The sequence below is a fragment of the Paractinoplanes tereljensis genome (assembly GCF_016862435.1).
Lineage (GTDB): Bacteria > Actinomycetota > Actinomycetes > Mycobacteriales > Micromonosporaceae > Actinoplanes > Actinoplanes tereljensis.
Genome location: NZ_BOMY01000002.1, coordinates 163,676 through 219,420, shown reverse-complemented (window position 1 = coordinate 219,420; position 55,745 = coordinate 163,676). Strand labels below are relative to the sequence as shown.

At 70.0% G+C, this 55,745-nt stretch carries 52 protein-coding genes and 1 riboswitch (2 of these 53 running past the window's edge); of the genes, 25 read left to right on the top strand and 27 right to left on the bottom strand.

The window, feature by feature from the left end; translation table 11 throughout:
• Positions 1–818, top strand: the 3' portion of a protein-coding gene (locus Ate02nite_RS02335) for a DUF1996 domain-containing protein (protein ID WP_438871145.1). 601 nt of this gene lie to the left of the window's left edge; only the last 818 of its 1,419 coding nucleotides appear in the window; its start codon lies off the left edge, out of view; it ends in the stop codon at positions 816–818.
• 51 nt (positions 819–869) lie between these two features.
• On the opposite strand, the gene Ate02nite_RS02330 is transcribed toward Ate02nite_RS02335, so the two are convergent.
• Positions 870–1,421 carry a DUF305 domain-containing protein gene (locus Ate02nite_RS02330; protein ID WP_239147105.1) on the bottom strand — a complete coding sequence of 184 codons (552 nt, stop codon included), beginning with the start codon at positions 1,419–1,421 and terminating at the stop codon, positions 870–872.
• A 158-nt stretch (positions 1,422–1,579) separates the two neighbouring features.
• Positions 1,580–1,646, top strand: a riboswitch (guanidine-III (ykkC-III) riboswitch).
• A 14-nt stretch (positions 1,647–1,660) separates the two neighbouring features.
• On the opposite strand from Ate02nite_RS02330, the gene Ate02nite_RS02325 reads away from it, so the two are divergent.
• The gene (locus Ate02nite_RS02325; RefSeq protein WP_203798127.1) at positions 1,661–1,975 is read left to right on the top strand and encodes a DMT family transporter; all 315 of its coding nucleotides are present in this window, start codon (positions 1,661–1,663) and stop codon (positions 1,973–1,975) included.
• A gap of 45 nt (positions 1,976–2,020) precedes the next feature.
• On the opposite strand, the gene Ate02nite_RS02320 is transcribed toward Ate02nite_RS02325, so the two are convergent.
• The 3 genes from Ate02nite_RS02320 to Ate02nite_RS02310 form a co-directional block, all read right to left on the bottom strand.
• Positions 2,021–2,284, bottom strand: a complete 264-nt coding sequence (locus tag Ate02nite_RS02320) for a hypothetical protein (protein ID WP_203798125.1) — start codon at positions 2,282–2,284, stop codon at positions 2,021–2,023.
• Positions 2,285–2,350: 66 nt separating this feature from the next.
• On the bottom strand, positions 2,351–3,130 hold the full coding sequence (locus Ate02nite_RS02315) for an endonuclease/exonuclease/phosphatase family protein (protein ID WP_203798123.1): 780 nt from the start codon (positions 3,128–3,130) through the stop codon (positions 2,351–2,353).
• Positions 3,131–3,148: 18 nt separating this feature from the next.
• Positions 3,149–6,577, bottom strand: a complete 3,429-nt coding sequence (locus tag Ate02nite_RS02310; RefSeq protein WP_203798121.1) for a discoidin domain-containing protein — start codon at positions 6,575–6,577, stop codon at positions 3,149–3,151.
• A gap of 636 nt (positions 6,578–7,213) precedes the next feature.
• On the opposite strand from Ate02nite_RS02310, the gene Ate02nite_RS02305 reads away from it, so the two are divergent.
• From Ate02nite_RS02305 to Ate02nite_RS02285, 5 genes are all read left to right on the top strand, one after another.
• Positions 7,214–7,642: a YciI family protein gene (locus tag Ate02nite_RS02305; RefSeq protein ID WP_203798120.1), complete on the top strand. Its 429-nt coding sequence runs from the start codon at positions 7,214–7,216 to the stop codon at positions 7,640–7,642.
• A gap of 62 nt (positions 7,643–7,704) precedes the next feature.
• Positions 7,705–8,907 (top strand): RNA polymerase sigma factor, encoded by a 1,203-nt coding sequence (locus Ate02nite_RS02300; protein ID WP_203798118.1) that lies wholly within the window; start codon positions 7,705–7,707, stop codon positions 8,905–8,907.
• An 18-nt stretch (positions 8,908–8,925) separates the two neighbouring features.
• Positions 8,926–9,609 carry a response regulator transcription factor gene (locus Ate02nite_RS02295; protein ID WP_203798116.1) on the top strand — a complete coding sequence of 228 codons (684 nt, stop codon included), beginning with the start codon at positions 8,926–8,928 and terminating at the stop codon, positions 9,607–9,609.
• On the top strand, positions 9,602–10,948 hold the full coding sequence (locus Ate02nite_RS02290; protein WP_203798114.1) for a HAMP domain-containing sensor histidine kinase: 1,347 nt from the start codon (positions 9,602–9,604) through the stop codon (positions 10,946–10,948). The genes Ate02nite_RS02295 and Ate02nite_RS02290 overlap by 8 nt, the downstream gene beginning before the upstream one ends.
• A gap of 35 nt (positions 10,949–10,983) precedes the next feature.
• The gene (locus tag Ate02nite_RS02285) at positions 10,984–11,466 is read left to right on the top strand and encodes a hypothetical protein (protein ID WP_203798113.1); all 483 of its coding nucleotides are present in this window, start codon (positions 10,984–10,986) and stop codon (positions 11,464–11,466) included.
• A 53-nt stretch (positions 11,467–11,519) separates the two neighbouring features.
• Here Ate02nite_RS02285 and Ate02nite_RS02280 read toward each other — a convergent pair whose 3' ends face one another.
• Entirely contained in the window at positions 11,520–12,296 is a 777-nt protein-coding gene (locus Ate02nite_RS02280) for a DUF5995 family protein (RefSeq protein ID WP_203798111.1), read from the bottom strand.
• Positions 12,297–12,452: 156 nt separating this feature from the next.
• Positions 12,453–15,266 (bottom strand): helix-turn-helix transcriptional regulator, encoded by a 2,814-nt coding sequence (locus tag Ate02nite_RS02275; protein WP_203798110.1) that lies wholly within the window; start codon positions 15,264–15,266, stop codon positions 12,453–12,455.
• Positions 15,267–15,443: 177 nt separating this feature from the next.
• Between Ate02nite_RS02275 and Ate02nite_RS02270 the strand changes: the two genes are divergently transcribed.
• From Ate02nite_RS02270 to Ate02nite_RS02260, 3 genes are all read left to right on the top strand, one after another.
• Positions 15,444–16,073, top strand: a complete 630-nt coding sequence (locus Ate02nite_RS02270) for an adenylate/guanylate cyclase domain-containing protein (RefSeq protein WP_203798108.1) — start codon at positions 15,444–15,446, stop codon at positions 16,071–16,073.
• Between the two features lie 168 nt (positions 16,074–16,241).
• Positions 16,242–18,293, top strand: a complete 2,052-nt coding sequence (locus Ate02nite_RS02265) for a DNA gyrase/topoisomerase IV subunit B (protein ID WP_203798107.1) — start codon at positions 16,242–16,244, stop codon at positions 18,291–18,293.
• A 16-nt stretch (positions 18,294–18,309) separates the two neighbouring features.
• On the top strand, positions 18,310–20,832 hold the full coding sequence (locus Ate02nite_RS02260; protein ID WP_203798105.1) for a DNA gyrase/topoisomerase IV subunit A: 2,523 nt from the start codon (positions 18,310–18,312) through the stop codon (positions 20,830–20,832).
• Positions 20,833–21,327: 495 nt separating this feature from the next.
• Here the strand turns inward: Ate02nite_RS02260 and Ate02nite_RS02255 are convergent, their stop codons facing one another.
• The 3 genes from Ate02nite_RS02255 to Ate02nite_RS02245 form a co-directional block, all read right to left on the bottom strand.
• Complete coding sequence (locus Ate02nite_RS02255; protein WP_203798103.1) at positions 21,328–21,678, bottom strand: response regulator; 351 nt, start codon at positions 21,676–21,678, stop codon at positions 21,328–21,330.
• A 79-nt stretch (positions 21,679–21,757) separates the two neighbouring features.
• Positions 21,758–22,408 carry a response regulator transcription factor gene (locus Ate02nite_RS02250; RefSeq protein WP_203798102.1) on the bottom strand — a complete coding sequence of 217 codons (651 nt, stop codon included), beginning with the start codon at positions 22,406–22,408 and terminating at the stop codon, positions 21,758–21,760.
• The gene (locus Ate02nite_RS02245; protein ID WP_203798100.1) at positions 22,405–23,478 is read right to left on the bottom strand and encodes a sensor histidine kinase; all 1,074 of its coding nucleotides are present in this window, start codon (positions 23,476–23,478) and stop codon (positions 22,405–22,407) included. The genes Ate02nite_RS02250 and Ate02nite_RS02245 overlap by 4 nt, the downstream gene beginning before the upstream one ends.
• A gap of 132 nt (positions 23,479–23,610) precedes the next feature.
• Here Ate02nite_RS02245 and Ate02nite_RS02240 point away from each other — a divergent pair, with 132 nt between their 5' ends.
• Both Ate02nite_RS02240 and Ate02nite_RS02235 read left to right on the top strand, forming a co-directional pair.
• Positions 23,611–24,114, top strand: a complete 504-nt coding sequence (locus Ate02nite_RS02240; protein ID WP_203798099.1) for a hypothetical protein — start codon at positions 23,611–23,613, stop codon at positions 24,112–24,114.
• Between the two features lie 256 nt (positions 24,115–24,370).
• Positions 24,371–24,808, top strand: a complete 438-nt coding sequence (locus tag Ate02nite_RS02235; RefSeq protein WP_203798097.1) for a hypothetical protein — start codon at positions 24,371–24,373, stop codon at positions 24,806–24,808.
• A gap of 26 nt (positions 24,809–24,834) precedes the next feature.
• Here the strand turns inward: Ate02nite_RS02235 and Ate02nite_RS02230 are convergent, their stop codons facing one another.
• Positions 24,835–25,515, bottom strand: coding sequence for an alpha/beta fold hydrolase (locus tag Ate02nite_RS02230; RefSeq protein ID WP_203798096.1), 681 nt, complete (start codon positions 25,513–25,515; stop codon positions 24,835–24,837).
• Positions 25,516–25,571: 56 nt separating this feature from the next.
• On the opposite strand from Ate02nite_RS02230, the gene Ate02nite_RS02225 reads away from it, so the two are divergent.
• Entirely contained in the window at positions 25,572–25,985 is a 414-nt protein-coding gene (locus Ate02nite_RS02225) for a MarR family winged helix-turn-helix transcriptional regulator (protein ID WP_203798087.1), read from the top strand.
• Between the two features lie 51 nt (positions 25,986–26,036).
• On the opposite strand, the gene Ate02nite_RS02220 is transcribed toward Ate02nite_RS02225, so the two are convergent.
• The 3 genes from Ate02nite_RS02220 to Ate02nite_RS02210 form a co-directional block, all read right to left on the bottom strand.
• Entirely contained in the window at positions 26,037–26,246 is a 210-nt protein-coding gene (locus Ate02nite_RS02220; RefSeq protein WP_203798079.1) for a hypothetical protein, read from the bottom strand.
• 54 nt (positions 26,247–26,300) lie between these two features.
• Positions 26,301–28,844, bottom strand: coding sequence for an ATP-binding protein (locus Ate02nite_RS02215; RefSeq protein WP_203798077.1), 2,544 nt, complete (start codon positions 28,842–28,844; stop codon positions 26,301–26,303).
• A gap of 103 nt (positions 28,845–28,947) precedes the next feature.
• Positions 28,948–29,757 (bottom strand): class I SAM-dependent methyltransferase, encoded by an 810-nt coding sequence (locus Ate02nite_RS02210; RefSeq protein WP_203798073.1) that lies wholly within the window; start codon positions 29,755–29,757, stop codon positions 28,948–28,950.
• A 105-nt stretch (positions 29,758–29,862) separates the two neighbouring features.
• On the opposite strand from Ate02nite_RS02210, the gene Ate02nite_RS02205 reads away from it, so the two are divergent.
• From Ate02nite_RS02205 to Ate02nite_RS02190, 4 genes are read left to right on the top strand one after another with little or no spacing between them, the layout of a single operon-like run.
• Positions 29,863–31,068, top strand: a complete 1,206-nt coding sequence (locus Ate02nite_RS02205; protein WP_239147064.1) for an ROK family protein — start codon at positions 29,863–29,865, stop codon at positions 31,066–31,068.
• A 45-nt stretch (positions 31,069–31,113) separates the two neighbouring features.
• Positions 31,114–31,806: a hypothetical protein gene (locus Ate02nite_RS02200; RefSeq protein WP_203798071.1), complete on the top strand. Its 693-nt coding sequence runs from the start codon at positions 31,114–31,116 to the stop codon at positions 31,804–31,806.
• Positions 31,803–32,144: a winged helix-turn-helix domain-containing protein gene (locus Ate02nite_RS02195; protein WP_203798070.1), complete on the top strand. Its 342-nt coding sequence runs from the start codon at positions 31,803–31,805 to the stop codon at positions 32,142–32,144. The genes Ate02nite_RS02200 and Ate02nite_RS02195 overlap by 4 nt, the downstream gene beginning before the upstream one ends.
• Complete coding sequence (locus tag Ate02nite_RS02190) at positions 32,141–33,247, top strand: alpha/beta hydrolase family protein (RefSeq protein ID WP_203798069.1); 1,107 nt, start codon at positions 32,141–32,143, stop codon at positions 33,245–33,247. Before Ate02nite_RS02195 ends, Ate02nite_RS02190 begins: the two co-directional genes overlap by 4 nt.
• A gap of 48 nt (positions 33,248–33,295) precedes the next feature.
• Here Ate02nite_RS02190 and Ate02nite_RS02185 read toward each other — a convergent pair whose 3' ends face one another.
• The 8 genes from Ate02nite_RS02185 to Ate02nite_RS02150 form a co-directional block, all read right to left on the bottom strand.
• A complete protein-coding gene (locus Ate02nite_RS02185) occupies positions 33,296–34,699 on the bottom strand; it encodes a GH1 family beta-glucosidase (RefSeq protein ID WP_203798067.1) in 1,404 nt (467 codons plus the stop codon).
• A gap of 64 nt (positions 34,700–34,763) precedes the next feature.
• Positions 34,764–35,771, bottom strand: coding sequence for an ABC transporter ATP-binding protein (locus tag Ate02nite_RS02180; RefSeq protein ID WP_203798065.1), 1,008 nt, complete (start codon positions 35,769–35,771; stop codon positions 34,764–34,766).
• Positions 35,771–36,808, bottom strand: a complete 1,038-nt coding sequence (locus Ate02nite_RS02175) for an ABC transporter permease (protein WP_203798063.1) — start codon at positions 36,806–36,808, stop codon at positions 35,771–35,773. Before Ate02nite_RS02175 ends, Ate02nite_RS02180 begins: the two co-directional genes overlap by 1 nt.
• 5 nt (positions 36,809–36,813) lie before the next feature.
• The gene (locus Ate02nite_RS02170; protein WP_203798061.1) at positions 36,814–37,794 is read right to left on the bottom strand and encodes an ABC transporter permease; all 981 of its coding nucleotides are present in this window, start codon (positions 37,792–37,794) and stop codon (positions 36,814–36,816) included.
• On the bottom strand, positions 37,791–38,834 hold the full coding sequence (locus Ate02nite_RS02165) for an ABC transporter ATP-binding protein (protein ID WP_203798059.1): 1,044 nt from the start codon (positions 38,832–38,834) through the stop codon (positions 37,791–37,793). The genes Ate02nite_RS02170 and Ate02nite_RS02165 overlap by 4 nt, the downstream gene beginning before the upstream one ends.
• A gap of 67 nt (positions 38,835–38,901) precedes the next feature.
• Positions 38,902–40,587, bottom strand: a complete 1,686-nt coding sequence (locus tag Ate02nite_RS02160; protein ID WP_203798057.1) for an ABC transporter substrate-binding protein — start codon at positions 40,585–40,587, stop codon at positions 38,902–38,904.
• Between the two features lie 129 nt (positions 40,588–40,716).
• The gene (locus Ate02nite_RS02155; protein ID WP_203798055.1) at positions 40,717–41,718 is read right to left on the bottom strand and encodes a LacI family DNA-binding transcriptional regulator; all 1,002 of its coding nucleotides are present in this window, start codon (positions 41,716–41,718) and stop codon (positions 40,717–40,719) included.
• A 180-nt stretch (positions 41,719–41,898) separates the two neighbouring features.
• Positions 41,899–42,711 carry an NAD-dependent protein deacetylase gene (locus tag Ate02nite_RS02150; RefSeq protein WP_203798913.1) on the bottom strand — a complete coding sequence of 271 codons (813 nt, stop codon included), beginning with the start codon at positions 42,709–42,711 and terminating at the stop codon, positions 41,899–41,901.
• Positions 42,712–42,829: 118 nt separating this feature from the next.
• Here Ate02nite_RS02150 and Ate02nite_RS02145 point away from each other — a divergent pair, with 118 nt between their 5' ends.
• The 4 genes from Ate02nite_RS02145 to Ate02nite_RS02130 all read left to right on the top strand — a co-directional run bounded on the left by Ate02nite_RS02145 (position 42,830) and on the right by Ate02nite_RS02130 (position 45,995).
• Entirely contained in the window at positions 42,830–43,150 is a 321-nt protein-coding gene (locus Ate02nite_RS02145; RefSeq protein WP_203798053.1) for a hypothetical protein, read from the top strand.
• Positions 43,151–43,339: 189 nt separating this feature from the next.
• Positions 43,340–44,044, top strand: a complete 705-nt coding sequence (locus Ate02nite_RS02140) for a hypothetical protein (protein WP_203798051.1) — start codon at positions 43,340–43,342, stop codon at positions 44,042–44,044.
• A gap of 137 nt (positions 44,045–44,181) precedes the next feature.
• Positions 44,182–45,183 (top strand): App1 family protein phosphatidate phosphatase, encoded by a 1,002-nt coding sequence (locus Ate02nite_RS02135; protein ID WP_203798911.1) that lies wholly within the window; start codon positions 44,182–44,184, stop codon positions 45,181–45,183.
• A 158-nt stretch (positions 45,184–45,341) separates the two neighbouring features.
• Entirely contained in the window at positions 45,342–45,995 is a 654-nt protein-coding gene (locus tag Ate02nite_RS02130) for a hypothetical protein (protein WP_203798048.1), read from the top strand.
• Between the two features lie 50 nt (positions 45,996–46,045).
• On the opposite strand, the gene Ate02nite_RS02125 is transcribed toward Ate02nite_RS02130, so the two are convergent.
• Complete coding sequence (locus tag Ate02nite_RS02125; protein WP_203798046.1) at positions 46,046–47,686, bottom strand: DEAD/DEAH box helicase; 1,641 nt, start codon at positions 47,684–47,686, stop codon at positions 46,046–46,048.
• A gap of 169 nt (positions 47,687–47,855) precedes the next feature.
• Between Ate02nite_RS02125 and Ate02nite_RS02120 the strand changes: the two genes are divergently transcribed.
• Positions 47,856–48,710 carry a sigma-70 family RNA polymerase sigma factor gene (locus Ate02nite_RS02120; protein ID WP_203798044.1) on the top strand — a complete coding sequence of 285 codons (855 nt, stop codon included), beginning with the start codon at positions 47,856–47,858 and terminating at the stop codon, positions 48,708–48,710.
• A gap of 65 nt (positions 48,711–48,775) precedes the next feature.
• Here the strand turns inward: Ate02nite_RS02120 and Ate02nite_RS02115 are convergent, their stop codons facing one another.
• Complete coding sequence (locus Ate02nite_RS02115) at positions 48,776–49,288, bottom strand: hypothetical protein (protein ID WP_203798043.1); 513 nt, start codon at positions 49,286–49,288, stop codon at positions 48,776–48,778.
• Positions 49,289–49,454: 166 nt separating this feature from the next.
• On the opposite strand from Ate02nite_RS02115, the gene Ate02nite_RS02110 reads away from it, so the two are divergent.
• Positions 49,455–51,743, top strand: coding sequence for a HelD family protein (locus Ate02nite_RS02110; protein ID WP_203798041.1), 2,289 nt, complete (start codon positions 49,455–49,457; stop codon positions 51,741–51,743).
• Positions 51,744–51,795: 52 nt separating this feature from the next.
• Here Ate02nite_RS02110 and Ate02nite_RS02105 read toward each other — a convergent pair whose 3' ends face one another.
• Entirely contained in the window at positions 51,796–52,710 is a 915-nt protein-coding gene (locus Ate02nite_RS02105) for a sigma-70 family RNA polymerase sigma factor (protein WP_203798039.1), read from the bottom strand.
• 158 nt (positions 52,711–52,868) lie between these two features.
• On the opposite strand from Ate02nite_RS02105, the gene Ate02nite_RS02100 reads away from it, so the two are divergent.
• Positions 52,869–53,369, top strand: a complete 501-nt coding sequence (locus Ate02nite_RS02100) for a DUF456 domain-containing protein (RefSeq protein ID WP_203798037.1) — start codon at positions 52,869–52,871, stop codon at positions 53,367–53,369.
• Here the strand turns inward: Ate02nite_RS02100 and Ate02nite_RS02095 are convergent.
• Positions 53,356–54,600, bottom strand: coding sequence for a D-alanyl-D-alanine carboxypeptidase family protein (locus Ate02nite_RS02095; RefSeq protein ID WP_239147063.1), 1,245 nt, complete (start codon positions 54,598–54,600; stop codon positions 53,356–53,358). The two genes, Ate02nite_RS02100 and Ate02nite_RS02095, sit on opposite strands and share 14 nt — an antisense overlap.
• The gene (locus Ate02nite_RS02090) at positions 54,597–55,025 is read right to left on the bottom strand and encodes a hypothetical protein (RefSeq protein WP_203798035.1); all 429 of its coding nucleotides are present in this window, start codon (positions 55,023–55,025) and stop codon (positions 54,597–54,599) included. Before Ate02nite_RS02090 ends, Ate02nite_RS02095 begins: the two co-directional genes overlap by 4 nt.
• A gap of 201 nt (positions 55,026–55,226) precedes the next feature.
• On the opposite strand from Ate02nite_RS02090, the gene Ate02nite_RS02085 reads away from it, so the two are divergent.
• Positions 55,227–55,568: a histone-like nucleoid-structuring protein Lsr2 gene (locus tag Ate02nite_RS02085; RefSeq protein WP_203798034.1), complete on the top strand. Its 342-nt coding sequence runs from the start codon at positions 55,227–55,229 to the stop codon at positions 55,566–55,568.
• Here Ate02nite_RS02085 and Ate02nite_RS02080 read toward each other — a convergent pair whose 3' ends face one another.
• Positions 55,569–55,745, bottom strand: partial view of an LLM class flavin-dependent oxidoreductase gene (locus Ate02nite_RS02080; protein WP_203798033.1) — the final stretch only. The gene runs 699 nt beyond the window's last position; 177 of the gene's 876 nt are visible here — the last part of the coding sequence; its start codon lies beyond the right edge, outside the window; the stop codon is at positions 55,569–55,571. It lies immediately after the preceding gene.

The following is a 55,745-nucleotide window of genomic DNA, read 5'->3' as shown; positions in this document are numbered from 1 at the left end:
ACCCGCCCACCACGCACCACGAGTTCCAGGCCAACTGCTCGGTGAGCCGCACCAACCTGAACGACGACCCGATCGTCTTCCCGAACCTGCCGGGTGCCTCGCACTCGCACACGTTCATGGGCAACACCACCACCAACGCGGCCACCACGCTGGCCAGCCTCCAGTCCGGTGGCACCGCCTGCATCACGCCCGGCGACAAGACCGGTTACTGGATGCCGACGCTGCTCAACGGCACCGCCGCGGTGCAGCCGGTCGGCCGGCAGGTCATCTATTACAAGAGCGGGGTCATCGACTACCGCAGCGTGCGGCCGTTCCCGGCCGGCCTGCGCTATGTCGTGGGCAGCCCGACGGCGACCATCGACGATTTCCGGAACAGCCCGGGAGCGGTCGAAGGATTCGAATGCGGGGACAGCTCGTTCAACTGGGACATTCCCGCGAACTGTCCGGCCGGCACTCAGCTGAACGCGCGCTACCAGGCGCCGAGTTGCTGGGACGGCCTGCACCTGGACACGCCGGATCACAAGAGTCACATGGCGTACCCGGTGCTCGGCGTCTGCCCCAACGACCACCCGGTCGCCGTTCCGATGATCGAATTCAAGATGGCGTGGCCAGTCAGCGGGAACATGAGCAACGTCCATTTCTCCAGCGGACGCGGCTACAGCTTCCACTACGACGTCTACAACGCCTGGGACGCGCCGACCCTGGCCGCCCTCACCAGCCACTGCATCAACGGTGGCCTGCAGTGCGACCCGCGTGGCTTCGACCTCTACAAGCCGGACCGCGGCGCCGCCCTCAACGAGAACTACGTACTTCCGTAACCGCGAAGAATGGGGCGCCGGGAATACCGGCGCCCCATTTTCGGAATTGATTCAGGAAATGCCTTTCGAGGCCGCGTCAAGCGTGTTCATCGCCGCGGTCCGGGTGCGGATGATTTGCATGGCGAGGGCCCGGGTCTGCGGTTCGACCCCCGATTTGTCCTCGCTGCCGGCTAAATCCTGGCTCTGGTCGAGATGCTCCTCGATCGCCGTTACCACCAGGGTGTCGAAGTCCTTGCCGGACAGCGCCGAGGCCTCGGTCACCTTCTCGGGAGTGACCATGCCGGGCATCGGCATGCCCTTGTGCGGGTTCTCCGCGGGCAGGCCGGCCTGGTTGTGCAACTCGCGCAGCGAGCTCAGCTCGGCGGTGGTGAAGGCCTGCACCTGCAGGGCCAGGGCCTGCACCTCGGGGCTGCCGCTCCGGCTGGGAACCAGCGCGAGCAACGGGAGGATTTCCTCGTCCATGGCGATGTTGATCTCGAGCCAGGCGAGGTCGGTGCCGCCGAACTGACTGGTTGTGGTCGCGGCCGCGGGAGCGGCCGGGCCGGCCGCCGAGTTCGTGCACCCGGTCAGCAGGAGCGTGCCGGCGAGCAGGACCCGAGCCATTGCTTTCACGCCCGTGATTCTGGCTTTTAGTGCTACCTATGTCAATGATTCGATATTGATGGATGGCAACACTCCCGTAACAATTAACCGGATTCGATGAAGCGCTCTCCGGATAACAGTTTTTGGAAGCTGTGGCGCGAGATTTGCTAGCCTTGCCGGAGACGCTGCGTGAGCGGCATCCCGGACGAGGCGTGTCGTACCCGGCCATGACAAGACGACCGCGCAAGAGGTGACTCGTCATGGCATGGGCAGTTCTGGTCGTTTCCGGGGTGTTGGAGACCGTCTGGGCGATCGCGCTCGATCGCAGCTCCGGTTTCAGCCGTGTCGCCCCGACCGTGGTCTTCCTGGTCGCGCTGGCGCTCAGCATGATCGGCCTCGGTTACGCGCTGCGCACCATCCCGATCGGCACCGGTTATGCGGTGTGGGTCGGGATCGGCGCGGTCGGCACCGCGGTGGTCGGCATGGTCGCGCTCGGCGAGCCGGCCACCGTCGTACGCGTCATCTGTCTTGTGATGATCGTTGCCGGCGTCGTCGGCCTGAAGGTCTTCCACTGAGCTGAACCACCCCGGATGCGCCTCGCGCCGCGAGGCGCACCCGAGTCAGACCGTGACGTCGATCTTGCTCTGGTAACCCGTGGTGCTCGCGGTGCGGGTCTTCTCCTGCTCGCGCTGCACGTCCTGCTGAGCCTTGGCGACCGCCGCGCGGTCCTGGGTGATGACCTGCTCGTGGTCCTGCGTGCGGCTCGTCTCGGCGGCCTTCATCGCGGCCTTGGCGGCCAGATCGGCGGCCAGCTTGTCCTGGTACTTCTTGAGCTCGGTCTCGGCACTGCTGGTTCCGGCGGATGCGATCGCGCTGACACTCATCGGTGTGGCCCCTTTGGTAGCTGGTGATTTTGGTCGCCAGCTCAGATCGTCCGAGCCCCCGCCGTCTTAAGGCTCCATGTCGACACCGACGGCGTAATGATCGGACGGGTGGACTCCGCCGAACGGACGATCCCCGGCCAGGAACGCGCCACGGACCGAGAGCGCCAGGCCGGGCCGCCCGGGGCGGGCGAAGACGTGGTCGACCCGCCGGTCGATCTGCTGGGGCGCGTCGGTCGGGGCGCAGGGGAGTGCGGAGTCCAGCGTCACCGCCGCCGGGTCGGCGCCGGCCTCGGCCCAGGTGTCGACCATCGCGTCCAGCAGCGGCAGCAACGCGGGCTGGTCCGGGCCGGCGTTCAGGTCGGCCAGCAGGAGGACGGGCAGCGGACCGTCGAGTTCGATGTCGGTGGCCAGCGCGGCGAGTGCCCGGCACTGGGCCAGGTGGTCCGCGCCGAACCGCTGCTCCCACTCGGTGCCGGCCACGATCACGTGCAGCGGGCCGCGCGGGTGGTCGAGGGTGGCTAGCAGCGCGGCGGGGGTAGGGCCGCCGCGCTGCTGGTTCGGGAGGTGACAGCGCCGGGTGGCGAGGATCGGCCAGCGACTCAGCAGCCCGAGTCCGAATCCGATCCCCGCGTGGTCGGTGGCCGGCTCGGTCGCCGGCTCCCACGCCGAGTGCAGGCCGGCCGGCGCCGCGAGACGCTGAGCCTGGTCGGTGCCGTCACCCGACCAGGACTCGACGAGACCCAGCACGTCCGGCCGGTATGCCTCTACCGTCGCGGCAATACCTTCCTCGCGACGACGCCAGTCGTCACCGAACCGCCACCACACGTTCCAGACCATGACGCGCATCAATGAACCATAAGCGCCTCACGATCGGTAGACGCCGAACTCCCACAGCGAATAGCCGTAGGCGGTGGCCCGGCCGGTCCCGTTGACCCGGACGTAGCGGCCGGAGCCGCTGATGTTCAGGTCGTCGAAACCGCCGTCACCGCTGCTGGTGCTGTAGACGTTGGTCCAGTTCGATCCGTCGTTCGACGTCTGCACCTGATAGCCGGTCGCGTAGGCGGTCTCCCAGGCGAGCTGCACGTGGTTGAACGACTGCACCGAACCGAGGTCGACCTGCACCCACGCGGTGTCCACCCATTCGCTCGCCCAGCGCGTTCCGTAGTCACCGTCGGTCGCGTACGACGGCAGCTGCGGACCGTTCGTGCCGGTCGGCTGATAGGTCGACGCCGTGGTGGTCCGGCCCTTCGACAGATTCGTTCCCGGAATGGTCGGCGGCACCACCCGGATCGACTTCTGCTCGATGCCGACGTTGCCCTGACCGTCGAACGCGTACACGTAGACCTTCCAGACGCCGAGCTTCTCCGGCGCCTTCGCGGTGAACGAGCCGTTGCCGTTGTCGGTGAAGCTGACATTGGTCAGCCCGGTCCCGCCGCTGATGTGCTTGTCCGAGTACATCAGGTTGTAGCGGATCAGATCGCCCTGCGGATCGCTCGCCGCCACGTTCACGGTGAACGTGCCGCCGGCCGGCACCGCGGTCTGGTTCGACACCGACATCGACGAGATCACCGGCGGCGTGTTGGCCTGCGCCGGCCCACCATAGGCGGAGGCGAGCGCGTAGTAGCCGAGCCGCCGCCACCCACCGGTGAAGGTGTTCAGCCACACCCCGCCGAAGTCGTTCTCGAGTCCGTAGTGGAACTCGGTGACCCCGAGCGCCACCCCCGGGTGCGCGTTGATGGTGCTGACGCTGTTGGCGTAGCCGTCCCGTTTCTGCACGTCGGTCGGCTCGGTCGGCACGCCGTTGACGTCGTTCGGAACCTCCCATTCACCGGCCGGGCCGCCCTCGGTGACGATGTACGGCTTGGTGTAACCGCCGGCCACCCAGTCGTTGTAGACGTTGCCGATCGCGCCGTACGAGTTGACCGCGAGCAGGTCCAGATCCGGCGCGTACTGCTTGTAATACGGCCACGCACCGGTATAGGCGTCGGTCGAGGTGACCGGGTGATTCGGGTCGGCCGCGTGGATAGCCTGCGCCAGCTGGTTCACGAACTTCGCGTAACCCACCCGCCGGGCCTCCACCTCGGCGGCGGACAGGCCGTGATCCTGCATGGTGAGGATGACCTCGTTGCCGACATCCCACATCAGCACGCCCGGGTTGTTCTTCAGGGCATTGACCCGGTTCACCACCTCGGTCTTCACCGAGTTCATATAGGCGGTGTCGTTCACGTAGTCGGCGCCCTGGTTCAGCCAGTGCCCGACCACCACCTTGATGCCCTGCTGCGCGGCCCGGTTGAGTAACCTCGGCGTGTTCGCGTCGTCCACGCCCCAGATCCGGATCGTATTGACACCCATGTTCTTCAGGTCCCGCATGTACCCGTCGGCGGCGGCCTGCGGCGGCCCGTAGGTCAGCCCCTTCAGCCGGTAACCGGCGCCGTTGACCTGAAGCTGCCAGTTGCCCTGCGTACCGGTCACCTTCACCACGCTGGGCCCACCCGGCGTGGCCGGATCGGTCATCGCCGGCGCGGTCGTCCCGGTAGCCCGGGACACGGTGACCGAATCCACGCTGAGCACGCCACCCGAGGTGGTGTCCGCGGTCGGCGTGGTGCGCCCGGCGATCGCGTTCGGCAGCGAGCCACCGATCGCCAGGTCGAAGCGCAGGAAGAACCCGTGGTGCACGGCCGCGTTCCAGGCCGTCACGCCCACCTGCGACTCGCGGACCACCCAGGTCTGCCGCCCGTCCAGGTAGAACCGGATCTCCTCATCGGTCTTGGTCCGGTCGATGACCTGCGAGTACTCGTGGTACCCGGTCTGGCAGCCGAGGCAACTGGCCAGCCCCGAGGCCCGCCCGTTGTACTCCGCGCACGGCCCGTCCGGCGCGGTGCCGCAGTGCAGCGTCTGCGACAACTGACTGCGACCGTTGACGTCGGTCATGATGTCGGTCTCGCCGACCCCCGGCCAGTTGTTGTAGTTGCCGCGGTAGGCCGCACCGGTGGCCCGGAACCCCGGCCAGTAACCGAGCGCGCCGGCCACGTCGGGCTGCTTGAGCACCGCGCTGAACTTCGTCTGGGTGCCCGCGAGCGGCTCGAAGTCGGCCCGCTGAGTCTCGATCCGTCCCGAGGTCCAGTTGCCGGCCCCGTCCCGGATCGCCTTGATCGCCAGCCGCCCGGCGCCGTCCAAGGAGACGTTGGCGGTGCTGGCGGACGCGGTCTCGACCTCACCGGTGCCCCAGTTGGCGGCCCCGCCCGGATAGGAGGTGCCCGTGCGCAGCAGCCAGTTGGCCGCGCCCGGCGAGGTGCCGGCCGCACCGTCGAAGGTGTCCGTCCAGACCGTCGTGAAGTTGTCCGCCGGCGTGGTCGGAGTGGTCGGTGTAGTCGGCGTGGTCACCGACCCGCTGACGAACACCTTGAACTCGTACAGCGAGTAGCCGTAGCCGCTGCCCCGCTGCGTTCCGTAAAGGCGGATGTATCGCCCGGAGCCACTGACGGTGAGCGTCTCGGTGCCACCGGCTCCGGTGGTCGTGGAGTAGATGCTGGTCCAGGCATTGCCGTCCGGCGAGGTCTGGATCTGGTACGCCTTGCCGTAGGCGCCCTCCCACTGCAGCACGACCTGACAGATCGCCCGTGACTCACCGAGGTCGACCTGCAGCCACTGCGGGTCGGCGAACTGGCTGGACCAGCGCGACCCGGCATCGCCGTCGACCGCCTTGGCCGCCGCGACGTCCGCACCCTCCTGCGAGGAGGCGGTAGCCGCCCGCCCGAGCGCGGCGTTGGTGGACCCGCACGCCGAAGCTCCAACCGATCCGTAGACCTTGAACTCGAACAGCGAGTAGCCGTAGCCACCGGCTCGCACCGTGCCGTAGAGCCGGACATAGCGCCCGGAGCCACTGACGGTGAGCGTCTCGGTGCCGCCGACACCGGTAGTTGTGGAGTAGATGCTGGTCCAGGCGTTGCCGTCGGGCGAGGTCTGAATTTGGTAGGCCTTGCCGTAGGCGCTCTCCCACTGCAGCACCACTGAGGTGATCGCAGCGGTGGCGCCCAGGTCGACCCGGATCCATTGCGGATCGCTGAACTGACTGGCCCAGCGGGTGCCCGGGTTGCCGTCGGTGGCGTTGGCCGCCGCGACGTCGGCCCCCTCCTGCGAGGAGGCGGTGGTGGGTTTGCCCTGCGAGAGCAGGGTGTCGGCAGCGTGCGCACCAAGCTGCGCGACAGCGAGATAGGCGGCCACCAGGGCCACCACAACGACGGGGACAAGACGCCGCCAGGCAAGCCGGGCCGGCGAGGAAGCCGTATTCACACGAACTCCAGGGGATAGAGCGGCCATGGCACCGGGGAAGATGCCGAGCACTCGGGGAAAGCGCTCTCCGTCCTAGCGCGAAGTGTTACGCCGCGCTTTCCAGCGTGTCAATACCACCCCCGGATCCTTGCCCGCCACACCTCCACAATCCCCACAAAACACCACACCCTCTTGACGGAGGCACCAAAAATGAAGCACGGTAGGCGTCGATTGGAGAGCGCTTTCCAAACAGGTGACCGGCGGCGAATTGCACCCCGCCGCCGGCCACCCGGCAAGCAATGTTGTCGAGTTCCGCACCGTGCCGAACGCCAAGCCAAGAGACCAGCCCAGGGCAGCGGGGATTCAGGTGGGCGCCGCCCCAGCGCCGGTAGCAAGGCAGCCCGCTCGGCACGGCCCGAAACCCGACAACAGCGGTGCCCTGGCCTGCGCGATCGCTTCAAGTGCCGCCGCGAGGAGATCCCCAAGCCCCGCCCTAACCCCAGCCACAGACAAAGGCCGAGCAAACCCGGAGGGATCTCCGAGCGCCCGGCCGGGGTCCGGGGCAGCGCCCCGAAAGCGAAGCGCTCCGAGCGCGCAGCCAAGAGCGAACCGCCGACCCAAAGGGATGACGCGAAAAAAGTTGCCCAGGGATGTCGAATGGACGTCGACGGCTACGACCACATGCTGACGGCGGCCAGGAAGGCCGGACCAAAGAACGAGGAGATCGACGTGAAGTACATGCTGATGATGTTCGGGGACGCCACCGACATGATGGAGGCCCGCTCCACCGACTGGGTTCGCGACATGGTCGCGTTCATGGGCAACTTCAACGCCGACCTGGAGAAGTCCGGCGAATTCGTCACGGCGGAGGGCCTGGACTTCCCGTCCACCGCCAAGACGGTCAACCTGGTGGACGGCCAGGTAGTCGTCTCGGACGGCCCGTTCGCCGAGGCCAAGGAGGCCCTGGCCGGCTTCTGGATCTTCGACGTGAAGGACGAGGCCCGCGCGATCGAACTCGCGAGCAAGGTGGTTGTCTGGGCCGAGCGCGTGGAACTGCGCAAGGTCGGCGAGGCCCCGGACGTCTGATCCGCAGACGGTGGACGGCGCCCGATCCGGGCGCCGCCCGGCGGAACCAAGAGAGGGGAGCGGTGGAAGCGCTGTTGAGGGAGCTGGCTCCACAGGTGCTGGGCGGCCTGGTCCGGCGCTACGGACAATTCGACGCCGCCGAGGACGCCGTCCAGGAAGCCCTCCTCGCCGCCTCGATCCAATGGCCGAGGGAAGGCCTACCCGACAACCCCAAAGCCTGGCTGACCTCGATAGCCTCCCGCCGCCTGATCGACGAGTTCCGCAGCGAGAACTCAAGGCGCCGCCGTGAGGCCGAGGTGACACAAGGCGAGACCACCACCCCCGATATACCCGACCGGGACGACACCCTTGACCTGCTTTTTCTCTGCGCGCACCCGGCGCTGTCCGGCCCGTCGCAACTCGCGTTGACCCTGCGGGCGGTGGGCGGCTTGACCACCGGGGAGATCGCGCAGGCTTTCCTCGTACCGGAAAGCACGATGGCTCAGCGGATCAGCCGCGCCAAGCAGTTGATTCGCCGGAGCGGGCGTGGTTTTGAATCTCCGCCGGAGGCGGAGCGCGGCGAGCGTCTCCGGGTGGTCCGGCAGGTTCTGTACCTGATTTTCAATGAGGGATACACGGCGTCCGGCGGCCCGGCGTTGCAGCGGGCCGAGTTGACCGCGGAGGCCATCCGGTTGGCCCGGATGCTGCACAACCTCCTGCCGGATGACGCCGAGACCACCGGCCTGCTCGCGCTGATGTTGCTGACCGACGCCCGGACGACGGCCCGCACCGACCCGGACGGCAATCTGGTTCCGCTCGACCGCCAGGACCGTGCGCAGTGGAGCAAGGAGCAGATCACCGAGGGAGTTTCCCTGGTCTCGGCCTCGCTGGGCCGGGGAAAGCTCGGCCCGTACCAGATCCAGGCGGCCATCGCGGCCCTGCACGACGAGGCGCCGAGCGACGCCGAGACGGACTGGCCGCAGATCCTCGCGCTCTACGAGGTCCTGGAAAAGATCTCGCCGGGGCCGGTGGTCACGCTCAACCGGGCCGTCGCGGTGGCGCGGGCGCAGGGGCCGCTGGCCGGGCTGGCCGTGCTCGCCGACCTGGACGGCGACGCCCGGATGGACGGCAACCACCGGGTCGAGGCGGTTCGCGCGCACCTGCTGGAGCGGGCCGGGTTCCGGGCCGAGGCGCAGGCCGCGTTCGTCCGGGCCGCGAAGCTGACCGCGAGTGCCCCGGAGCGCCGTTACCTGGAGGGGAAAGCTCTTACATTGCTCGAACAATGAAACGGGCATGATGAACCGGTGACCGACGCCAAGGGCCTGGTCCTCGTGGTCGAGGACGAGCGGCCGATCGCCGACCTGGTGCGGCTCTACCTGAGCCGGGACGGTTTCGGCGTGCACGTCGAGCACGACGGCGTCGCCGGGCTGGCGGCGGTTCGCCGGACCAAGCCGGTCGCCTGCATCCTCGACATCGCGCTGCCGGGGCTGGAGGGCACCGAGATCGTCCGGCGGATGCGTGCGGAGAGTGACTGGACGCCGGTCATTTTCCTTACCGCCCGTGACGACGAGGTGGACCGGATTCTCGGCCTCGAGATGGGCGCCGACGATTACGTGACGAAGCCGTTCAGTCCGCGCGAGTTGGTCACCAGGGTCCGGGCGCTGCTGCGCCGCGCGGCCGGGCCGCCCGACGGCGGGCGGGTGCGCACGCTCGGGCCGGTCGCCCTCGATCCGGCCCGGCGGCTGGTCACCGTGGACGGGGTGCCGCTGTCGCTCACCCAGACCGAGTTCGACCTGCTCGGGCATCTGCTGGGCCGGCCGGGCCGGGTGTTCACCCGGGAGGAGCTGCTGGCCACCGTCTGGGGGTACGCGTCGGCCGCCGGCACCCGCACGGTCGACGTGCACGTGGCGCAGGTGCGGGCCAAGCTCGGCGCGGCGGCCGGACTGATCCGCACGGTGCGCGGCGTCGGCTACACCGCCGATGCGTAGGACCCTCACCGGCCAGGTGGTGCTGGTCACGGCGGCCACCGCGGTGATCGCGGTGATCGTGACGGCGCTGGTGGCGATCCCGGTCGCGGTGCGCAGCGCCAACACCCAGGCCCGTGCGCAACTGGTGGAGCAGAGCAAGCTCGCGGTCGAACTCCTGGCCGCCGAGCGGCCGGCCGCCCGCGAGAGCATCGTCACCGACCTGCGCGATCAGGGCGTCGAGGTCTATCTGATCCGCCGCGGGGTGGCCGACCGGGCCGGGCTTCCGCAGCGGGTGGTGCAGCAGATCGCGGCGGGCACGGTGGTCAACACCCGATCGCCGGTCGAGGGCCGGCCGTCGTTCATCGTCGGCCGCCCGCTCAGCGGCCGCAACGCCGGCGTCGTACTCACCCGCGGCGTCGCCAACGGCACCGCCGCCAACGTACTCGGCAGCATCTGGATCGCCCTGCTGGCCGGCCTGGCCGGCGGCATCGCCGCGGGCGCGCTGCTGGCGCGCTTCATCGCCCGGCCGATCCGCCGGGCGGCCTCGGCCGCCGGCAAGCTTTCCGCCGGGGACCGCTCGGTGCGCATCTCCCGGCAGGGGCCGGCCGAGGCCGGCGAGCTGGCTGACGCCATCAACCAGCTCGCTACCGCTTTGCAGATCAGCGAGGGGCGGGAACGCGATTTCCTGCTGTCGGTCTCGCATGAGTTGCGTACGCCGTTGGCGACAATCCGCGGGTACGCCGAGGCCCTCGCCGACGGAGTGGTCGGTCCCGACGGCGCGGAGAAGGCCGGCGCCACCATGCTCGCCGAGTCCGATCGGCTCGACCGGCTGATCTCCGACCTGCTGGTGCTGTCCCGGTTGGAGGCCGCCGACCTGCCGCTCGACGTCGTCCCGGTCGATCTGGCGGAGCTGGTCCGGGCGGCGGGGGAGGCGTGGGCGGCCCGATGTGCGCCGGACGGCCCACTGCTGCGGGTGCAGCTGCCGGACGGGCCGCTGCTGGTCGAGACCGACCCGGGCCGGATCCGGCAGGTGCTCGACGGCCTGTGCGAGAACGCGTTGCGGGTGGTGCCGGCCGGTGCCCCGCTGGTGCTGGCGGCCCGGGCCGACCCGGACGCGGCGGTGCTCGAGGTGCGTGACGGCGGTCCCGGCTTCACCGACGAGGATCTGGCGGTGGCGTTCGAGCGGGGCGCGCTGAACCGCCGCTACCGGGGCATCCGCAAGGTCGGCAGCGGTCTCGGCCTGGCCCTGGCGGCCCGGCTGGTGGGGCGGCTCGGCGGGCGGATCAGTGCCGGGCATGCCCCGGAGGGCGGCGCGATGTTCACCGTGGAGCTTCCTTACCCGGCCCGAACATTGCCCTGACCGGGCTCTGCCGTTGTCCTCGCAGGATTCCGGTCATGAGACGAACCTTTGTTGTCCTGAGCCTCACCGGTGCACTGGCTCTGGCCGCATGTGGTGCCCCCGCGGCGGTCGCTTCCGATGTGGCCGACGAGGCCGTCGCGCTTCAGCAGGTCGGCTTCGAGACGGGACTGGCGGACACCCCATCCGCGGAGGCATCGGCCGGCGACGCCCCACGTAAGACGATCCGTAAGTACCTGCGCCGCAACACCCTGCACGGCGAGGTGGTCATCCAGACCAGGAAGAACGGCCCGAAGACCGTGGTGGTCCAGCGCGGCTCGGTCACCGCGGTCAGCGCCGACAGCGTGTCGGTGAAGTCCACCGACGGGTTCGCGCTGACCTGGAAGTTCGGCGACAAGCTGCGAGTCGTTCAGGACCGCAAGACGACCGAGCTCTCGGCGCTGAAGACCGGTGCCGAGATCGGCCTCGCCGGAACCAGGGACGGCGACGTCACCTCGGCCCGCCTGATCGCGATCACGTAGACGGGCCGCGGCCCGTCTCCCCCGGGACGGGCCGCGGCACTAGGGGTAAGGCTCTATTGGAGGAACTCCCCGAGCGGCGAGAGCAGCAGGCCCCCCAGCTGCGCCGCGACCCGGTCGAGATGGGCACGTTCCTTGTCGGTGGCGGACATGTCGTGCCGGATGCCCCACAGCTTCTGCGCGTTACGCCAGGCGACGTTCCGCGTGTACTCCACCGCCTCGCCCTGCCACCAGTCGTCGAGGCGGCCGTTCATCGTGTCGATGAGCAGCTGCCACTTGTCCAGGTAGCCGCGGCGCAGGCCGGGGATGGCCACCGCGAAGATCTCGTTGATCTGCAGATAGTCGTGGTGCTGATCGCTGTCGTCGATCGGGTCGGTGCCCAGGTGATCGAACGTGGTCACCAGGGCGAAGGGCAGATCGAAGTTGATGTGCGCGTTCACCCCCGCGCAGGCGGACGGCAGCGGACGGCAGTCCGGCCCGGGTATCCGCTGGAACAGCCCGGTCCAGACGCGCGGGCAGTGCGGACTGGTGTCCGGTCCGGCCCACGCGCGCAGAGCATCGAAGTAGCGCGCCGCGAACTCCACGTCGAGGCGCGACAGAAAAGCCGGGTCTTTGAACTTCCCCCCGTAGAGGCGTTCGAGAACACCCTCGGTGATCGTCAGGTAGAGCTTGTTGAAGTCACAGAGCGGGTTATCGGCCAGCAGGGGTGGCACGCGGCCGAGGATGTCCTGCAGCTTCGTCAGCTGATCAACCACGGCGGGTACGTCGTCGGGGTGCGATTGCAGCAGGTCTGACATCTCCTGCCGCACCGGACCCCAGACCGACTGGGTCATCGGTTCCTCCAGGTGAATCTCCACACGGAGGGCCCCCAGCACCGGCCGGCGACGGTAGCCGCCGGCCGGTGCTCCCCCGTACGGTCAGCCTTCCATCGCCGACGTACGTAGGGATCGGTAGAACTACGTATTCCGCGTACGCATATAACGGTAAGGTCACGCCGCGGTCAGGAAAACCCGGCTGGCCTGCACCCGCGTGCGTACCTGAAGCTTGTCGAAGATATGCCCGACGTGTACGCCGACCGTGCGCTCCGAGATGAACAGCCGCTCGCCGATCTCCCGGTTGGTCAGCCCCTCGGCCACCGCGGCCAGGACCTCCCGCTCGCGCTGGGTGAGAACGCCCAGCTCATCGTCGGGTTCGGGGCCGGGCGGGTTGATCGGGACTGTGTCGGCGTCGTCGGCCAGCGCCACCCGGAACCGGTGCGCCGTGGCGACGATCTCGGCCGCGAGCGGCCGGGCCCCCATCGCGATCGTGGTCGCGTACGCCTCCCGCAGCGCGACCACCGCGGTGGCCTTGCGGGTCTTGCGGGTCAGCGCCGCCTCGGCCCGGCGCAGCCGGGAGTAGGCCGCCGGGTAGGGCTGGCTGCGCCGGTCCCAGGCCACCGCGGCCCGGATCCACGGCTCCGGGTCGTGGCGTTCCTCGATCCGGCTGATCTCGGCGTTGCACAGGTCGATGTAGCCGTCGATGACCGCACGCACCGGGTTGGCGGCCGTGCCGACCCCCTCGGCCATCCGCTCGACGACCGTCTTGAGCCGGCGGATCGCACCCGGGTCGACCTGGTCGCCGGCCGCCCGGGCCTCGGCCTCGGCGCGCAGGCCGTGCCAGGCCAGCACGCCCAGCAGCACCAGGTCGTCGGAGCGGGTCTCGGTGAGTCCGCGCTGGACCGCGGCGCGGGCCTGGGCCCAGCGGCCCTGCCACATTGCCAGGCCGGCCCGCAGGGTAAGCATCGGCAGCACGTGCCGGGCACCCCCACCGGCCAGCAGGGTGGCGACCGCGTCCAGGTCGCGGTGGGCGGCATCGATGTCGCCGAAGCCGACCCAGAGCCGGCACCGGGCCAGCAGCAACTCGACCGCGTCGGCGCCGGACGGGCGGTGCCGCATGGCCGCCTCGAGCACCTGGTCGGCCTCGGCCCACTGACCGACCCGGAACAGGCCGTTCCCGGCGATGGCGAGCAGGCGGGTCTGGTAGGTGCGGCCGACGCCGAGCGAGGCCAGGCGCTCCGCGCCGCGGCGGGCGACAAGCACCCCCTCCTCGACGTTGTTGAGCGGGCCGGCCAGCAGCTCGGCCAGGTGCAGGTAGGCGACGCCGAGGTCGTCGGGGTGCCCGGACCGCTCGGCGATCTCGACGGCCTGCCGGATGACCGCGAGACCCGCGTCGGGGTCTTCCCGGAACGCGGAGCTGAAGCCGAGCGCGGCGCTGGCCCGGACCAGGTCGGCGGTCGTGCCGTTCTCGGCGGCCAGGTCGAGGGCCTCGGTCGCACGCTCGTAGGCATCGGCGTACCGGCCCAGGTGAACCAGCAGCTCGGCGAGGTAGGCGGCGGCCGACGCGCGCTGCCGGGGCGCGCAGTCCGGCGCCTGCAGGGCGAGTTCGTACTCCACCTCGGCGGTCGCCGACCGGCCGGCCGCGGCGAGGTAGCGGGCCCGGCGCAGGTGCAGCTCGCAGCGGCCGGGCGCGTCGGACCGGTTGGCCAGCTCGGCCAGCCGGGTCAAGGCACGCTGGTGCTCGCCGCACTGATGGGCCGACTCGGCCGCGTGTGCGAGCAGCTCGGTGCGTTCCGGTGCGTCGCCGGCGATCAGGTCCAGCGCCAGTGACCAGTAGCGATGGGCCTCGGTAAAGCCGTACATCTGCTCGGCCGACCGCGCCGCCGCGACCACCGACGGCAGCGCCCGGGCCGGCTCGCCGGCCTTCTGCCAGTGATGGGCGAGCCGGGCGTGATCGGCCCCGCCACTGCCCTCCATCGCCTCGGCGTACCGCCGGTGCAGGGCGGCCGCCTCGGCCGGCAGGACCTCGGATTCGAGGACCTCGGCGACCAGCCGGTGCCGCAGGCGGTAGCCCTCGGCGGCGCTGGCCACGAAGCGGTGCGCCACGGCCGCCCGGATCGCTTCGATCAGCTCGTCCTCGGGCAGCTTGGTGACCCGGGCCAGCACGGTGTGCTCGACCGGCTCGACCCCGGCCGCGACGGCGTGCACCACCGCGTGCGCCTTCGGCGGCAGCTCGTCCACCCGGGACAGGAAGATCTCGCGCAGCGTGTCGGACAGCTCGATGCGGCCGTCGCGCAGGTCACGGGCCAATTCCTCGACCACGAACGGGTTGCCGCCGGAGCGCTTGAAGACCCGGTCGGAATCCTCCGGCTCGATGCCGCCGGCGATCGCGTTGACCAGCTCCAGGGTCTGGTCGCGGTCGAGGGGGGAGAGGTCCACGACGCGTACGGATCGCAGGCGCCGCAGCTCGGCCAGCACCCGGCGCAGCGGGTGGGCGCCGTGCAGCGCCTCGGCGCGCACCGCGGCCAGCACCGAGAGCCGGATGCCGCCGAGGCCGGCCAACAGGTAGAGCAGCAGCTGACGGGTGCTCCGGTCGGCCCACTGCAGGTCGTCGAGGACGAGCAGCAGGTGCTTGTCGCCGGCCACGGCGCGCAGGTCGCGGGAGACCCGGTCGAGCAGGGCGCCCGGATCGTCGGTCTGATCTATCTGCCGAAGCTCCGGATCGTGTTGGCGCAGAGCCTGCAGAACCGGGTGCAATGGTGACGCATCGCCGATATCGAGGCAGGTTCCGGACAGCACGGCAACGCCCGTGGCGCTCATCGCCCGGGCGGTCTCCCGCAACAACCGGCTCTTGCCGACGCCACTCTCGCCGGTGACGAACACCGCGGCAGTGCCGCCCGGGCCGACGTTGCGCAGGTCGGACTGGACCTCGGCAAGCGTGTCGGTGCGACCGACAAGCGGACCGTCGTCCCCCTCGTCGCTGGCCATGGAGGGCAGCCTAGTGCGAATCGACCTAGCACGTTGTCGTCGGTTCGGTCTGTTCTGCGTCACAAAAATGACGGGGAGCCACTCTGTCAGAGATACGTCGTTCTGACGATCCAGAAGTGGACGGCGGCTGGCACCGTTTCTCCCCGGGGCAAGCAAGGAATTGGGGGAGCGTGAGACATGACCGCAATCGCTATGGCGGAGCAGGAGCGGCGTCAGACCGTGACCGTCCTCTTCATCGACATCGTGGGGTTCACCTCGCTGGTCGACGACCTGGACTGTGCGGTGGTTCGCGCATTGCAACGTGACTACTTCGCGACCGTGTGTGAGGTGGTCCGCGCGGGGGGCGGAGTTATCGAGAAGTACGTCGGGGATGCGGTGATGGCAGTCTTCGGCACCGGATCGGGGGGATTCGGGCCGGAAGCGGCCGCTTCGGCGGTCCGGGTGGGCCTGTCGGTCCAGGAGGCGTTGAGGGGGCAACTCCTGGCCGGCAGGTTCGCCGTACGTACTCGGGTGGGTCTCGCGACCGGCGACGTGATCGTCGATGTCGCGGCCGCCCGGGATTTCGGGCACAACATGATCAGCGGAAGCGTGGTCAGTACGGCCGCGCGACTGCAGGCCTACGCGCCGCACGACACCGTCGTGGTGTGCGCGTCGACCCAGGCGGTCACCGATGAGTTGATCGCTTATCAGGAGCTGCCGCCGGTCCGGGTGGCCGGCAAGCCGTACCCGCTTGATCTGTGGCGTGCGTTGCAGCCGCAGCGGGTCCCGGCCGGCGTGGGGCAGCTCTGCGGGGTGGGCGCCGAGTAACCGGCGTCCGCACGGGTGGGCGCCGACCAGGGCATCGGCGCCCACCTCCGCCGTGTGTTCTCTCACGATCGTGAGAGTGGCTCAGGCGGTGTTGAACGGAGATTGTCGGAGGCTCCCGGTAGGCTCGCCGCGAATTGACCACCTAGGGCCGATCGGGAGTGCCACCTCGTGACCGCGGAAATCCTGTACGGGGCTGACGACCTCACGCACCTCGAAGGGCTTGATGCTGTCCGCAAGCGCCCGGGCATGTACATCGGCTCGACCGACAGCCGCGGCGTCAACCACCTGGCCAACGAGATCATCGACAACTGCACCGACGAGGGTGTCGCGGGCCACGCCACCAATGTGGCCGTGATCCTGCACGCCGACGGTTCGGTCCAGGTCGACGACGACGGCCGGGGCATCCCGACCGACATCAACGCCAAGTCCGGCCTCAACGGCGTCGAGCTGGTGCTGACCCGGCTGCACGCCGGCGGCAAGTTCGGCGGCTCCGGCTACAAGACCTCCGGCGGCCTGCACGGCGTCGGCGCGTCCGCGGTCAACGCGCTCTCGCTGCGTTTCGACGTGACGGTCAAGCGCGACGGCAAGGTCCACGAGCTGTCCTTCCACCGCGGCCAGCCCGGCGTCTTCGACGGCCCGGGGCCGACCGCCCGCTTCACCCCAGAGTCCGGCCTGCGGGTCGTGCGCAAGATGAAGCGCGGCGAGCCGACCGGCACCTCGATCCGCTATTGGTATGACGCTCGTTACTTCGAGACCGGCGCGCGGCTCGACGCCGACTCGGTGCGGGCCAAGCTGCGCAACACGGCTTTCCTGGTCCCCGGCGTGGTCTACACGCTGCGCGACCTGAACGCCGAGGAGGTCACCACCGAGACCTTCCACTACCCGCACGGTCTGACCGACATGGTGGAGTTCCTCACCCACGCCGGCGACAAGCCGGTCTCCGGCATCCTGATGGTGAACGGCGAGGGCACCTACAAGGAAAACGCCGCCGACGCCAACGGTGTGATGCAGTCCAACGTCGAGCGACGCGCCGAGATCGAGGTCGCGTTCCGCTGGGGCACCGGCTACGAGCGCACCGTGGAGTGCTTCACCAACACGATCCGTAATGCGCACGGCGGCACGCACCGTAAGGGTTTCGAGCGGGCTCTGGTCCGGGCGATGACCGAGGCGATCCGCAACACCCGAGGTTTATTGCGCCCCAAGGAGGACCCGCCGGTCCTCGACGATCTGCTCGAGGGCATGACCGCGGTCATCCACGTGCGCGTCCCCGAGCCGCAGTTCACCTCGCAGACCAAGGACGAGTTGTCCACGGCCGGGGTGACCCGGGTGGTGCAGAGCCTGATCGAGGCGTACATCAAGGAGTGGGTCGACGGCCGCAAGACGAAGGCCGAGGCCCGCACCGTCCTGCAGAAGGTCGTGGACGCGGCCCGGGTCCGGCTGACCCAGAAACAGCAGAAGGACGCGGCCCGCCGCAAGACCGCCCTCGAGGGCGCGTCGATGCCGCCCAAGCTGGTCGACTGCCGGGCCACCGGCATCGCCCGCTCCGAGCTCTACATCGTCGAGGGTGACAGCGCCCTCGGCACCGCCCGGATGGCCCGCAGCTCGGAATACCAGGCGCTGCTGCCGATCCGCGGCAAGATCCTCAATGTCCAGAAGGCGTCCCTGCAGCAGGTGCTCGACAACGCCGAGTGCTCGGCGATCGTGCAGGTGCTCGGGGCCGGTTCGGGGCGCACGTTCGAGATCGCGTCGATGCGCTACGGCCGCGTCATGATCATGGCGGACGCCGACGTCGACGGCTCGCACATCCGCACGCTGCTGATCACCCTGTTCGCGAAGTACATGCGACCGGTGATCGAGGAGGGCCGGCTGTTCGCCGCGATGCCGCCGCTGCACAAGGTCGTCACCAAGGGCCGCAGCTCGGAGACCATCTTCACCTACACGCAGCAGGAGATGGAGACCACTGTCGCGCGGCTGGAGAAGTCCGGAAAATCCGTGCAGCGACCGGTGCCCCGGTTCAAGGGTCTCGGTGAGATGGACGCCGACGAGCTGTGGGACACCACGATGAACCCGGCGACCCGCACGGTCCGGCGCATCACGCTGCTCGATGTCGAGCGAGCCGAGGAAACCCTCGAGCTGCTGATGGGCGAGCGGGTCGAACCCCGGAAGAACTGGCTGATCGAGGCGGCGGGCCGCATCGATCAGGAGACGATCGACGCCTGAGAGAGGTCGCTGCTTCATGGCACGCCGCAAGAACACCGACAACCGCGTCGACCTGTCCGCCTTCGACCAGGCCGGCGCGCACGTCATCGACAACCCTCTGACCACCGAGGTCGAAGACTCGTACTTGGAGTACGCGTACTCGGTGATCCACTCGCGCGCCCTGCCGGACGCGCGGGACGGCCTCAAGCCGGTGCACCGCCGCATCCTGTGGTCGATGTCCGAGCAGGGCCACCGCCCCGACCGGGGCTACGTGAAGTCCGCCCGGGTGGTCGGCGACGTGATGGGTAAGTACCACCCGCACGGCGACGTCGCGATCTACGACGCCCTGGTCCGGCTCGCCCAGGACTTCTCGCTCAACGCCCCGCTGATCGATGGCCACGGCAACTTCGGCTCGCCCGACGACGGCCCGGCCGCGGCGCGTTATACCGAAGCCCGGATGTCGCGCGAGGCGATGCTGCTGGTCGGCGAGCTGGGCGAGGGCACTGTCGACTTCAAGTCCACCTACGACGGCTCCGACGTCGAGCCCCGGGTGCTGCCGGCCGCGTTCCCCAACCTGCTGGTCAACGGCACGTCGGGCATCGCGGTCGGGATGGCCACCAACATGATCCCGCACAACCTCGGCGAGGTCGTGGCGGCCGCCCGGCACCTGATCACCAGCCCCGACGCGTCGCTCGACGAGCTGATGCGCTTCGTGCCCGGCCCCGACCTGCCCACCGGCGGCCAGCTGCTCGGCCTCGACGAGGTCCGCCGCGCCTACGAGACCGGCCGGGGCGTGGTCCGGATGCGGGCCCGCGCGCAGACCGGCCTGCTCGAGGGCGGGCGCGGCCGGCAGGCCATCACGGTCACCGAGCTGCCCTACGGCATCGGCACCGAGAAGATCATCGAAGCGATCACCGACGAGGTGAAGGGCAAGCTGATCACCTCGGGTCCGCGCCGCGGCCAGCGCCAGGCCGCCCGGCTGGCCGGCATCGCCGACGTCAAGGACCTCACCGACCGCGAGCACGGCACTCGGCTGGTCATCGAGTGCAAGGTCGGCGTCAACCCGCAGGCCCTGCTGGCCGACCTCTACCGGCTGACCCCGTTGGAGAGCTCGTTCGGCATCAACAACCTGGTGCTGCTCGACGGCCAGCCGCAGACGCTGGGCCTCAAGCCGCTGCTCGAGGTCTTCGTCAACCACCGCTACGACGTGGTCACCCGGCGCACCCTGTTCCGCCGCACCAAGCGCGAGGACCGCCTGCATCTGGTCGACGGCCTGCTGATCGCCCTGATCGACATCGACCGGGTGGTCGCCATCATCCGGGGCAGCGACGACGCGTCGGCCGCCAAGGCGTCCCTGATGAGCGAGTTCTCGCTCTCCGACATCCAGGCGACGTACATCCTGGACACCCCGCTGCGCCGGCTCACCCGCTTCGACCGCATCGAGCTGGAGACCGAGCAGGAGCGGCTGCGCGCCGAGATCGCCGAGCTGTCCCGCATCCTCGACAACGAGGACGTCCTCAAGCAGGTCGTCTCCGACGAGCTGGCCGAGGTGGCCACTGAGTTCGGCGCGCCCCGGCGCACCACGCTGATCGACGGCGACCTCAAGGAGGTCCTCGCGGCGTCGGTCCCGGCCGGCCCGCTCGAGGTCGCCGACGACCCGTGCCAGGTGATCCTGTCGGCGACCGGCCTGATCGCCCGCACCGCGGCCGAGAGCGAGGAGGCCACCGAGGCCCGCCGCCGCTCCGGACGGGTCAAGCACGACGCGGTCCGCGCGGTGATCCACTCGACCGCCCGCGGCCGCATCCTGCTGATCACCAACCGCGGCCGGGCGTTCAAGACCGACGTGCTGCCGCTGCCGGTGCTGCCCGAACAGTCCGGCACGGTGTCGGTGCGCGGCGGCATGTCCGCGGCTGAGCTGGTCCCGCTGGAAAAGGGCGAGAAGGTCGTCGGCCTGGCCCCGCTGACCGACGACAAGGGCCCCGGCCTGGCGATGGGCACGAGGCACGGCGTGGTCAAGGTGTGCGCACCCGAATGGCCGGTCCGTTCCGACGAGTTCGAGGTGATCACCCTCAAGGACGGCGACGAGGTCCTGCAGGCCACCTGGCTCACCGACGGCAACGAGACCCTGGCGTTCGTCACCTCCGACGCGTCGATGCTGCGCTTCCCGGCCAAACTGGTCCGCCCGCAGGGCCTCAAGGGCGGCGGCATGGCCGGCATCAGCCTGACCGCCGAGTCCGAGGTGCTCACCTTCAACGTCGTGGTGACCGCCGACGCCGCCCACGGCGAGCCGATGGTGGTGACCTCCACCGGCACCCAGGTGAAGGTGACCCCCTTCGCGCAATATCCGGCCAAGGGCCGCGCCACCGGCGGCGTCCGGGTGCAGCGCTTCCTGAAGGGCGAAACCAGGCTGGCGGTGGCCTGGGTCGGCCCACGCCCGGTCGGCGCCAGCAGCACCGGCGACCCGGTCGAACTCCCCGACCCCGACACCCGCCGCGACGGCTCAGGCACAGCGGTGATCATGGGCCCACAAATCGTAGGCCACCTGATCGAACGAGGCTGATTCTTCCGTCGGACTCCAGGGCAACCCCGTCGCTTGCGGCGGGGTTGTTTTCTTACGCTTCCTTTTTCCGTACGCCGATCGACCGGTCCCGTGCCACTCAGTTTCTCTGCGCGAGACGCACCCTCCGCGCGCCCCCGCCGGGCGGGCCCGGCGGTTGACGCCCGACCGCCGCCGGGTCTCTCGTAGCGTCACACTCCGGCCTTGCGCGGCGCCGGCCTTGCGCGGCGCCGGCCTTGCGCGGCGCCGGATTTGCGCGGGGCCGGCCTTGCGCGGGGCCGGGTCGCCTCGTCCATGAGCTTGATCAGCGTTCCCGGGCTGCCGCGGCGGGCCGCCGCGGCGAGGGCGGCCCTCGCTGACCACGCGAGAGCGAGCCGGAACGAGGACCTGAGCCTGTCCTGCCGATCATGAGAAGGCTGCACCGGCCGGCGGCCGCCTCGCGGCCGGTGCCAGGCACCGCCTGGGCCTCGCCTCACTCCCGCGGTCCGGCCGGGACGGCTAGGTTGAGGCGACCTGGCCGCGGAGAACGTTGGCCAGTAGGTCGGCGTCTACCGGTTTTTGCAGGTAGGGGGCGTCGGCTGGGACCAAACCGGTGGACAGCGCTATGTGCCGGGGGATTCCGGTGGCGTAGACGATTTTGATGTTGGGGAACGAGCCGGCGATGGTCTGGGCGAAGCGGGTGCTTTCGCCGGGCAGCGACAGGTCGGCCACCAAGGCGTCGATCTCGCCTGGGTGCTGCTGGCAAATTTCTACGGCGGCTGGGCCGCTGCTGGCGCCGTACACGTCGAAGCCACGCTTGCGCATGGCGTACACGGTGGTTTCCAGGATGTCGGCATCGTCATCAACCACGAGAATCGTAGGTTGGGGCATAATCCCTCGATCCGCCACGAAAGGGTCTCTTCTCCCCGGAGATTACGCCATCCCGAGGTCAGGCGAGGCCGGACTGGTAGGCGAAGACGACCAGCTGTGCACGATCCCGCGCGCCCAGCTTGATCATCGAGCGGCTCACGTGGGTGCGGGCGGTCGCCGGGCTCACCACCAACTGGGCGGCGATCTCGTGGTTGCTGAGGCCGCGGGCCACCAGGGTGACGATCTCCCGCTCGCGGTCGGTGAGCCGGGCCAGGTGCGGGTGCGGCCTGTTCGGCCGGGGTGCCAGGCCGGTGAACTCGCGGATCAGGGTCTTGGTCACCGAGGGGGCCAGCAGCGCGCCGCCGTCGACGACCGTGCGGACCGCCTCCAGCAGCAGCGCGGGCTTGGTGTTCTTCAGCAGGAAGCCGCTGGCGCCCATCCGGAGCGCGTCGAACACGTACTCGTCCCGTTCGAACGTGGTCAGCACGATGACCCGGGTGCCGGACAGGTCGGGGTCGGTGACGATCCGGCGGGTCGCCTCCAGGCCGTCGATGCCGGGCATCCGGATGTCCATCAGCACGACGTCGGGGCGGGTGCGGCGGGCCTGTTCCACGGCGGCCAGCCCGTCGGCGGCCTGGGCGGCGACCGTGAAACCGTCCTCGTTGTCGAAGAGCGCGCACAGCCCTAGGCGCACGAGTTCCTGGTCGTCGGCGAGCAGCACGGTGATCACGGCAGGTCCCGGGGGATGGTCGCGGTCACGGTGAACACGCCGGGCGCGGGGCCGGCCGCGAAACAGCCGCCCAGGTGCTCGACCCGGCGGCGCATGCCGGTGATGCCGAAGCCGTCGGCGTGGGCGGTGTCCCAGGTCTGGTTGGTGATCCGCAGGTCGACGCCGCGCGGGCGGTGATGGATCGCCACCCGGGCCCGGGGATGCGGCGAATGCTTCACGACGTTGGTGAGCGCCTCCTGCACGACCCGGTAGGCGGCCAGGTCGGCGGCGGCCGGCAGCGGGTGCGGGTGGCCCTCCACGTCGAGGTCGACGGCGACCCCGGCGGTGCGGACCCGGGCGCAGAGGTCGGCCACCCGAGCCAGGCCGGCGGCCGGCGCCCGGTCACTCGGAGTGATCGCGGCCAGCGTGACGCGCAGTTCGTCGAGGGCTTCGGCGCTGGCCGCGCTGATCGCGGCCAGCGCCTCGTGGGCCATCGCCGGCCGGGCCTCCCGCAGGTGCAGCGCGATGTCGGCCTGCATCTGGATCGCCGCGAGGCCGTGCCCGACCACGTCGTGCACCTCCTGGGCCAGGCGCAGCCGCTCGGCGTCGACGATGCGCCGCTCGGTCTCGGCCCGCTCCCGCTGCTGCGCCTCGACCACCAATCGGCGGGCCAGGCCGAGCGTGAACGGCACGGTCACCCAGGCAATGCCGGGGATCAGCCCGTCGATGCCCGGCCCGCCGTCGACCAGGACGTGCCCGAGCAGCAGGACCAATGCCGGAGCCGCCCAGACGGCCGCCCGTCGCGGGTGGCGGCCGCGCGCTACGGCGTACGAGCAGACGGCCACCGGGAGCAGAATCGGCCCGTACGGATATCTCATGAGCAGGTATGCGGAGGCGCCGGCGGCCGTTGCGAGCAGCGCGAGCGCCGGCCATCGGCGGCGCAACGCCGGCGCCGAGCCGGTCGCGACGACCAGCACGGCGGCCAGACCGTCGACCGGCCGGTCCACCGTGGAGGCATGGTTGATCAGCGGCAGCGTGGCCAGACCCACGATGATCAGCGCGGCGGGCACCGCCGCCTCCCGAGGACGCATGCCGACACGGTCCCGCATCCGGGCGGCCCGGCGCATCCCCGCTCGGGCGTATCCCGCATACGTCGCCGAGCGTAGAGCCGAAGCCGCTCGCGGGCCGACGATCCGCGGCCGCCCGGGCGCCAGGCTGAGGCCATGAAAGTGAAGACCCGACGGCTCTGGCTGGTGCTGCACATCATGTCGGCGAGTGCCTGGATCGGCATCGACGTCCTGGTGGCGGTGCTGGTCGCGGCCGGCATGCTGGGTGACAGCGCGAGCCGGCGCGGGCTGGCCTACCAGGCGCTCGGCACGTTCGTGTGGTGGCCGATGCTGACGTCCGGGCTGATCTGCCTGGTCACCGGGGTGGTGCTCGGTCTCGGCACGAAGTGGCGGCTGTTCCGCTACCGCTGGGTGGTCGTCAAGATCGTCCTCAACGTCGGCCTGTGCACCCTGATCCTGCTCGCGTTGCGGCCGTCGATGCCGGTGGTGACCACCTACGGCGAGGCGGTCGCCGCCGGAATGCCGGCAAGCATCGGCGCTACCAGCCTGTTCATGCCGCCGATCGTCTCGCTCACCGCACTGACCCTGGCCACCGTGCTGTCCGTCTACAAGCCATGGGGCCGTCTTGTGCGACGCTCCTCACCTGGTCCGGGGCCATGAGTTGTCCCGGCGGAGCGATGTCCGGCGGGCGAACGGGAGCGTCCGCCACGCCGACCGGGTCATCTTCCTGGAGGGTGGCCGCGCGTCGTGGAGGGCAGCCGGCGGTCGTCGCCGGATCGCAGTGAAGATCGACTAGCGGTTTGTGTTTTCCGGCGACCGTTGGTCCGTCTCCCTATGCGTGGTCAGCGAAGCCGGACGGCACCGGCGTCCCGTCGCACCTGCGTGGCGAGGTGCGGTCGTCGTCCTGTGCTGGATCGTGGTGATGCTGGCCGCGCCCCGCTCGGCGCCGTCCGAGCTGGTGCACGGGATCGCGCTGTTCGGGCACCTGGTGTCGGTGGTGGTCGGGTTCGGGGCGGTGCTGCTTGTCGACTGGTTCGGGCTGTTGTGGCTGACCGGTCGCCGGCCGCTGGCCGACGTGTTGCGTACCGCCCGGGGCGCGCACGTGCCGACCTGGCTGGGCTTCGCCGGGCTGCTCACCACCGGACTGTTCCTCGGCCCGCCGGCCGTGCCCAAGGCCGTTGCCGTGCTGGTCGTCGGGATCAACGGGGTGTACGCCGCCCGGCTCCTGCCGGAATTGTCCGGCCGGCCCGATCTGCCGGTCCGGCTGGTCGTCCGGGCGGTCGCCGCCACCGCGATCTCCCAGCTGGCCTGGTGGACAGCGGTCGTGCTCGGCTTCCTGAACACCAGGTCGTGAGGCGTTGGCGCCGGGTCGGGAGGCGCTCACACCGTGGAGCGGGCCGTGAATTCCTGGATCGCCGCCAGCAGCAGGTCCGGTGACTCGATCTGCGGCAGGTGGCCGGTGTGGGGGAGGGCCCGGAACTCGGCGCCGGGGATCGCGGCGGCGAAGGCTCGGCCGTAGTCCAGGTCGGCTATCCCGTCGGACTCACCCCAGACCACCAGGGTCGGTTGCGTGATCCCGGCCAGTCGGGCGTGCAGGGACGGGTCGACGAAGGACTGCTCCCCGGCGTACACCTGAAGGGTTTTGCGGTTTTCCGGGTTTGGTGGTGGTGGTGGTGGGGTGAAGCGGGACGGGTCGGCGTAGCTCAATTGGGCGATCTCGGGCATCGAGAGGCTGAAGAAATCCGCGACCGGGTGGCCCGGGACCTCGATGCCCACCGCGTCGACCAGGACCAGGCGGGACACCCGGCGCGGGCGCAGCAGTGCCAGCTCGGCGGCGATCCAGCCGCCGATCGAGTTGCCCACCACGGTGACGTCGTCGAGGTCGAGCTCGTCGAGTTGCGCTGCGTAATGCTCGGCGACGTCGCGGATCGTGGTCAGGCCGGCCGGGCGCGGGGTGCCGTCGAAGCCGGGGTGGGTCGGGGCGAGCACGTCGGGCAGTCGGCCGGCGAAGGCGGCCACCGAGGCCGGGCCGGCGCCGCCGTGCAGCAGGAGGTAGGTCATGCCGACGACGCTAACTCAACATGTTGATATAAACAAGCTGAGATAGGGTTGGCGGCATGGTCAGGCCCATCACTCAGATCGGACTCGCGGTCAAGCGGCTGCAGCATCGCCATCACCGGGCGAGCGACGCCGCCCTGGCCGGCCTCGGCATCTCGCTCGTGCAGTGGGATGCGTTGCGGCACATCGCGGAAAATCCCGGCGCCTCGCTGCACGACCTGGCCCAGCTGACCTTCCAGAGCGACCAGGGGTTCGGCACGCTGGCCAACCGGATGGTCGAGCGGGGCCTCATCGAGCGGATCGCCGGACCCGGGCGGGCGGTGCGTCACCAGGTCACCGAGCGTGGGGATCAGCTGAGGGCCGAGGCACAGACGGTGCTCGAGGGGATGCTGACCGAGTCGTTCGCGGCGTTGAGCCCGGCCGAACTGGCGACCTTCGACCGGTTGCTGCAGAAGCTCGTCCAGAAACCGTAAGTGGGGGAGGGCGGCGACGGAGGTGGTGGGTCCTGCGTCGCCGCCCGGCTCTTACTTGCTGGGGGCAGGCACGTCACACTTGATCTTCGGGTTGATGCCGAGCCAGTTCAGCGGCCCGGCCACGACGGTCACCAGCACCGTGCCCGTCTCGGCACAGCTGGTGGCACCGTCGTCCTTGAAGTAACCGCGCTCGTAGGCGGCTACGCCGCCCAGGAGCAGCCAGATGATCAGAATTACGGCGCCGATCGAACCTGTGCGCATCGGGGGTCTCCTCGGTAAGGGGGATGACCCGGGATACCCCACTCGCTTCGATCTTTAAACGGGCTCACCGGTGATGGTGGACGGAAGCCGGATGGTGATCGTGGTGCCCGCCCGCGGAGTGTCGTCGAGGGTGACGGTGCCGTGATGGGCCTCGACGATGGCGCGCACGATGCACAGGCCGAGTCCGGTGCCGGGGATGGCGGTGTGCCGGGCGTTCGCGGCCCGGTAGAAGCGTTGGAACAGGTAGGGCCGTTCCGCCGGGGGGATGCCGATCCCGGTGTCCCGGACTGTGATGGAAACGGCCTGCTCCTCGCGGGTCATGGCGAGCGTGACGTGGCCACCGTCGGGGCTGTACTTCACGGCGTTGGACAGCAGATTGTCCAGGACCTGCCGGAGGCGTTGCGGGTCGCCGCTGGTGACGAGTGCCTCGGGGAGAGCGGCGGTCACCGTGACGCCGTTCGCGTCGGCCGACTCCTTGATCTGCTGGAGGGACTGGCGAGCGATCGCGGCGAGGTCGGCCAGGCCCGGGCTGACCTGAAGATGCCCGGATTCGAGGGCGGCCAGGTCGAGCAGGTCGTCGACGATCGAGCGGAGGGCGCCGGTGCCGCGGGCGATCGCCTCGTACGCCGCGTGGGCCTCCCCGGGGTCGGCGTGGTCGGTGCCGGTCTCGGCGAGGAGCATGTCGACATAGGACGAGATCACCGTCAGTGGCGTACGCATCTCGTGCCCGACGAGCGACAGGAAGTCGTCCTTGCCCCGGGCCACCTCCTGGACGAGCTGTGCGCTGCGCTTCTGGGCGATGAACTGCCCGAGCTGGTCGCCGATCGCGGTGAGCAGGGCGGTCAGTGCCGTCTGATCGTGTTCGGCACCTCCGGCGAAGCAGATCAGCAGCCCGCGGACGTGCCCGCCGGACGGGATCGGCGTGGCCACCATGCTGTGCAGGCCGGCTCGGGCACACCGCCGCATCCACGGGTCGTCCGCGTAGCTGCGGAGGTAGGCGCTGTCGGCCATGTCGGTGACCCACAGCGGCTTCGCGGTGGCCCACGCGGTGCTGCTGACGCCCCGCCCTTTCTGGATCGGCCGGGCGACGAAGTCGGCGAAGTCGTCACCCAGGGTGCTGTGGTGTCCGGCCGGGTGCATGGTGTTTGTCAGCTCGTCATGCAGCCACAGTTCGACGTGCGGCCAGCGCAGCGTCTCGGCCACCGCCCGGGTGATGTCGGTGGCCGAGACGGCCACGCTGCCGGTGCGGGCCACGGCGGTGGCCACCGCGAGCTGGCATTCGCGGAACCGTTCGACCCGGCGCTGGCCGGTGATGTCGACGCAGGTGACCACCGCCCCGGCCGGGCTTCCGTCGGGGTTGACGATCGGTTGCGCGCTGGCGAGTTCGGTCCGCACCGGCCGGCCGGGCACCATCACCAGCATCTCCTGATCGGCCACCACCTCGCCGTCCATCGCACGCATCAGCGGCGTCTGCGGGGCCGGCAGCAGGGTGCCGTCGGTCCGGTGCAGGTGCGCGGGCGCAGCCCGCACGAGGTCGGCGACCGTCGCCTCGTCGGGCAGGCCGTGCATCTGCCGCATGGCCCGGTTCGCCACCTGGAGCCGGCCGTCGACGTCCATCGCGGCGACCGGTGCGGCGAGACTGTCCAGCAGGGCGGTCAGGAAACCGCGCTGGTGGCCGGCGTCGCGTTCGGCATGCGACTGACCGGTCAGGTCGGCGAGGAACACGCAGACGAACGGCCCGGAACGTCCGCGCAGCGTCGACACCACCGCCCGGACCGGCAGTTCGTGACCGTCGCGGTGGCGGATCGGCACCCGCTCGATCCAGCCGCTCTGCGGTCCGGCCGCGGCGATCAGCCCCGGTAGACCGTCCCGGAACCGTTGCCCGGAGGCCTCGGTCAGCAACAGCTCGTCGAACTGCCGTCCCTGGGCTTCGGCCCCGGACCAGCCCAGCAGCGCCTGCGCGGCCGGATTCCAGGCCCGCACCGCGCCGGTGGCGTCGACCGCGACGAACGCCTCCTGCACACCGTCGAGGACCGCGGCCGCGTCCAGCCCGGCCAGCACGTCCGGGTCGGTGCCGGGGTACTCCTCGGCGGCCGGCAACCCGGCCAGCAGCGCGGAGATCTCCACCAGCAACTCGAGGTCCGCACCCGTCCAGGCCCGGGGGACCACGTCAACGACCAGAAGCGAGCCGACGGTACGGTCGGCGGTGTCCCGCAGCGGAACCCCGGCGAACGCCCGCGCGCCGAATTCCACCGCCAGAGCGTGGTCGCGCAGGTCGGGATCGGCGCTCATGTCATCGGACGTCACCGGATGATCGGCACTCACGACGTATTTGCACACCGAGTACGCCACCGGTATCGGAGCGCCGGCGCTCAGGACGGCCGGCAGGCCGAACGAGCCGACGAAGTGTTCCTCGTGCACATCCATGACGGCCACGATCGCCATCGGCGAACCGGTCAGCCGGGCTGCCAGCCGGGCAATCGCGTCCAACGGCATCGCCAGTCCCGGCAGCAACCGTCGCGCCCGTCGCGCGGCGGCCAGCCGCTGCGGATGTTCCAACACCGTCATGTTCACGTTCGGCATACCGATCCCCACCATCCCCGCCACCAACGTCAAGGGCACGCCGGGGTCTGGGGCGGGCATACGTCGATCTGATGATCCTCGGGTTTCCGATCGTGCGATGCGACTCGCCGAATTCGGCCTATTTCTTCACCGCCTGCAGCGTGTAGCTGTGCGGGAGCCGGTCGGGATTGTCGGTCAGTTGCCATTCGCCGCCCGACAGCTCGTGCATCCGGCCGGGCAGGGCGAGCCACGGCACCGACTGATGCTCCACCAGCCCGGTCAGCGTCATCCCGGCGTCCAGCACCGCGCTGACGATCTCGCCCAGTCCGTGGTTCCACTCGTGGGTGGTGGTGTGACTGAACTCGGTGTCGGTCTCGACGTAGGTGCCGTCCGAACTGAAGATCAACGGCTCTGCCGGCTCGAAGTACGGATATTTGACGATCAGGTCGGAACCGGGAGCCTCCTCGTCCAGCGTCCACAGCATCGGGTGACCCTCGCGGATGAACAGCCGCCCACCGGGCCGCAGCAGCGACGCCACCACCCGGGCCCAGCGCGCGATGTCGGGCAGCCAGATCAGCGCGCCCACCCCGGTGTAGACGAAGTCGTAGCCGGTGCCGGCCGCGGCCACCGCGTCATAGACGTCCGACTGAACAAATCGGATATCCGGGGCGATCTTGCGAGCCTCGTCCAGCGACTTCCCGGAGAAATCCAGCCCGGTCATCGAGGCCCCGAGCCGGGCCAGCGACAAAGTGTCGGTGCCGATGTGACATTGCAGATGGATTCCGCGCTGATCGGTTAGGGGGCCTAGTAGCGGGACGTCGAACTGGACGGTCTCGCTCAGGTACGACGGGTCCTCGGCCATGCGGGACACGGGATAACCGGGAGAGGCGGCGTGTGCGGATGCGCGCTCATCCCAGTTGGCCCGATTGACGTCGAGATAGTCGGTCACGAGGGCACGATAGACGCCACCCGGCCACCAGCGCCGTAGAGTTTCCTGGGCAAGACCACGAAGAGGGGTGCGGGTTTGGAGAGCAGGCGTACGACGGTGCGTGACGTGCGCCGGGCCAATCGGTCCAGCCTGCTCACCGATCTGTTTCAGGGCGGGCTGCAGTCCCGGCAACAGCTGGCCGGCACGACCGCGCTCAGCCAGGCCAGCGTCAGCAACCTGATCGGCGAGATGCTGGAGGAGGGCCTGGTCGAGGAGGCCGGCCTGGTCGGTTCGGACGGCGGCCGCCCCCGGGTGCTGCTGCGGGTGCGCCCCGGCTTCCGCTACATCGTCGGCGCCGACGTGGCCGAGACCAGAATCCTGGTGGAGCTGTACGACCTGGCCATGAACCGCCTGGCCGCCGCCGAGTTCGAACACGACGACGACCCGGAACAGGTGGCCGGCCTGCTGATCGCCGGCCTGGGCGCGGTGATCGCCGAGGCGAAGCTCGAGGAGAGCCAGGTGCTCGGCTTCGGCGTGGGCGTGCCCGGCGTGGTCGACCAGGACGGCGTGGTCGACGCCCAGTCCACCGGCTGGGACGCGGTGCCGCTGGGCGCGATGCTGCGAGCCGCCACCGAGGTGCCGATCTTCGTGGAGAACGGCGCCAAGACCTTCGGCCAGGCCGAGATGTGGTTCGGCGCCGGCCGCGGCGCACGGCACGCGGTCATCATCATGATCGGTACGGGCGTGGGCGCCGCCGTCGTGATGGACGGCCGTGGCTACCGGGGCGCCAACAGCAATGCCGGCGAGTGGGGCCACACCACGCTGATCTACAACGGCGAGCTCTGCCGCTGCGGCGCCCGCGGTTGCCTGGAGGCCTATGTGGGCGCCGACGGCATCGCCCGCCGGCTGGCTGCCGCAACGGGCGAAGAGCTGACTCCCGACCTGCTCCCGCGCCTGCTGGCCACCGACCCGATGTCCGCCGAGGCAACCGAGGTCTTCACCGAGACCGCCGGTTTCCTGGGCGCCGGCATCGCCGACCTGATCAACCTGTTCAGCCCCGAGCGCATCGTGCTCGGCGGGATAGCGGGTTCGGTGTTCGGAGAGCGTTTTCTCGCCGAGATCCGGGACGCCGCCGCCCGCCACGCGCTCCGCCGCCCCTATGCGCTCACCAGCATCGAACTGTGCGCGCTGGGCATCGACGCGGTCGCGATGGGCGCCGCCACGCTGCCGGTCGCGCAGCTTCTCGCCGAGGGCGGCCTGCCCGAGCCGGAGGAGCCGATGATGGCCATGCCGCCGCGCCCGCGCCGCCCACCGGAGCGATCCCGGCGCTGAAAACTGCCACTAGCGCCAATAGGTTTGCTGTGGAAACCTATTGGCATGACCGCTGAATCGATGCCTGCTGCCGGCGATGCCCGCCGGATGCTGTCGGACATGCGCGCCCTCACCCACCGGGTCCGCCTCGACCGGCGAATGACCTGGACCGCGCTGCTGGTGCTGGCCGTGGCGACGCTCGTCGCGATCCCGTTCGACTGGTTCGGGATGTGGGTGAACTGCCTGCCGGACGGGGGCTGCCAGTTCGCCCGTAACGGCATGCTCTGGTACTGGCCGGCCGCGTCCTTCCTGGCCTACGCGGCGATCGCCGTCCTCTACGTGCGCGCCGCCCGGGCCCGGGGCCTGGGCACCCGAGTCCTGCCGTACGCGATCACCGGCGCCGTGACGAGCCTGGCGTTCCCGGCCGCGTGGGTGGCGCTCGACGCCTACTTCTCCGACCATCCGTACCCGGAAGGGCCGCTGCCGTACTGGTGGTTCGTGCTGGACCGCCTGGTCATGCCGTGGGGCATGATCGGGATCTCGCTGCTGGTGCTGGCCTGGCTGGAACGCAACCCCGCGCTGCTGGCCTTCGCCGCCGGCTACCTGGCTCTGGTGTTGCTGGTGCTGCCGATGGGCGACGGTTTCGGCTCGCCGCACTTCGGCATCCGGCTGGGCATGGCCCTGCCGCAGCTCATCGTCGGCGTCGTGCTGTTGCTGGGGGCGTTCGGCTTCCGGCGAGCCGCCCGGCGACCGCGGTGACGGCCGTGACCGGCACCGAGGGCCCGGACGCCGCGCACCCGGTCAACGGGCTGGACGAGGTGGTGCACCAGCGGGTGCGGCTGGGGATCCTCACCGTCACGCACGAGGCGCGCCGGGTCGAGTTCGGCTATCTGCGCACCCAGCTGGAGCTCACCGCCGGCAACCTCTCCAAGCACCTCAGCGTGCTGGAGGAGGCCGGGCTGGTCGGGGTGGAGAAGGGCTACGAGGGGAAGCGTGGCCGCACCTGGATCACCCTCACCCCGGCCGGCCACACCGCGCTGGCCGACGAGATCGGCCGCCTCAAACAGCTCATCGCACGTGTCGAGATGGGGGAATGATGACTACTCGCCGGCAACTGCTCACCGCTGCCCTGGCGGCCGGGGTCGCCGTGCCGCTCGTCGGCGCCGGGACGCCCCCGGCCCGGCTCACCCTGCCCGCCCCGACCGGGCCGTTCCGGCTCGGCACGGTGGCGCTGCACCTGGTCGGCGACCGCGAACTGATGGTCAACGTCTGGTACCCGGCGCGGGACACCGGCCGGCACCCGCTCGCGCCGTGGCTGGAGGCCGCGCCGCTGCGGGCGCTGCTGGCCTCGGCCGGGCTGGACGCCGACGTCGCCGGGCCCCGCACCGCCGGTCACCAGGGAGCTCCGGTGCTGCCGGGCGGCCGCCGACCGGTGGTGGTGTTCTCGCACGGTTCCGGCGGGCACCGCTCGGAGACCACCATCGTGGTGCAGGAACTCGTCAGCCACGGCTACGTGGTGGTCACCGTGGACCATCCGCACGACTCGTACGGCGAGTTCCCCGACGGGCGGCTCGTCGTGCCCGACGACGACGTGTCGACCACGCCCTGGACGCACGCGGAGGACGTCCGGTTCGTGCTCGACCGCCTCGAGGAACTGGCGGCCGGCCGTAACCCCGACGCCGAGCGCCGCCCGCTGCCGGCCGGGCTGGCGGCCGCGCTCGATATGGGCCGGATCGGGATGTTCGGCTGGTCCAAGGGCGCGACCGCGGCCGCCCTGATGATGAACGCCGACCGGCGGGTGCGGGCCGGGCTCAGCCTGGACGGCCCGATGCAGTCCCAGCCGCCGATCGCCGACCTGTACCGGCCGTTCATGCTGATGACCGCGGAGTTCACCCGGACCGCCGAGGACTCCGGGGTCGCCGAGGCCTGGCCGCACCTGCGTCGATGGCGGCTCGAGGTGCACGCCGAGGGCGGGCTGCACGGGGCGTACTGCGACCACCAGTGGCTGATCCCGCAACTGGCGGCGATCACCGGGATGAGCGACGAAGACCTGGCCGGCTGGATCGGCACCCTCGACCCGGGCCGGGCGGTGCGCATCCAGCAGGCGTACCCGCTGGCCTTCTTCGACCTGCACCTGCGCGGGCAGCGGCAGCGCCTGCTGGAAGGCCCGAGCCCGGCTTTCCCGGAAATACAATTTTGAGGCCCGGATGCGGCCGCGAACGAAGGACTCACGACCGCATCCGGGGGCTTAAGAACCGCGCACACGGCCGATCGTGTCGCGGAACCAGAGGGCACTCTGCTTGGGCGTGCGTTCCTGGGAGGCGTAGTCGACGTGCACGATGCCGAACCGCTTCGCGTACCCCTCGGCCCACTCGAAGTTGTCCATCAGGGACCACGCGAAATAGCCACGCACGTCGGCCCCTTGAGCCCGCGCGTCGGCGACCGCCCCGATATGTGAGGCCAGATACGCAGTCCGGTTGTCATCGGCGACATATCCCGAGGAATCCGGCTCGTCGGCAAACGCGGCGCCGTTTTCGGTGATCACCATGGGCAGGCCCGGGTAGTCCTTGTGCAGCCGGACCAGCAGCTGGGTGAAGCGCTCCGGGGTGATCGGCCAGTCCATCGCCGTCCGCGGAGTGTCCGGCAGCACCGCCCGCACCACCGGCTCACCGAGCGCGTCGTGCGTGTTCCCGTCCAGGTCGGTCCCGGCGAAGTCCTGTCCGAAGTAGAAGTTCACCCCGAGCACCTCGAACGGCGTCGAGATGATCTCCAAATCCCCGTCCCGGACGGGAAAGGCCGACCCGCGCGAGGCCAGCTCGTCGACGATGTCCGCGGGATAGCGGCCGTACCGCAGCGGGTCCAGGTAGATCCGCAGCCCCATGCCATCGGCCCGGCGAGCAGCTTCGCGGTCGGTAACCGTGTCCGTGAGCGGGTCGGCCGTGCCCATGTTGAGGGTGATGCCGAAGGTGTGCGCACCGGAGGATGAAGCAGCGCGCATCCGCTGGGTCGCCAGGCCGTGCCCGAGCAGCAGGTGGTGCACCGCGAACAGCGAGTCGTCGAAGTTGCTGCGCCCGGGCGCGTGCACCCCCACGTGGTAGCCGAGCCAGGCCGAGCACCACGGCTCGTTCAGCGTGGTGAACGTGTCGACCCGGTCCTGCAGCTTGTCGAAGACCAGGGACGCGTAATCGGCGAACCGGTAGGCGGTGTCCCGCAGCGGCCAGCCGCCGGCGTCCTCGAGCTCCTGCGGCAGGTCCCAGTGGTACAGCGTCACCCACGGGTCGATGCCGGCCGCCAGCAGCTCGTCCACCAGCCGGTCGTAGAAGGCCAGGCCGGCCGGGTTGACCGGGCCGCGCCCACCGGGCTGCACCCGGGGCCAGGACACCGAGAACCGGTACGAGTCCACGCCCAGGCTCTTGATCAGCGCCACGTCGGCGGGCATCCGGTGGTAGTGGTCGCACGCCACGTCGCCGTGTTCCGCGTTGTGCACGGCGCCCGGTTTCCGGCAGAACGTGTCCCAGATGGACGGTGTTCGGCCGTCCTCGGCCGCGGCGCCCTCGATCTGATACGCAGAGGTGGCGACACCCCAGCGAAAGTCGGCAGGCAGCCCGGTGACCGGGGGGATGACGATGCTCGGTGCGGTGGTGGGATTCATGTCTCTCCAAGTGGGGATGGGGAAAGGGGGCCGGTCCTCGGGAGATCAGGACCGGCCCCCTGCGTCATCCGACGGGCTGCTCGGCCGGATGCAGCCAGCACGCGACGGAACGGCTGGCTCCATCCGGAGTGTCCGGGCGGCCGAGCACCGGGATGGCGCTGTCGCAGGGCTCGAAAGCCTTCGGGCAACGGGGATGGAAGGAACAACCCGCGGGCATACCCGCAAGATCTGGCGGGGAGCCGGGGATGCCGGCGAGCTCCCGCCGGGGACCGCGCAGGGCCGGGAAAGAGCTCAACAGACCTTTGCTGTACGGGTGGAGAGCGTCCCGATAAATGGTGTTGGCGGGTGCCTCCTCGACGATCCGGCCGCCGTACATGATGGCGATCCGGTTCGAGAACTCGACAAGCAGCGACAGGTCATGGGTGATGAAGATGACCGAGAAGCCGAGCCGTTCCCGCAGTTCGATCAGCTGGCCGAGGATCTGCCGCTGCATCACCACGTCCAGGGCGGTGGTCGGCTCGTCCATGATGACCACCTGCGGCTGCAGGATCAGCGCCATGCCGATCATCACGCGCTGCCGCATGCCGCCGGAGAGCTGATGCGGGTACGCGTCCATCCGGTCGGCCGAGATGCCGACCAGCTTGAGCATCTCCCGGGCGCGGGCGGCCCGGGAGTGCGCGCTCATCGACGGCTCGTGCGCCTTGAGCACGTCCATCAGCTGGGTGGAGATCTTGTGCACCGGGTTGAGCGAGTTCATCGCGCCCTGGAACACGATCGCCGTCTCGGCCCAGCGCCACGCCCGCAGGCCGTTGTCCGACAACGCGAGCACGTCATAGGGGTCGCCGAGAGCCGGGTGGTAGATGACCTGGCCGCCGGTGATCACGCCGGGCGGGGCGAGCAGCCGGGTCAGGCCGTAGGCCAGGGTCGACTTGCCGGAACCGCTCTCCCCGGCCAGGCCGAGCACCTCACCCTTGTGCAGGGTCAGGCTGACGTCCCGGACGGCGTGCACGGCCCGGTCGCCGAGGCCGTAGTCGACGTTGAGGTTGCGGATCTCGAGAACCGGTTCTGCCATCACTTGGCCTCTCGCATCACGGGGGTGGCGGCCGAGTTCTCCAGCACCGGGGTGAAGCCGATCCGCATCCGTACGGTGTGGCCGGAGGCGGTCTTCAGCTTGGTCTTTCCGGCGCTGCGCAGCCGCGGGCTGACGAACTCGTCGATGCCGAAGTTGATCAGCGACAGGGCGGTGCCGAGGCACGCGATGGCCAAGCCGGCCGGCACGAACCACCACCAGGCGTGCTGCCCGAGGGCCTGCTGGCCCTGCGCCCAGAACAGGATGGTTCCCCAGTTCCAGCCGTCGTTGGAGGTGATGCCGATGAACGCCAGGGTGATCTCGGACAGCACCGCGTAGATGACCGTGCCGACCAGACCGGAGGCGATCACCGCGGTCAGGTTGGGCATCAGCTCGAACACGATGATCCGCCAGGTCGTCTCGCCGCTGGCTCGGGACGCCTCGACGAAGTCGCGCCGGCGCAGCGAGAGGGTCTGCGCGCGCAGCACCCGGGCGTTCCAGGACCACGAGGTGAGGCCGATGACCACGGCGATCAGGGTGTCGCTGGCGTTGTTCAGCACCGAGGTGATGATGATCATCAGCGGGATGGCCGGGATCACCAGGATCACGTTGGTCAGTGCGGACAGGCTGTCGTCGGTCTTGCCGCCGAGGTAACCGGCGGTGACCCCGATCAGCACACTGAGCGTGGTGGCGATCAGGCCGGCCAGGAAGCCGACGTACATCACGCTGCGGGTGCCGACCAGGATCTGGCTGAAGATATCCTGGCCGAGGTGGGTGGTGCCGAACCAGTGCGCCGCCGACGGGCCCTGGACCAGGTCGTTGCTGCGGCCGCTCGGGTCGTACGGGGCGATCCACGGTCCGATGATCGCGAACAGCACGTAGAGGCCGAACACGATGAGACCGGTGGCCGCCTTCCCGTTGCGTACGAACAGGAATCTCTGCCTTTTGGCCTTTGCCGTCTTTGCCGGTTCGGCCGAAGGCTGGGCCATCGCGCCCTGGCCGGGAATGACCTGCTCGATGCTGGAGGTGGGGATCGTCATCGCTCTCAGCCGTCCTTGCGGGTGCGCGGGTCGAGGAGCAGGTAGGCGATGTCGGCCAGCAGGTTCGCCACCAGAACCGCGATCGTGATGATCAGGAAGATGCCCTGCATCAGCGGGTAGTCCCGGGCGCCGAGCGCCTGCAGCAGCGTGAAGCCGAGACCGGGGTAGGAGAAGACGATCTCCACCAGCAGGGTGCCGCCGACGATGAAGCCGAGCGACAGCGCGAAGCCGGAGACGTTGGGCAGCAGCGCGTTGCGGGCCGCGTAGCTCAGCGCCACCCGCCGCTCGGACAGGCCCTTGGCATGCGCGACGGTGATGTAGTCCTCGCTGGCCACGGTCACCATCATGTTGCGCATGCTGAGGATCCAGCCGCTCACCGACGAGATCAGGATGGTCAGCGCGGGCAGCAGGCTGTGCTGGATCGCGCTCGGGATGAAGTACTGGTCCCAGGCCGGCACCAGGCCCGAGTCGAAGCCGCCGGACGACGGGAAGAAGCTGTCCGGGCCGGCCAGCAGGTAGATCGCGATGATGCCGAGCCAGAAGTACGGCACCGAGGAGAAGAACGTGGTGACCGGCAGCAGGCCGTCGGTCCACGAGCCGCGCCGCCAGCCGGCCAGCACGCCGAGGCTGGTGCCGAGGAAGAAGCTGATGATCGTGGTGACGCCGACCAGCAGCAGGGTCCAGGGCAGCGCCTGCGAGATGACCTGGGAGACCGGGGCCGGGAAGAAGGTGAAGGACAGGCCCAGGTCGCCGTGGAAGATCTGCTTCCAGTAGTCGACGTACTCGGCCCACATGCTCTTGTGCTTGTCCAGCCCGAACAGGATGTAGAGCGACTGCATCGCGTCGGTGCTGAGCTGGCCCTTGTACTTGGCGATCAGCGACTGCACCGGGTCGCCCGGCACCATCCGGGGGATGAAGAAGTTCAGGGTGATCGCGGCCCACGCGGTGAACACGTAGAACCCGATCCGCTGCAGGAAGTACTTCACTGGGCACCCGCCTTGTCGTACAGCCAGCACGCGGCCCAGTGGCCGGGCGCGTCGCCGATCTCCAGCCGGACCGGCAGATCGGTGCTGCATCGGGCCATCGCGGCCGGGCAGCGCGGGTGGAACCGGCAGCCGGACGGCGGGCGGATCAGGCTGGGCGGTTCGCCGTTGCCGCGGTCCTCGTCGAGCGGATTGAGGTCGCCGGTCAACCGGTCCGGGTCCGGGGCAGAATCGATCAACAGCCGGGTGTACGGGTGGGCCGGCGTCTGCGTGACGGTCTCGCTGTCGCCGCCCTCGACCATCCGGCCCGCGTACATCACCAGGGTCTCGTCGGCGAAGTACCGAGCCGACGCGATGTCGTGGGTGATGTACAGGATCGCCAGGTTGAGTCGTTCCTTGAGGTCCCGCAACAGGTTGAGCACGCCGAGCCGGATCGAGACGTCCAGCATGGACACCGGCTCGTCGGCCAGCAGGGCCTCCGGGTTGGCGCCGAGCGCGCGGGCGATCGCCACCCGCTGGCGCTGGCCGCCGGAGAGCTCGTGCGGGAACTTGTCGAGGTACCGCTCGGGCGGGGTGAGGCTGACCCGGGTGAGCAGCTCGGCCAGGGCGGTGTCCAGGTCGTCCCCGGCGTTGTGGTGGATCCTCAGCGCCCGGGTGAGGTGGTACCGGATGGTGTGCACCGGGTTCAGCGAGGCGAACGGGTCCTGGAAGATCATCTGGACCTGGGCCGCGTACCGCCGGAAGTTGCCGCCGCCCTTGACCGTCGTGCTCGTGCCGTGCAGCTGGATGTCCCCGCCGGTGCGCGGGTAGAGCTGGGCGAGCAGGCGGGCCACCGTGGACTTGCCGGAGCCGGACTCGCCGACCAGCGCGACCACCTGGCCGCGCCGCAGGGTCAGGTGCACGTCGTCGACGGCGTGCACCGCGTCGTGCTCTTTGCTGAAGAGATCGCGCAGTCGCCGGCGGACGGGGAAGTGCTTGGTCAGGCCGATCGCCTCAAGCACCACCTCGCCGGCCGGGGCCTTGGCGTCCTGGATAGACGTCATGCCGGGATTCCTTTGCGGGGGTGATGCCGCTCCCCGCCCGCAACGGGCGGGGAGCGGCGGGCGACGATCAGGAGTTGGCGGGCTTGAGGTGCAGCACGATGTCGAGCGCGTACGGCTGCGTGGGCTGCATGCCCGCGTACGGGTCGGCGTCGGACGGCCAGCCGGTCCAGTTCTTGGTGCTGTAGTCGCCACCCACGTTGTCGGAGCCGACCGGCAGCGCCGGGGCCTGCTCCACGAAGATCTTCTGGATCAGGTTCATCGCGGTGGTGCGGGCGTCGTCGCTGGTGGCGTTGGCGTACGCCTTGAGCGCGGCGGTCGCCTCGGGGCTCTTGAAGCGGCCGAAGTTGCCCTGCTGCGCGGCGGTGCCGAGCGGCTTGAGCAGGTCACCGTCCATGATGGTCTGGTAGATGTCGTACGGCGTGGCGCCGCCGTTCGTCCACCGCATCGAGGCCTCGAAGTCGCCCTTCTGCACGCTGGCGTCCCAGACGTCCTGGTTGGGCTTCTCCACCGTGGCCTGGATGCCGATCTCGGCGAAGTTGGTCTTGAGGATCTCCAGCGTGGTCTGGTAGTCCGACCACGGCGCCGGGTCGCTGAGCTTGATCTTGACCGGCTTGCCGGCCGGGTCGGTCAGCGTGGTGCCGTTCAGCTTGTAGCCCGCGCTCTGCAGCAGCGCCTTGGCGCCGGCCACGTCGACGGTGAACTTCTTGTCCTTGTACTCCGGCGCGATGAACGCGTCGCCGGCGCCGTCGGGCAGGCCGGTCACGCTGTTGATCTGCGGGTGGAAGTAACCGGCCTCGGCCTGGTTGAAGATGTCCGCCCGGTTGACGACCATGTTCATCGCCTGGCGCAGCTTCGGGTCGTCGAACGGCTTGACCGTGGTGTTGAGGTACAGCGCGTGGATGCCCAGCACGCCCGGCGCCCAGACCTTGTGGTTGGCCGGGTCCTTGGAGATGAAGGTGGCCTGGTAGTTCGGGATGAAGACGAAGCTCCACTCGGACTCGCCGTTGGCCAGCGCCGTGGTCTGCGCGCTGTTGTCCGCGTAGGACGTGTAGCGCAGCTCCTTGACCTTCGGCAGGTCCTGCCAGTAACCCTCGGTGCGCACGCTCAGCACGACGCCGGCCTGGGTGAAGGACTTCAGCGTGTACGGGCCGGAACCGATCGGGTTCTTGTTGATGTCGGTCGTCGGGTCGGCGATCTTCTCCCAGACGTGCTTCGGCACGATCGGGGTGCTCGCCATGATCTTGTTCTGGTTGACGAACTGCGGCGACGTGAACGTCACGTGCACGACGGCGCCGTTGACCGTGATGTCACCGAACGGGATCGCGTTGGCGTTCAGCGCCGGCTTGGTCTTGAGCAGCGTGAACGTGTAGGCCACGTCGTCGGCGGTGAGCTTCTGCCCGTCCGACCAGGTGGCGTTGTCGCGCACGGTGATGTCCGCCGACTTGTAGTCAGCGGCCCACTTGACCTCCTTGGCCAGCCACGGCTTGGCCGGGTCGGCCGGCTTGACCGGGTTCCACTGGGTCAGCGGCTCGTAGATCATCCACTTGTAGCCGAGCGCGTTGGCCGAGGACGTACCCGCGAAGGGGTTGTGGTTCTCGGTCTGCGTGCCGTTCGGCATGCCGATTCGCAGGTAGTCCACGCCGGCCTTGTTGGCGTTCGCGTTGTTGGCGTTGGGCGAGTCGCTGCACGCGGCGATACCGCCCGTGGCGAGCGTGCCCGCCAGGACGGCTGCGAACAGAGTCCTTCTCTGCATCGGTGCTCCTGAGAGGTGTTTTGGGTGAAGAGGGGTGCACGCCATCGCGGGGCCTGCCGGCTCCGTGGTGAGGGCGCGTTTCGGTAACCGACCGTCCAGCTGGCGGCGGTCGGGGGTGCTTACCGTTTGTTATTCGATGGTTGAGCCTCGTGTGACGAAGCTCGCCGGGATGACGGTCGGACGGTTGGGCAGGGGTGTGCCCTCGAAGTGGGCGAGCAGCGTACGAGCCGCGGCCTCGCCCATCTCGCGCAGCGGTTGATGCACGGTGCTCAGCGGCGGCTGGGTGTGTGCCGCCGTGGGGATGTCGTCGAAGCCGACGACCGCCACGTCCTGCGGGACGCGGCGGCCGGTGTCCTGAAGAGCCTGCATCGCGCCGAGCGCGGACAGGTCGTTGTGCGCGAAGACCGCGTCGAACGTGATGTTGTTCGCCAGTGCCGTCTGCACGGCAGCGATGCCGCAGTCCACAGTGAAGTCGCCGAGCGAGGTGCGCTCGGCCGGGATCGGATGGCCCGCGTCGGCGTAGACCGCGGCGAAACCGTCGGTGCGCTGGCTGGTGCAGCCGAAGCGCTCCGGACCGGTGATCACCAGCGGGCTGCGCCGGCCGATCCCCAACAGGTGGCGGGCCGCCGAGCCGGCCCCGTCGTGATTGGTGGTGCCGACGCTCGGGATCTCACCCGAGGTCTGGTCGCGGTCGTCGATGAGCACCACCGGCAGGCCGCGGCGGTGCAGGTTGGCGATGTAGTCGAGGGTGCCCTCGGGTTCGATGACCAGGAGACCGTCGAAGGACTTGGCGGACACCTGGGCGCCGAACTGGCGCATCGACTCCTCGCCGCGGTTGCAGGTGAACAGCAGCAGGCCGTACCGCTCGGTTTCCAGGACGTCGACCGCGCCCTGGATGACCTCGCCGATCCACGGCCAGGTCAGCGACGGCACGAGCATGCCCACCACCCGGGTGCGGCCGCGGGCCAGGCCCACGGCTCGGGAACTGGGCACGTAACCGAGCTCGTCGATCACGGCCCGGACCCGGGCGGCGGTCGACTCGTCCAGCTCACCCTTGCCGTTCAGCACCCGGGACACGGTCGTCTTGCTGACCTTCGCCCGGGCCGCCACGTCGGCGATGGTGATCGGCACTGGTCCTCCTGTGTCCATGCCCCCGATTGTCTCCGCCGGAGGCGGATCGTGTTGCCGGGGTATTGCGGAACCGGTTTCGGGACCGGTTCCGGCAGTTAACGACAGTGGTCCCCGTCACGTCAATGCGAAACAAACTTTATTTGTGTATCGCTACGGTAACCACGTCGAAATCATCCCGATTTAGGCGGCTGGGAGCGCTACCAAATGGGGTAGGACAATGCCCAAAGGGGCATCGATGAGGAGCCCCGCGTACGGCTCGCCGCGAGTCACGCCGCGATTGACGATCGCCACTCGGATGCCGAGCTTCGCGGCCCGCAAAACGAAGCGGCGGCCCGACATCACGGTCAGCGAGGAGCCGAGAACCAGCAGCGTACGGGCGCTTTCCACGAGCTCGAAGCTGCGCGTGACCCGGTGCGGCGGCACGGTTTCGCCGAAGTAGACGACGTCCGGCTTGAGCAGACCGCCGCAGCTCTCGCAATCGACCACGGTGAAACCGTCAAGCGACTCGTCGGCCAGCTCGGCGTCGCCGTCCGCGTTGAACGCCAGCGCCACCCCCGCGAACGTCGGATTGGCCTCGTCCAGCCGCCGGCCGTGGATCTCCCGCGGGGTCAGTTCGCCGCAGTCCAGGCAGGTGATCCGGGCCAGGTTGCCGTGCAGCTCGACCACATCGTTGGCGCCGGCCGCCTGGTGCAGGCCGTCTACGTTCTGGGTGATGATGCCGCCGACCGCGCCCTGCTGTTGCAGGGCGGCCACCGCACGGTGACCGTCGTTGGGGCGGGCCTCACCGATCGTGCGCCAGCCGAGGTGACTGCGCGCCCAGTAACGCCGCCGGGCGACCGGGTCGCCGGTGAACGTCTGGTAGGTCATCGGAGTACTGCGCCGGGCCGACCCCGACGGCCCGCGATAGTCCGGGATTCCCGAGTCGGTCGACAGGCCGGCCCCGCTCAGCACCACCACGCCGCCCTCGGCGATCCAGTCGCCCAGGGTGGCCATCTGCTCCACCACCTCGTGTTCCACCGGACAATGATCCCTCGTCCGTGGAACACGCCCGAAATGAGCACAACGAGTGGGACCCGTGCGCGTTGCGGCCGAAAACGGTAAGTTGATCCACGTGACAGCAGTGGCGCGTGTGCTTCCCCGGAACTGGGATGGCCACCGCCTGCTGCGCTTTCTTGCCGGGCTGGCGATGCTCGCTCTCGCCTTCACCAGTCCGGTTCCGGCCACGCCGATGGCGCCCCCGGCCGCGGTAACCGCGGAAGCCTCGACGACGGTCGCGGTGAGTGAGTCGGCTCCGGCGCCTTCCGCCGTACGCGTTCTGCCCGCGCCCCGGCCCACGCCGGCCGTCGCGATCATCGTGCTGGTGTCGCTCGTGGTTCTGGTCGGCGTCTCGACCCGCATCCGCGGCGAGCGGGCACCCCCGGCGATCGGGTAATTCTCCGGACTCTGGTCGTAACTCCGCACTCGCGCGATGACGGTCTGCTTTTCACCCGAGCAGGATGTCGCCCGCAGCGGAAGGCGTTGGTTCTATCCCGTACGGGCATAGGAAAACGCCGCGTGCCGAAAGGCGCGCCACTCAGCGCAACCTCCGCACGATGATCGCGTCTCTCGGTGAGGTGTTTCCGTGGAAACCGCCATGCACAGCTTTCTGGTGTCTCTCCCGCAGGCCGCCGCCCTCTGGGTGGTGATTCTCGGCGCCGTGCTGCTCGCGGCGGCGATGATCGCCCGCACCCAGCAGCCGTCGGTGCCCGCGGCCGTGACCGACAACCTTCGCTTCGCCGACGAGGTCGCGATAGCGGCCGACCGGGCCGCCACCACCGCCGCCCGCCGCCGGGCCGAATGGGCCACCGCGCAGGAACGGCTCGACGCCGCCTGGCTGGCCTACGACGTGGCCGACCGGTCCGCCCGGGAGGCCGCCAAGGCCGCCGCCTTCCCGTTGATCAGCAAGCGCCGCAAGCCGGACGAGAACCGGGCCCGGCAGCGTTATCTCCATCACGCCGCCAGCGCCGCCTGCCGCAACCAGGACCTCTCCATCGCGCAGCTGAACGACGTCTTCGCGCATCGCGGCTGGAACCCCCGGCTGCACCCGGTGGTGCAGGAGTCGTTGCTGCGTCAGGCGGTTCGGGCGCATCGCTTCGATGAGTATCAAATGGCCCTCGACGCCGAGCGTGCTTCCTGGCAGGAGGCCGAGTCGGCGGCCGACGCGCTGCGCAGTCTCCGGCTCGAGGCGGCCGCCGCGGTTACCCGGGCCGCGGCCGGGGAACCGGTCTCCGATGAACGCTGGTTTGCCGACCAATGGACCACGGCCGAGCTACCGGCAGCGGCCTGAAGTCGTGAGTGGAGGCGGCCCGCAATCGTCCGCGAGTGACAGGCCGGGCGGGTACCGTAACCGGCACGGACGACCGTGTTAGGGGGCCAGCAAGCGTGACGCAGACTCCGGCGGGTGCTTCCACATCCGTGGTCCGGATGCACCGGGCCGCAGTGGTGGAGGACGCTCTTCACGAGATCGTCGAGCGCCGGTTGCGCAACCGGGGCTGGCAGCCCGTGATCACCGCCTACACGGGCTATGGTGCGCCCGGCTGGGCGCGGGTGATGGGCCGGGTGGTGCTGACCCGGGGGGTCGATTCCCACAAGCGCCTGGAAAAGGTGCGCGGCTGGCGCAGCTTCCTCAGCTCGCCGGTCAGCAACATGGTGGTGCGCGTCCAGGTCGGCGACACCGTCACCGAGACCCGCACCGACCGCAGCGGTTACATCGACTGCCGGGTCAAGGGCGACCTCGCGCCCGGCTGGGCCAAGGCGCGCATCGCCGCCGAGGGCGCGACCACCGTCGAGGCGCCGATCCGGGTGGTCGACCCGGCCTGCAAGTTCGGCCTGATCTCCGACATCGACGACACGGTGATGGTCACCGCGCTGCCCCGGCCGCTGCTGGCCGCGTGGAACACCTTCGTCCTGGACGAGCACGCCCGGATGGCCGTGCCCGGCATGGCGGTGCTCTACGAGCGGCTGATCACGGCGAACGCCGGCGCCCCGGTGTTCTACCTGTCGACCGGTGCGTGGAACGTCGCACCGACGCTGAGCCGGTTCCTGTCCCGCCACCTGTACCCGGCGGGCCCGCTGCTGCTCACCGACTGGGGCCCGACCCCCGACCGCTGGTTCCGCAGCGGCCAGGAGCACAAGCGCAACACCCTGCGCCGGCTGGCCCAGGAATTCCCGCACGTCCGGTGGCTTCTCGTCGGCGACGACGGCCAGCACGACCAGGAGATCTACTCCGAGTTCGCGCACGCCCACCCGGAAAACGTGGCGGCCGTGGCGATCCGCCGCCTGTCACCCACCCAGGCGGTGCTGGCCGGCGCCATCCCTGGCCCGGCCGGCACCCCCGAGGCGGTCGGCTCGCACGGTAAGACGTGGTTTTCGGCCCCGGACGGGGCAGGACTATGGTCGCTACTCCGCGACACTGATGTTGTCTGACTCGGCTGCCCGCTGGTGCAGCCGCTGTCGCACCTCGTCAGGGGTGTACGCCCGTCGCTTCCGTTCGCCCCGGGCCACCACCACTCCGGTAGCCGCCACTCCTGCCAATCCGGCCAGACCCACTACTTTCCACCAACGCATCACCCGAGGATAGACACGTGGATGCCGCTATCAGCCTGGACCAGGCGATCGACCTGACGCGCACGGGTGACATCTGGATTTTCCGCGGCCGATCCGGCCCCGACCGGGCGATCCAGACCCTCACCAACAGCCCCGTCAATCACGTCGGGATGTCCCTGGTCATCGAGGACATGCCACCCCTGATGTGGCACGCCGAGCTGGGCAAGTCCCTGCCCGACCTGTGGTCCGGCACGTTCCAGCGCGGCGTCCAGCTGCACGACCTGCGGGACGCGGTGACGGTCTGGGCGCAGCGCTACGGCCAGCGCGGCTGGCTGCGCCAGCTGGAGCCGTCGGTGCCCCGCCCGATGGAGGACAAGGCCCTCAAGACGGTGGCCCGGCTGGACGGCACCCCGTTCCCGTCCTCGGCCCAGCTGGCCTGGCGCTGGGCCCGTGGCCGGGTGCCGCAGATCCGCCCGCGCCGGTGGCAGCGCGGCCCGGTGGGCGACGCGGCCCTGGAGACGGCGTACTGCGCCGAGGTGGTCGCGGTGACCTACGAGGACATGGGCCTGCTGCCGCGCCGGAACAACCCGAGCTGGTACGACCCGGGCCGGTTCTGGAGCGGCGACGACCTGGAGCTGGCCGCGGGCTTCACCCTGGGCGACGAGATCGAGGTCGACGTCCCGGCGACGTAACGCCTTTTCGCCGCCGACCCGTTGAGCTGGTGGGTCGGCGGCGTGATTTTTTATCGGCGGCCGAGGCGGCTGGACGAGGAGAAAGCGGCGGCGCCGCTGGTCCGTCCGGCCGTGGTGGGCGCTGCGCCGGCTGAGGTCTGGCCGCCGGAGCCCCGCCGGGGCCGGTTGCCGCCGCCGGTGGAACCGGCCGGCTCGGTGGTGTGGCCGGGTGCGGCGTGGGCCGCACCCCGGCCGCGGGCGCGGCCGGCACGGGCCGGCTGGCCCGCGCTGCGCTGCGTGGGGCGATCCGACGTGCTCGAAGACCAGACGGCCTCGCTCGACTGACCGGCCCGAGAGGGCTGCCCACCCCGAGAAGGCTGGGCCGCGCGCGAGGGCTGACCGCCGCGAGCGGACTGGCCGCCACGCGAGGACTGGCCCGCGCGAGACGGCTGGCCGCCGCGCGACTGCGGAGCAGCGCCGCGGGACGGCTGGCTGCTTCGGGCCGGCTGGGCCGTGCGGGTCGGCTGCGGGGCCGGGGCCGCCGTCACGAACCGGCGTTCGCCCGGGGCCAGCTCGGAGAGCAGCGGGTCACCGGGGCGGGTGCGGTTGGTGGTGGGGCGGACGCCGGCCTTGCGGGTCAGGTCGCGGACCTCGGCCTGCTGGTCGTCGGTCATCAGGGTGATCACCGTGCCCTGGGCACCGGCCCGAGCCGTGCGGCCGGAGCGGTGCAGGTAGGCCTTGTGCTCCACCGGCGGGTCGGCGTGGATCACCAGCGCCACGTCGTCGACGTGGATGCCGCGGGCCGCGATGTCGGTGGCCACCAGCGTCTCGGCGCTGCCGTCGGAGAAGGCGGCCAGGTTGCGGTTACGGGCGTTCTGGGCCAGGTTGCCGTGCAGCTCCACGGCCGGCACGCCGGCGGTGATCAGCTGCTTGGTCAGGACCTTGGCGCGGCGCTTGGTGCGGGTGAAGACCACCGAGCGGCCGGGAGCCGAGAGCAGGTCGACCAGGACGCCGAAGCGGTCGTCGCCGTGCACGTGCAGCACGTGGTGGGACATCTCGACCGGGGCCTCGGTGGCCGAGTCGACGGAGTGCGTGACCGGCTTGCGCATGAAGCGCTTGACCAGCACGTCGACCCCGTTGTCGAGGGTGGCCGAGAAGAGCAGGCGCTGGCCGTCGCGCGGGGTCTGCTCGAGCAGCCGGCGCACCACGGGCAGGAAGCCGAGGTCGGCCATGTGGTCGGCCTCGTCGAGAACCGTCACCTCGACCGAGTCGAGGGAGGCGTGGCCGCTGCGCAGGTGGTCGTCGAGCCGGCCGGGGCAGGCCACCAGCACGTCGACACCGGCCGCGAGGCCCTTGATCTGCGGGTTGGCGCCGACGCCGCCGAAGACGACGAGGGTGCGCAGGCCCAGCACCGCGGCCAGCGGGGCCAGGACGGCGTCGATCTGGGTCGCCAGCTCACGGGTGGGCGCCAGGATCAGCGCCCGCGGCCGGCGCGGCTTGCGCGGCGAACGCGAGGCGGCCAGGCGGGCCAGTACCGGCAGCGCGAACGCGTACGTCTTGCCGGAGCCGGTGCGGCCGCGACCGAGAACATCTCGGCCGGCGAGCGAGTCCGGCAGCGTGGCGGCCTGGATCGGGAACGGGGTGGTGATGCCGAGGCCGGCGAGCGCCTGCGTCAGGGCGGCGGGCACACCGAGCTCGGAAAAGGTCAACATGTAGTGGGAACTCCAAAGATGGTTAGGGGATCAAGACTACCCGCAGGTTCGCGAAGCAACCCTGCTGCACCCGGATGGGACCTGGTTAGCACTCAATCGCCTTCACCGTTCTCCTCAGTGCCCGGGACAACCCCCAACCCGGGCGTTACCGCGAGGAGATCCCCCCACCATGAGCGGTGCCCCCGTTGTTGTCGCTGACCGCCGTCGTTCGGACATCGTCCAGGAACACATGCCGCTTGTCGGTCACCTCGTCCGGGAGATGCTGGCCCGGGTTCCGGCGCACGTCAACCGCGACGACCTGATGTCCGCCGGTTACGCCGCCCTGGTGCACGCGGCCCGTGGTTTCGACGTCGACCGCGGCGTCCCGTTCGGCCGCTTCGCGGCGGCCCGGGTGCGCGGTGCCCTGCTGGACGAGCTGCGTGGCCTGGACTGGGCCAGCCGCTCGGTGCGGCAGCGGGCCCGGCGTACCGATTCGGCGCGCCAGGAGCTGACCGCGAAGCTGGGCCGCACCCCGACGATCCAGGAGGTCGCGGAGCACATGGGCGTCTCGGTCGAGGACATCTCGACCGCCGATGACGACGTGCACCGCGCGGTGGTGTTCAGCCTGCAGGGTTTCGCGACGGCGGCGGCCGACGACATGGTCACCGAGCCGAGTCTCGGCCCGGAGGAGATGCTGATCCGCCGGGAGCGGTTCGGCTACCTGAAGCACGCGGTGGACGCGCTGCCGGAGCGGTTGCGGGCGGTGGTGCAGGGCTACTTCTTCGACGAGCGGCCGATGGCCCGGATCGCCGAGGAGCTGGGTGTCACCGAGTCGCGGGTGTCGCAGCTGCGCGCCGAGGCCCTGGGCCTGCTGCGGGACGGCTTGAACACGCACCTCGACCCGTCCCTGGCGGCGGAGACCCCGCCGAAGGATGGCTGTGTGGCCCGTCGCCGGTCGGCGTACTACGAGCAGATCGGGGTGCGCGGCACGCTGCACTCCCGGCTGGCGATGACCAGCCCGGACGGCCTGCCCCGCGCCGCGTGACGAGACGCCGCGTAACCGGATGAAGAACAGTGCCCGCCGCCGGGGAAGGCGGCGGGCACTGTTCGTCAGCCCGCGCAGGTGCCGGCCTTCTTCTGCGCGGCGATGGCCTTGGCCGCACCCAGCCGGTAGAGCGCCAGGCCTTCCTTGGCCGGCTCCAGCTTCCAGGCGTTGTTCTCGTACACCATCGTGTAGGACTGGGCCGCGACCAGCTGCTTGGCGATCACGATCGCCTTGTCCTGGCCCTCCATCCGGGCGCTGGTGAGCTGGATCGCCAGGCCCTTGCGGGAACAGGCCTGGTTCAGCTTGACGTAGTCGTCCTTGCTGATCGACTGCTTGCCCGCCGAGGTGTACATGTCCCAGGCCCCGGCGAAGTCGCCGCCGGCGAAGCGGTCGAAGACGGTCTGCGCGGCGGACCGGGCGCCGTCGACGGTCTTCGGCTCGGGGCCACCGGCGACGGCCGCGGCGGCGTTACCGGCCGGCTTGTCGTCGTCGCCGGAGCACGCGGTGACCAGGGTGAGAGCGGCGGCCGCGGTGAGGGCGAGCGCACCAAAACGTCGGATCGGGTGGTCGTGGGTCATGCCGGGACTAATCGGGATCGACCGTTGCGCGTAACGGCTCGCCAGCGAACTTGACGGATTGATGACACTTGCGCGGGGCGCCGTTACCTCGATGGCCCTGGTGTATTCTGAGCGTTTGTCGAGACAATAAAAAAGACGCTCAAGATAATGAGCGTCAACGCGACGAATGATAGCACAAAGGGGAGTGGCATTGTCAAGTTTCGCCGCGGAGCAGGCGTACCTCACCACCCTCTACGAACGGCTGGACGGCCTGCGCGATCAGGCTGACCAGCGACTCAAGGCGATTCTGCTGGAGTCCGGTGGCACCCCGCAGGGCCGTGCTCAGCGCGAGGCCAACCGCAGCCATTACGCCGAGCAGTTGGCGCAGATGAACGCGGTGGAGAACGGCCTCTGTTTCGGCCGTCTTGATTTCCACACGGACGAAAAGCGCTATATCGGCCGGCTCGGGTTGTCCGCTCCGGAACACGATCGTGACCCCCTGCTGGTCGACTGGCGGGCCCCCGCCGCCCGCGCCTTCTACCTGGCGACCGCGGTTTCTCCGGACGGCGTGAAGCGCCGCCGGCACCTGCGCACCAAGGGGCGCACGCTGACCGCGATCGACGACGAGGTGCTCGACCTCGAGGCGGGCGTCACCGGCGGCCGCGAGGACGTCACCGGCGAGGCCGCGCTGCTGTCCGCGCTGACCGCCGAGCGCACCGGCCGGATGCGCGACATCGTCGAGACCATCCAGGCCGAGCAGGATGAAGTGATCCGGGCCGGGCTCAACGGCGTCATGGTGGTGCAGGGCGGGCCGGGCACCGGCAAGACCGCGGTGGCGCTGCACCGCGCCGCCTTCCTGCTCTACACCTACCGCGCCCAGCTCACCAAGCAGGGCGTGCTGATCCTCGGGCCGAACACCACCTTCCTGCGCTACATCTCCCAGGTGCTGCCGTCGCTGGCCGAGACCGGGGTGCTGCTGGCGACGCTCGGCGACATGTTCCCCGGCGTGCGCGCGCGGGCCACCGAGTCGCCGGCCGCGGCCGCGGTGAAGGGCCGGCTCGGCATGCTCGAGGTGCTGGCCCGGGCGGTCGAGGACCGCCAAACGGTGCCCGACGACTACATCGAGGTCGACCACGACGGTTACCCGCTGCGCATCGAGCGCACCGTGCTGGAGGACGCCCGGGCTGCGGCCCGACGCTCCGGCCGCCCGCACAACGTGGCCCGGGCGATCTTCGTGACCGAGGCGATCCACGCGCTGAGCCTGCAGATCGCCGACAAGATCGGCGCCGACCCGCTCGGTGGCGACAATCTGCTGTCCGCGGCCGATCTGGCCGAGACCCGCCGGGAGCTGCGCGAGGACATCGACGTGCAGATGGCGCTGTTCGACTTCTGGCCGGTCCTCACGCCCCGCCAGGTGCTGCGCGACCTGCTCAGCGACGCCGACCGGCTGGCCTCGGCGGGTGGCGACCCGCTGCTGCTGCGCACCCGGGAGCACCGGTTCACCCCGGCCGACGTGCCGCTTCTCGACGAGCTGGCCGAGCTGCTCGGCGTCGACGAGACGCTGCAGAAACGGCAGGCGGCGCAGGTGCGGCGGGAGGCGATCGAATACGCCGAGGGCGTCCTGGAGATCGTCGAGGGTTCCCGCTCACTCGACTTCGAGGACCAGGAGGAGGAGATCCTCTCGGCGACCGACGTGGTCGACGCGAGCGCTTTCGTCGAACGGCACGAGGAGATCGACACCCGCACGGCCGCCGAGCGGGCCGCCGCCGACCGCAGCTGGGTCTTCGGCCACGTGATCGTCGACGAGGCGCAGGAACTGTCGCCGATGGCCTGGCGGCTGCTGATGCGCCGCTGCCCGAGCCGGTCGATGACGGTGGTCGGCGACGTCGCGCAAACGTCGGAGTTGGCCGGCAGCACCGGCTGGGACCAGGTCTTCGAGCCCTACGTCGCGCAGCGCTGGCACCTCGTCGAGCTGACCGTCAACTACCGCACGCCGGCCGAGGTGATGACGGTCGCGGCCGACGTCCTGGCCGCGGTCGACCCGGCGCTGCAGCCGCCCCGGTCGGTGCGATCCGCAGGCGTCGCACCCTGGTCACTCCGGGTGCCGCGGGCCGCGCTTCCGGCCGAGATCATTGCGGCGGTACGGGTGGAAGCCGCCGAAGTGGGCGACGGCCGGGTCGGGGTGCTGGTGCCCACGGCACTGGAAGAGGAACTGGGTCGCCAGCTGGTCGAGGCGGTGCCCGGCGCGGCCGTGGGGGAGCAGCCCGACCTGCTCAACCAGATCGTGCTGATGACCGTACGGCAGGCGAAGGGTCTGGAATTCGATGCGGTGATCGTCGTGGAGCCGGACGAGATCATCGCGGAGAGCCCACGCGGCCTGTCCGACCTTTACGTGGCGGTCACCCGGGCCACCCGCCGCCTCGGCGTCCTGCACAGCGCCGACCTGCCCAAGGTGCTCAGCGCCCTGGCGGACTGAACCGGAACGGGCCCGGCGTCGAGAGACGCCGGGCCCGGAAAATCATGAAAAATCAGACAACGGCCATCGAGCTGCGCGGGGTGCGGCCGTGCGTGGTGTGGCCGTGCGCGTTGGTCATCGCGAGCCGGCTGTTCATCGACGTGTTGTTGGCGATGTTGGCGTAGTAGCTGGCGCGGCGGCGGGCCGTGATGCTGTCCGGGTTGTCGGGGACCGGCGCCATGTCCGGGTTGAGGTGCGTGTTCAGGCCGTCCTTGAGCAGCGACAGGGCCTCGGCCCGCAGCTGGCTGATCCGGCTCTCGGTCACGCCGAGGTCGGCCGCGATGTCGGCCATCGGGCGCTCGTTGAGGAAGTACTCGGTGATGACGACCTGCAGCCGGTCCGGCAGCGAGCCGATCGCGTGGTGCAGGTAGCCGATCTGCTCACGGCGCAGCAGCATGTCCTCCGGGCCCGGGGTCTTCTCGGTGACCAGGTCGTCGGCGCTGCTGGTGGTGAAGCCCTGCAGCGACAGCACGGTCGCGCGCTGCACGTCGGTGTCGGTGCGCTGCAGGTCGTTGGTGGTGGTGCCGAGCGCCTGGGCCAGCTCGTCCGAGCTCGGCGTCCGGCCCAGCGTGGTGGTCAGCTGCTGGCGGGTGGTGTCGGTGGCGCGGGCCTTGGTGCGCACCGAGCGGGTGGCCCAGTCCAGGGCGCGCAGCTCGTCCAGGATGGCGCCGCGGATGCGGGTGCTGGCGAAGCGGTGGAACGGGATGCCGCGGTCCGGGTCCCAGCCGCGGGCCGCGGTCACCAGGGCGTGCAGGCCGGCGCTGGTCAGGTCGTCGCGGTGGATGTGGTTGGGGATCCGGGTGAGCATGTCCCGCACCAGGTGGCCGACCAGCGGCATGTGCGTGCGGATCAGCTCTTCCTGCTCGGCGGCGGAGAGCACGGTAGCGGCGGGCGCGGTGTCGGCTGCGTTCGTCACGATGGTGTTCATGTGTGCTCCCCCGGTTTGTTGGTCGGGCGGCTCGCTTGCGCGGCCACCCGGCTGACAGGAGGAAACTTTGGTCGGCCTCGGGTACTCCTTTCGGTCACGACCAGGTGCGTAACGGTTGCTGTGTTTCAGACCTTGCGGCTGCGGGGCACGCTGGTCCCATGGACCTCTCCGACACCGGCACCACCGTGAACGTCATCGCCGGGATCGCGATCGCCCTGGGTGTGGTGGGGGTGGTGATTCCGGTGGTTCCGGGGTTGCTGCTGAGCTGGCTCGGCGTGCTCGCGTGGGCGCTGCTCGGCGACGGTTCGGGCACCGTCAAGTGGCTGGTGCTGGTGATCGCCACCCTGGTAGCGACGCTCGGGGCACTGGTGAAGTACCTACTGCCGGGTCGGCGGCTGAAGAGCGCGGGAATCCCCAACACGGCGCTGCTGGCCGGCGGAGTGCTCGGCCTGGTCGGGTTCTTCGTGATCCCGGTGGTCGGGTTGATCCTCGGCTTCGTGCTCGGGGTGTTCCTGGTCGAGCAGGCCCGGCTCGGGCCGGGTCAGGCGTGGCCGTCGACCAAGAAGGCGCTCGGTGCGGCCGGGATGGCCATGCTGATCGAGTTCACCGCCGCGCTCGGCGTCGCCGTGGTCTGGGTGTTCGGTCTCATCCTTGGTTGACTCTCGCGCGCGGCCCACGCCGTCGGCGCTGGGTCAGCAGTAACAGCAGGGGAGTGCCGGCCAGCACCAGCGCGACCCCACCGGCCGCCATCACCGTCGTCGCGCCCGGACCGGACGAGTGGACCGCCGGTGCGGCGGCCTTCGTCGCGGTGGTCGACTCGGCCTTCGCGTCGGTGGTCGCGGCGTTGCGGGCGGCGATGTCCTCCGGGGTGACCAGCTTGCCGACCGACGAGTCGGCGGGCTGCGCGAAGCCCCAGTCGAGCAGCGCGGCCCCCTGCTGCCAGCCGCGCTGCGGGTGCGCCTCGGCGCCGAGCAGGGTCACCACCAGGCGCCGGCCGTTGCGCTGGGCGCCGCCGACGTAACTGTGCCGGGCCACCGTGGTGAAGCCGGTCTTGCCACCCATCGCGCCCGGGTAGTTGTAGATCAGCTTGTTCTCGTTCTGGATCTGGAAGCCCTTTTGCTTCACCTGCGGCTGGGCCGGCATCTGCGTGGTCTTGGTGAGCACGTACTTGCGGAAGTCGGCGTTCGCGAAGTCCTTGCGGGCGATCAGCGCCAGGTCGTACGCGCTGGTGAACTGGCCCTTGCCGTCCAGGCCGCTGGGCGTGACCGCGTGCGTCTGGAACGCGCCCAGCCGCTTCGCCTCGGCGTTCATCGCGGCCACTGTCTTGGCCACCCCGTCCGAGCCGCCGCCGGCGGCCGTCCGGGCCAGCGCGTTCGCGGCGTCGTTGCCGGAGTTGAGCAGCAGCCCCAGCCAGAGCGTGGAGATCTTGTACTTCCCGCCCACCACGATGCCGACCGCCGAGCTGTTGACCTCGATGTCCAGGTCGCTGGCCACCGTGGTGATCGTCTGGTTGGGGTCGAGCTTGTCCATGATCGTCGCGGCCAGCAGCGTCTTCTGCACGCTGGCCGGGGTCTGGTAGACGTGCGGCCCGCAGGCGCCCAGCACCTCGCCGGTGTCCAGGTCGGCGACGATCCAGGTGGTGGCGGTGACCGCCGGCGGCTGTTTCGCGCCGGCCGGGATGACCAGGCCGTGGGTGGCCAGGGCGTCGCCGCCGACCGCGCTGTTGACCGGATCGTCGGCCGGCGGCACCGGGCGCGGCGGGATGCCGGCCGGCTTGGCGACCTTCGGCTTGGGGCAGGGGATGTCCGCCGCGGCGGCCGGGGAGGCCGGAACGACGGCCGCCGCCGCGGCGAGGAGGAGTGCGGCGAGGGTTGCCGGAACACGGATCAAGGCCAGGAGACTCCCGCGTCGAGTCGCTGATCAAGCAACTGGGCCAGGGGCATGGTCTCGCCGTCGCCGCCGCCCGCGCCGACGATCAGCCGGGGGGTGCTCGGGGTCAGGTCGGCGCCGGTGAACCGGGCGCGCAGCGAGGCCGGGACGGTCAGCACGTAATACTCCCCGCTCGCGCCGACGGCGACCGAGCGGTTGGATTTCAAATACCAGCCCTTCGCCTTCGTCCGGTACGTCGCGTGGCCGTCGAAGCTGCGGGCGGCCAGGGGATGCGGCGGGAGGCCGCGCTCGGCGGCCCGGCGGACGAAATCGGTGAGCAGGACTCCGGCCTCGCGAGCCTCGGCTTCCCGGCTCGCGGCCTGCGCGGCCGCGTGCCCGGCGATGGCTTGCCGGCGCTGTTCGTTCCACGCCGTCCGTTCGTCCATGCCTGCGACCCTAGGTGATCCACACGCCTCCGGCCAGCCGCACATTGCTCTCTGTTTCCTGTGAATGTCGGTCCCGCCATTTGAATAACGGCGAGAAAGAATTGCGAAATTTGGTTCGATGAGTTGCGCGGGATGCCGGTTTCGAGCAAGACTGGGCGCGGTTGATCGGATTAACTCGGATCTGATTTTACGGGAGCGGATATGGCGCGGCAGGTCATCACAACACTGATCGACGATCTGGACGGAAAGAAGGCCGACCGCACCGTCGAGTTCAGCCTGGACGGCATTAGCTACACGATCGACCTTTCCGAGGCCAATGCTGGGAAGCTTCGTAAGGCGCTCGACCCGTTCATCAGCGCGGGCACCCGGCTCGGTCGCGGCCCCGGCCGGATCGGCGCCCGCCGGGGCGTTCCCAGCCGCACCGCGGGTTCTCGCGACGAGAACCGGCTGATCCGCGAGTGGGCCCAGGCCAACGGTCACCAGATTTCCGAGCGAGGCCGCATTCCGCAGTCCGTTACAGACGCGTACCGGGCAGCTCACTAATCAGTTGCGGAGCGTCGGCAGGCGCTCCGCGACTGATTCCAGGACCTTTTCGTCGCCGGCGTACCAGCTCGACGCGCGCGGCCAATGGGTGATGGCGTCGGTGAAGCCGAGGTCGGCAGCGCGGCCGATCGCTTCGGTGAAGGCGTCGACGCTGGTCATCGAATAACGCGGGGACGA

Excerpts from the sequence above, each read along its gene's own strand:
- Ate02nite_RS02330 (WP_239147105.1), bottom strand. The coding sequence starts at position 1,421 with ATGGCTCGGGTCCTGCTCGCCGGCACGCTCCTGCTGACCGGGTGCACG.
- Ate02nite_RS02325 (WP_203798127.1), top strand. The coding sequence starts at position 1,661 with ATGGCATGGGCAGTTCTGGTCGTTTCCGGGGTGTTGGAGACCGTCTGG.
- Ate02nite_RS02320 (WP_203798125.1), bottom strand. The coding sequence starts at position 2,284 with ATGAGTGTCAGCGCGATCGCATCCGCCGGAACCAGCAGTGCCGAGACC.
- Ate02nite_RS02315 (WP_203798123.1), bottom strand. The coding sequence starts at position 3,130 with ATGCGCGTCATGGTCTGGAACGTGTGGTGGCGGTTCGGTGACGACTGG.
- Ate02nite_RS02305 (WP_203798120.1), top strand. The coding sequence starts at position 7,214 with ATGGACGTCGACGGCTACGACCACATGCTGACGGCGGCCAGGAAGGCC.
- Ate02nite_RS02290 (WP_203798114.1), top strand. The coding sequence starts at position 9,602 with ATGCGTAGGACCCTCACCGGCCAGGTGGTGCTGGTCACGGCGGCCACC.
- Ate02nite_RS02285 (WP_203798113.1), top strand. The coding sequence starts at position 10,984 with ATGAGACGAACCTTTGTTGTCCTGAGCCTCACCGGTGCACTGGCTCTG.
- Ate02nite_RS02280 (WP_203798111.1), bottom strand. The coding sequence starts at position 12,296 with ATGACCCAGTCGGTCTGGGGTCCGGTGCGGCAGGAGATGTCAGACCTG.
- Ate02nite_RS02275 (WP_203798110.1), bottom strand. The coding sequence starts at position 15,266 with ATGGCCAGCGACGAGGGGGACGACGGTCCGCTTGTCGGTCGCACCGAC.
- Ate02nite_RS02270 (WP_203798108.1), top strand. The coding sequence starts at position 15,444 with ATGACCGCAATCGCTATGGCGGAGCAGGAGCGGCGTCAGACCGTGACC.
- Ate02nite_RS02260 (WP_203798105.1), top strand. The coding sequence starts at position 18,310 with ATGGCACGCCGCAAGAACACCGACAACCGCGTCGACCTGTCCGCCTTC.
- Ate02nite_RS02245 (WP_203798100.1), bottom strand. The coding sequence starts at position 23,478 with ATGCGTCCTCGGGAGGCGGCGGTGCCCGCCGCGCTGATCATCGTGGGT.
- Ate02nite_RS02240 (WP_203798099.1), top strand. The coding sequence starts at position 23,611 with ATGAAAGTGAAGACCCGACGGCTCTGGCTGGTGCTGCACATCATGTCG.
- Ate02nite_RS02230 (WP_203798096.1), bottom strand. The coding sequence starts at position 25,515 with ATGACCTACCTCCTGCTGCACGGCGGCGCCGGCCCGGCCTCGGTGGCC.
- Ate02nite_RS02225 (WP_203798087.1), top strand. The coding sequence starts at position 25,572 with ATGGTCAGGCCCATCACTCAGATCGGACTCGCGGTCAAGCGGCTGCAG.
- Ate02nite_RS02220 (WP_203798079.1), bottom strand. The coding sequence starts at position 26,246 with ATGCGCACAGGTTCGATCGGCGCCGTAATTCTGATCATCTGGCTGCTC.
- Ate02nite_RS02215 (WP_203798077.1), bottom strand. The coding sequence starts at position 28,844 with ATGGTGGGGATCGGTATGCCGAACGTGAACATGACGGTGTTGGAACAT.
- Ate02nite_RS02200 (WP_203798071.1), top strand. The coding sequence starts at position 31,114 with ATGACCGCTGAATCGATGCCTGCTGCCGGCGATGCCCGCCGGATGCTG.
- Ate02nite_RS02190 (WP_203798069.1), top strand. The coding sequence starts at position 32,141 with ATGATGACTACTCGCCGGCAACTGCTCACCGCTGCCCTGGCGGCCGGG.
- Ate02nite_RS02185 (WP_203798067.1), bottom strand. The coding sequence starts at position 34,699 with ATGAATCCCACCACCGCACCGAGCATCGTCATCCCCCCGGTCACCGGG.
- Ate02nite_RS02180 (WP_203798065.1), bottom strand. The coding sequence starts at position 35,771 with ATGGCAGAACCGGTTCTCGAGATCCGCAACCTCAACGTCGACTACGGC.
- Ate02nite_RS02175 (WP_203798063.1), bottom strand. The coding sequence starts at position 36,808 with ATGACGATCCCCACCTCCAGCATCGAGCAGGTCATTCCCGGCCAGGGC.
- Ate02nite_RS02165 (WP_203798059.1), bottom strand. The coding sequence starts at position 38,834 with ATGACGTCTATCCAGGACGCCAAGGCCCCGGCCGGCGAGGTGGTGCTT.
- Ate02nite_RS02160 (WP_203798057.1), bottom strand. The coding sequence starts at position 40,587 with ATGCAGAGAAGGACTCTGTTCGCAGCCGTCCTGGCGGGCACGCTCGCC.
- Ate02nite_RS02150 (WP_203798913.1), bottom strand. The coding sequence starts at position 42,711 with ATGGCCACCCTGGGCGACTGGATCGCCGAGGGCGGCGTGGTGGTGCTG.
- Ate02nite_RS02135 (WP_203798911.1), top strand. The coding sequence starts at position 44,182 with ATGCACCGGGCCGCAGTGGTGGAGGACGCTCTTCACGAGATCGTCGAG.
- Ate02nite_RS02125 (WP_203798046.1), bottom strand. The coding sequence starts at position 47,686 with ATGTTGACCTTTTCCGAGCTCGGTGTGCCCGCCGCCCTGACGCAGGCG.
- Ate02nite_RS02120 (WP_203798044.1), top strand. The coding sequence starts at position 47,856 with ATGAGCGGTGCCCCCGTTGTTGTCGCTGACCGCCGTCGTTCGGACATC.
- Ate02nite_RS02115 (WP_203798043.1), bottom strand. The coding sequence starts at position 49,288 with ATGACCCACGACCACCCGATCCGACGTTTTGGTGCGCTCGCCCTCACC.
- Ate02nite_RS02110 (WP_203798041.1), top strand. The coding sequence starts at position 49,455 with ATGATAGCACAAAGGGGAGTGGCATTGTCAAGTTTCGCCGCGGAGCAG.
- Ate02nite_RS02105 (WP_203798039.1), bottom strand. The coding sequence starts at position 52,710 with ATGAACACCATCGTGACGAACGCAGCCGACACCGCGCCCGCCGCTACC.
- Ate02nite_RS02100 (WP_203798037.1), top strand. The coding sequence starts at position 52,869 with ATGGACCTCTCCGACACCGGCACCACCGTGAACGTCATCGCCGGGATC.
- Ate02nite_RS02090 (WP_203798035.1), bottom strand. The coding sequence starts at position 55,025 with ATGGACGAACGGACGGCGTGGAACGAACAGCGCCGGCAAGCCATCGCC.
- Ate02nite_RS02085 (WP_203798034.1), top strand. The coding sequence starts at position 55,227 with ATGGCGCGGCAGGTCATCACAACACTGATCGACGATCTGGACGGAAAG.